Raw genomic sequence first — 43,356 nt, forward strand, 5'->3', positions numbered from 1 at the left:
GGCCAGAGCATTCGCGACAAGGAGCGTGCAAAAACAGAGAAGCTCCTCAGGAAGGTGGGATATACGGCCTTGAAAGAGGCCGGGATCAAATCGAAGCGACCCAGCCTTCCAGACCTGAAGGTCCAGAAGCGAGGCAAGTAGACTTGCTGTCGCGCCCTGCTTTGCCACCGGGCCACCCGACGCCATGCAAGCGCGGTTGGTTGCGCTGTGCTAGGGAGCGTTGAACGTCGGCGGAGCCGCGTCATGCGCTCATGCCAGCTGCTGACTCAAACAAGGAAAATGATATTGATTGAAACGACGCGCGAGGCAGCACTGATCGCTTTGGGCTGGTCTTCCTTCTTCGGTGACCAGGTCAGCGCGGAGGAGGCCGGCCTCGTGCCCGTTCGCATCGCCAATATTCACCGCGCACGAATGAGCGGACATTCCGCCAATGGTCCGATCGAACTCGTTCTGCCGGCCAACAGCGCAAGTGGCGACTATGCGGTGGGCGACTTCGTACTTGCAGGACCGGGCGATTTCCTTGTGCGACGGYGCCTCGCGCGCAGCTCGCTCCTAGCCCGGCGCATGAGTGACCGCAGCACTCAGCTGTCYGGCGCCAATATCGACGCGCTGTTTATAGTCACCTCCTGCAATGGCGATTTCAGCGTGCCTCGGCTCGAGCGCTATCTGGCCATGGCAGCGCAGTGTGAGATCGCTCCGGTTCTGGTTCTGACCAAAGCCGACACGAAGGAGGATGTGGGTTCCTTCATCGCGCAGGCCGCTGCACTGGCGCGGGACCTCCCGGTGGTTGTGGTCGATCCTCGCCGGCCCGACGCGCTGACAAAGCTGCGGCCCTGGTTCGGCCGGGGCAAGACCGTGGCGCTCACCGGTTCCTCGGGGGTGGGAAAGTCGACTCTCGTCAACACGTTGGCGGCCACCGGCTCGGGCACCGCTCAACTCACCGGTGCCATTCGCGCCCATGATTCCACAGGTCGGCATACGACGACGGCGCGCTCTTTGCATCCGGTTGCCGGCGGCGGCTGGGTGCTGGATTCTCCTGGAATCCGCTCATTGCATCTCGGCGAGATGGCCGACGGTCTCGATGTGGTGTTCGCCGAGATCACCGAATTGGAGACCCAGTGCAAATTCAGCAATTGCACGCACACCCACGAACCATCCTGCGCCGTGCTCATTGCCCTCGAAGACGGGCGGATCGATCCCGCACGCTTCTCGCGTTGGCGTAAGCTGCATGACGAGAATACAGCTCTCGGCACTCCCAGGCCGGTCCGCCGCTGAAACTTGCCCTCAAACCACGACAAGCTCGTTTTGTGGGTCGGGAAGTAAGTCCGCTTCTGATGCTTCCGAACCTGAAACAGGCCGGTCCGAAATCGGCCCCAAGGCTGTCGTTGAAGGCAGTTGCGCTAGCCTGCCAATGCCAGTTTGCCGTAGCGGCTGACCTCGCTCTCGATCTCGGAGATTAGGCTTTCGAGGGCAGGATTCCTCGTCTTCCTTGCGCGTCGCACCACGTAGACCAGCGGCGGGGGCGCAGGAAGGCGGGTGTCGACTATATCCATGTCCGGACGCAGATGGCGGTCACTGAGGAGCGCGACGCCAAGTCCCGCGTTCACCGCGGCGACGATGCCCGCAGCACTTGAGCATTCGAACACGGTTTCCAGGTCCGCACCTCCATCCTGTCCAATGTCAATTGCCCAGCGTCGATAGAAGCAGTCGTCGTCGAAGGAGAGGAATGGGATCGGTCCTTCAGGATCCAACAACAGCTCGCGGGATTTGACCCAATGAAGGTTCTCGCGAAACAGCACCACATCTGTCGGCCGGACCTCATGGGCGAAAACCTGCACGATGGCCACGTCCAGCTCGCCGCGATCGAGCATTGACCGCAGCACCAGGCTCATTCGAACCTTCGTTCTCACCGCTACCTGGGGATGCAGGCGCCGAAAGCGCCCGAGGATGCGCGACAAGTCCGAACAGGTCGTGTCCTCAGTTGAGCCCAGCAAGATTCGACCCGCCAGGTCGGACTTCGCCAAGCTGACCAGCGCCTCGTCGTGCAGGTCGAGGATCTTCACGGCGTATTCAAGCAGCGCCCCTCCTTCGGAGGTGAACATGCCGCCGCCGGGCCGTCTATCCAGCAGCTCGCAGCCCAGGCTGGTTTCCATGCGCTTGACCTTGTGGCTCACTGCGGATTGCGTAAGCCCGAGCGCCTCGGCAGCCCGGGTGACACCCCCGTGGAGCTTGATCGCCCGAAGCGCACGCAGCGCATCGATGTCCAACCGCCTGGTGTTGATCTCGTTCATCCTTGGCCCCAACCTAGTGGCATACGACGACTGCATGGTCCAAGCATGTCATTTTTGCAAGGAATGATTACCGTGAGGCAATGCCTGTCATCATATGATCGAAATTTGTCATGTGCGCGGCCCTCAGGGAATGAGTAACTCGGGATGATATCCATGTGGGCATCCCATGACCGCTCTTTCTCTGTCTCCCACGGCCGCGACACGGTCCCGCTTCCTCTGGCCCGTAATGGCAGCGTTGCTCGTGATCGGCTGGAGTTCGGGGTTCGTCGGCATCCGCTATGCCAGCGAGCAGGCGAGCGTGGCCGTCTTGCTGTTTTGGCGCACGCTGTTGTCGGGGGGCCTGCTGCTTCCGTTCGCCCTGGCTTTCGGGCCGAGGATGCGTCTGCGCGCCGTACTGTCTCAGGTCGGGTTCGGCGTTATGGCGGTTTTCATCTACTTGGGAGGCTTTGCGCTTGCAATCGAGCAGCGCGTCCCGACCGGGCTGGTCGCGCTGATCTCCGATCTGGTGCCGCTGGCGATCGCGGTTATGGCCCAACCCTTCCTGGGAGAGCGGCTCACAAGGCGGCAGTGGTTGGGCACCGCCATCGCTGTCACGGGAGTGCTGATCGTGTCCTTCGACAGTCTGAGCTTCGGTACCGCCCCCTTTTGGGCTTACGGGTTGACCATTGGCTCGATGATGGTGTTCGCCTTGGCTTCGGTTCTCCGCAGGGGCCGGGAATCGCTTAACATGCCGGTTCACCAAAGTCTCTGCATCCACACGCTGACGGGTGCAGTCCTGTTCGGCATCTGCGCCATCGCTCAGGGAGGGATCGCGCCGCCCATGACCCGCGAGTTCGCTATCGGCATGGCCTGGCTCGTGCTGATCGCTACGTTTGCTGCCTACTCAGTGTACTACACCATGCTGCGCATGTTCCCAGTGGCGAAGGTAAGCGCGGCCATTTACCTGAGCCCGCCAGTGACAATGCTCGGGGCTTGGATGCTGTTGTCGGAGCCGCTCACCCCGGCAATGTTCCTGGGTTTGGGCGTAACTCTGGTGGGCGTCTGGCTGACTTCGCGCGGATAAGTGTCAAACGGCCCTTTAATTGCGGGCAGTTGTCAACCCGATTTCGCACTGCCATCGCCGGGGTCATGGTCCTTTCCGAGGTCGAGTGCCTCATGATGTTGTTCGGGTCGGGCGCCTCAACGTTTCCAACGAGATGCAGATGAACTGCTGTCAGCCGTTTGACCGAGGTCGCCGCAACCACCGTCCCGGCGGGGACATCACGAGTTCCGCGTTGATGGCGGCCCGAGAACTCGTTTGGGGGAAGTCGACTAAGCTATCTTTTCGTTACCCCACTCGAAGCTGGTGCCGTCAACCCAAATGCAATGTAGCAAAACGGCGATCTTCCGTGCGACCGCCACCTTTGCCTTCTTCAAGCCGATCCGCCTCGACAGACGCATTCCCCAAGCCTTCAGCGAGGACCATTTCTTGGTCCGGTGCAGGAGCACGCTGGCCGCCTCATACAGATAGGTTCGCAGCAGTCGATCTCCCCAGCGTGAGACGCGGCCATTGATATCCGTTTCACCGGACTGCTTTCGTCGCGGCGTCAGGCCAAGATAGGCACCAACGTTGGCGGCCGAGCGAAAGCGCGCGGGATCGTCGATCGTGTGGCGGAAGGTGAGCGCGGTCACCACGCCGATGCCGGGGACCGTCATCAGTCGGCGTGTGGTTTCGTCTTCATGAGCGARATGCCGGACCTGCCGATCGAGCTTCTCCTGTTCACAGCAGACCTGCTCGTGGACAGACAGAAGCGCGTGAAGCAAAGACCAAAGCGGATGTCCGTCAGCAACCAATTCCCACACCTTTCGCCGGAACTGTGACCCAATCGATCGGCTGAACTGCAGCCCGTATTCCTTCAGCATGGATCGTGTTTGGTTTTCGAGATCGCGCCGGATCTCGATAAGTCTTGACCGTGCGACGAGCATGGATCGGGCAGCCTGACTCTCTGCGCTCTTGACCTTCACTTCGCGATACCAACCGACGCGCACTAACTCGGCCAAGCCGCGGGCATCGTTCTCGTCGCTCTTGTTCATTCGGACGGAAAGCGCGGCCTTTGCATGTCGAGCGTCAATGCAGACGACCGGCAACCCRACTCTTTTCAATTCGTGCCAGAGCCAGCTGGACATGGCGCCGGTCTCAAATCCGATGCGCTCGGCGTGAGGCGCATGCTTACGCAGCAGCTCCGTCAGCGCTCCCGGATCGGACTTCGCTTTTCCCTGGAAGACTGCCTTTCCAGTATCGTCGACCACGCAGATGCTGGTCTCCCTCTGCGACACATCCATTCCGACATATTGCTTCACCGCGGCCTCCTCTGTTCGAGCTTTGACGGCTTCTGCCGTCGACCAAGTCTTCGTTCAAAGGCGCAGCGACAGCAATTACGTCATCGTTACCAAAACTGACCCCTGATCGGTGTCCAATTTTGACCCCTCTATGTGGGCGAGCGCGGATCGGCTTGGCGGAAGTGGGCCGATCAGGCGCGGTTCTTGAAGCGCCAGGACCCGTTTCCGGTCTCGATGATCTCGCAGTGATGCGTCCACCGGGGATTGGCGGATATGTATCCAGGCCGGTGTCCTTTGGCCTGACCAATTAAGAGCCCCGTACCACCCTGAAAAGAGCGGTTTTTCTGGGCTCGCCCGCAAAGAACAGACGGAACTGGGGATACTTTGATGCGTTGGGGGCGCGAAGGGGACTGATAAAGTGGCTGATGAACCCGACGAGCCGGAGCGCGCAGAAAACGTTTTGATCCAGCGCTTGATGAGAGAAACCAACGTTAGCGAAGCGCAGGCCATCGCTTTTATTGGATATGCGTGGCCGTCGCTTTTAAGGGAAGCCAAGCTTCTACAGAAAAAACGCTAGCCAGATGCTGGTAGGCGTCCAGAGTCGCGAGCAATCATGCAGACCCGCACATGGCGGTTTCACATTTGCAAGGCCCCCTCGTCCACGGCACGCCGCCTTATAACCGGGCGGCTCACATGCCCGTCGATTGCCGACGAGAAACGAGCGCGCGTCTATGCTGCGTCGGCCGCATCATCCGAGCCTTGTAGGCGAGCCAACATCATATCGATCATTTCTTCGGGGAACGGTTGGTCCGGGCATAGCGCGCTCGCTAATTCATAGGCCATATGACGAAGCTTTTCCGGTTCACGCTCATTCCCCGACGCGTTGCGCAGGGCACTTTGCAAGATGTCAAAGTCGAAGGCAGATACCTTGGTGTTGAGAGCGTCGGCCATAGCTTGCTACCCTTGAGCGGAAGCGCAATTGCGCGGTTCCTTCGGCGGAACTTCGCGAGTAGCACATGGAAAACGTGCCGTCTGTTCTTAATAGAACAGTCTATTTTTCTGTTCGGCTTCTCAGATGGGGATTGTCGTGGAGCACAACGTTGAGCAGGGAGTTGCGAACTTCCAAGGCTCCGTTGTATTGGATGAACCCGAGCCTGCGGAACTTGTTCATGAACGTGCTTACTCGGGACCGCGTGGTGCCAACCATTTCGGCGAGCGTTTCTTGGCTGATGTTGGCGATGACAGGCTGTGGCTCCCCCTCCATGCCGAAGTTTGCCATGATGAGAAGCAACCTTGCCAAACGTTTTTCGCTGGAATTGAAAAGCTGATCGACCAAATCCTCTTCGACCCTGGCATTCCTTGCCAACAAATAGGTCATGAACATTTCAGAGAATTTAGGCTCGTCCCGGAGCACGCGGGTGATTGCAGCCTTGTCGAGGCGCGTGATGACGCTCTCTGTCATCGCCGCGACCGAGGCCAGCCGCAGCGGCTGTCCACTCAAGCAGCCTTCGCCGAAGAAATCCCCGCTGCCATGGAGGGCAACGACGGCCTCCTTACCCTGTTCAGATATGACGCAGACTTTGACTTTGCCCTCTTGGATATAGAACACGGAATCCGCAGGGTCTCCTTGTGAGAAGACCGTCTCATTGGTGCGATACGTGGCGACCGTCGTACCGCCGTCCACGGTCCTGAGGAAGTCCATCACATCGAACGGAGGCTTCTTCATCGTAACTCTGCCTGGCACGTCCTGTTTGGAGTGGGCATTTTACTGCGAACTGCGCGGCGGGAAAATCCCTATCTTGGAGACTGAGGCTGCTGAGGAGCTTGCTCGGAAGCGCGAGGCCAAGGGAGGATAGTGTCCGGGCCAAGAACGGGCACTCAGGTAGGGACATGCCAGCGGAGCCGACGACGCCTAGACCAGTAGCGGGATAAGAATTCTAGCCCTTAAAGCGCCTCAGTGACCAAATGACTGGCCCGCCGGTGCCTGATCGTGAAAGTCGGTAAATAAGTATTCGCGGCAGCCTGTCTCGATCTATTTCGATAGGGCGAATTTTGTTGGCGCGCGATTTACACCTCCGACATCGAAATCGGATTTCGTCAAAATTCCTCCCACCGCCTACGACCAACATAACGTCTGCCGCCATGAAGTATGCGGTCGCCCCACAGCGGCATTCGACACATATGAGCATGCCTTGACGGACGGCTTGGCCGACGGTTCGAATGATCTGGGTCATGGAACAAAGTAGGAACAAATGCCTTGCGTGGTCAACCGGACGCGTGGCATTTTGTGATCATGGCGGGTCGCGGCCAACGAAGTCTTCGACAACCGCCAATAACCGCGTGCGGTTGACGCTTTCGGCGCTTGCAGGATGTGGTCGCGCTACCTTGACAGGAAGCGCAGGTTGGCTGGGCGGCCCTCTGTCATCGTTCAAGTGCGGAAATCTCGAGGGGCTTGGGAACAACGAGCTAGCTCATCGATTGCTTCCTTGATGCCCAAATTGGCGTGTGAACAAATGGGACAGGTACCATGGAAGATCCACAAGAGCGCATAGCAGAAGCAGTCGATAAACAGCGAGCCGTTCAAAAAACCGTGGCTACGGCCGAACGGGCACCAGAAGCACCCGAGAACAACGATCTGCCGATGCAGGCAGGCGCTCGTATCTACCCGGTGCCTCCATTTCCAACGCAACATCAAGCGAAGCCTGGCGAAGAAGAGTCCCTGGACCCTTCGCCGCTTTATGACGCGCCCTTTTATCTCGGTTCCCAGAAACTGGAAGGGAAAGTGGCTCTCATCACCGGAGGCGACTCCGGCATCGGCCGTTCGGTGGCGGTCCTTTTTGCCAGAGAAGGCGCGGATGTTGCTATAAGTTACCTTAGCGAAGATCGGGACGCCCAGGTCACGCGAAAGGCCATAGAAGCCGAAGGCCGCCGCTGCCTTCTCATTCCAGGTGACGTGTCGGATCCGTCTTATTGCAAATCAGTGGTGGCCCAGACCGTACACCAACTTGGACGGCTGGATGTCCTCGTCAACAATGCCGCTTTCCAGGTGCATTCGTCAGACTTCGCCGACCTGACCGACGAACATTTCGATACCACCGTAAAGACCAATATTTACGGCTATTTCTATATGGCGAAGGCTGCCCTTCCGTATCTCAAGCCCGGAGCAGCGATCATCAATACTGGGTCAGTCACGGGGATAAACGGAAGTCCCCAGCTCGTTGACTATTCACTCACCAAAGGCGGCATCCATGCGTTCACCCGGGCTTTGGCTGCGAGCCTGATACGTCGCGGCATCCGGGTCAACGCAGTTGCGCCTGGCCCCGTTTGGACGCCCTTGAACCCGTCGGACAAGGCTCCCGAAGATGTCTCCGAATTTGGTGCAAAGACACCCATGAAACGGCCAGCACAACCAGAGGAGATAGCACCCGCCTATGTGTTCCTGGCGTCGTCCCACTGCTCCAGCTACATCACCGGCGAGGTAATTCCAATCATCGGTGGCTACTGATGAGACGCGCGCGTACCTCGATTGTCCAGGCGTGGGATTTGTTGAGAGAAAGCGTCACGGCCTTTGTCGACGACAGTGCACTTAGCCGGGGGGCGGCGATGGCCTTTTATGCCGCCACTTCGTTGGTCCCTATCTTGCTCATCGTGATTGCGATTGCGGGCGCGGTGTTTGGCCATGACGCCGCACAACTGGCTCTTTCTGCCCAGATATCAGGCCTGATGGGGCCACAGACCGCCGATCTGCTTCAAGTGGCTCTGGAGACCGCTTCAAACAAAACGGCGGGAAAATGGGCGACCATCATTGGTCTTGGCACCCTGTTCGTGACAGCCTCCGGCGTCTTTGGCGAGATGCAGACGGCTTTGAATACGATATGGAAAGTCGAACCAAGGGGCAGCTCAGTTTCTCGCTTGGTAAGAGCCCGTGCGGTGAGCCTGGGATTGGTCGCCTCGCTTGGATTTCTGCTGCTTGTGTCGCTGATCGCCAGCGCGGCAATCTCAGCAATGCGAGATGTCATCAACGCACATCTGCCATTTGGAACAACCATCCTCAGCATTATCAATGTGGCCGTTTCCTTTGTGCTCATCGCCGCAATGTTCGCTGCGATCTACAAGATTCTGCCTGATCGAACGCTGACGTGGCGCGATGTCATCTCAGGTGCAGTCGTGACTGCCATACTCTTCAGCATCGGGAAATCGTTGATCGCCTGGTACATCGGCACGAGCGCGATAGCGTCGTCCTACGGCTCCGCCGGCGGACTTCTGGTCTTGCTACTTTGGGTCTACTATTCTTCTCAAATCTTCCTGTTTGGGGCGGAGGTTACACGGGCATACTCAATTCGACATGGGAGCAGGCCAGACCTGACGGCAGTCGTAGAGGCAAATACACGGCCAGGTGAGTACGTCTCAACCCGCAAGACCTCACCAAGCAGCTATATGGGAGGCTTGGCGATGCTCTCACTGATCACCGTAGCCTGGAACGCCGTCGCAGCCGCCAGGATTCTGCGTTCTCGGCGTCCATTCTGAAAGGCGGCGAGAAAAGCAACGCCAACGCCCCCTCGAGTCACCGCAGTTCTCCGGGAGTATGGGGGGTGCGGCCGATGCGCCCTCGTTCAGGCCCGACAGTAGGGGATCAGCGAAACTGCTCAGCCCTCTTTTTTCTTCTGCGATTGCCGTTGCTTATGCACTGGCTCGACCTATCGGAGGCATGCGAGCCATTATGGCATCTAGCCTACGTCGGTTGGGACCGTGGACTATTATCATCCCCTTCGCCTGACCGGGTGACAGGGAGTATTTCTTCGCCAGCTCGCTGACAGTATAGGGCGGCTCCGCCGTCACTCTCTGTCGGTCGAAAGTTCTCTGCGTAACGACGGCATCAAACATCGTGGTGACCCAGGTTCAGCCAACGGGGAGACCTAACAGACGGGACGCGGCAAGTCTGTTCCATACAGAACAGGTGCGACACGTTTAACTCGGCTCTTGAGATGCGAAGCTGCGGCGGGTCCTGGCCGACACTGCATGGAAGGGGCCTTGCTTGGCATCAGAAGCAAGCGCGGTCCGTTGAAATTCGTTCCAGCTGCTGCCGCTATTCCGCCCGGGGAAAGCTGGAACTTTTCCACCGCACCGGACGTTTGCTGGCGAACAGGAGAGGACGCCATGTCGGACAAGCAAGAGTTCGAAGCAAAATTCTGGAAGTCAATCCGTGCAGACATGACCGTCATGGTTGGCATCAATGGAGTCGATCCACGCCCTATGACAGCCCAGTTCGACGGGGAGCAAAAGTTAATCTATTTCTTTACCGCGAAGGATACAGAGCTGGCTGAAAAGCTGCCGCGTGCCAAAAAGGCCACGCTGGTCTACGCCGCGAAAAAGCATGACCTGTTCGCAACTGTCCACGGGACCATCAGGATCGATAACGACCGCAACACCGTTGACCGGCTATGGAACCGTTTTGTGGCTGCCTGGTTCGAAAAGGGTAAAGATGACCCGACGCTACGCCTGCTACGGTTTGACCCTGCCGATGCCCAGATATGGCTTGACGCCTCCAGTTTTGTCGCCGGCGTCAAAATGTTTCTTGGCATGGGTGACCCCAAACAGGACTACCAGGACAGCGTAGCCAAAGTGCGCCTCAAGTAGCGCCTTGACCTCACTACGACATCATCGTTTGTCGTGCACCGCGGAAGAAAAGAGTAACCCGCCCGGTTTCACCTGGCGGGTTACGCTCAAACTGACGCTTCTGAAGATGTGTGTCAGACGACTGGGGGAATACGCGCTGCGTAGCGTCTGCGCTCTTCTTCAATCTCTTCTGGGGAAAATGGGTCTGCGGTCTCGTCGAATGCGGTCCAACCGTCCTCGGCATAGGCCGCCCGACGCTGGCCGATATCCACCCAATTGGAGTTCTGAAGGATGGACCGTGCAGCGTCCTCTTCGGCTCCTTCCGTGACCCGCGCGGTAACGAGTGTCCCGCCACGTCGGACCCCCTCCGCATAGACATGGGCGTCTTCATCCGGCACTCCGGAATCAGTCAGCGCTCCGATAAGACCTCCTGTCGCGCCACCCGCGAGTGCACCGGCCGCAGCGCCTGCAGCAGTCGCTGCCAGCCAACCCKCTGCCACCACTGGCCCGACGCCCGGGATAGCCATAACGCCAAGCCCGGTTAGCAATCCGCCTGCGCCGCCAACCAACGCGCCGATACCTGCTCCCTTGCCTGCAGCGTCGGCTGTGTCGGAGTCATGGTTGTCGTAAGAGCCATCTGCATTGCTGGCGACCAAGCTGATATCATCGTGCGGAATGCCAGCTTGCACCAGCTTATCGACCGCAGCTTTTGCGTCCGAATGATTGTCAAACAGTCCTGTCACACTTACCATTATTGTCATCCTTCAAGAGAGTAGGGGTTACTGCGCTACGACGTTGCCCTGGTAGTCGAGCGAAACGACTACTTCCTTGCCGTCTTTTGTGGCTTTGCCCTGCCAGATCCCTGTCTCGGCCTTTACCAGCGCCGAAACATTTTGGAACCCGGCGTCCTGGATTCTCTCCTTGGCCTGGGCTTCAGTGAAGCTGTTTGCGCCTTCTACTGGCGCTGTTGGATTCGCAGAATCCGGGGTGACGATAGCAGGTGCCTGAACGTCGCTTGATGGCTGGGTCTGGGCGTGGGCAAAAAGCGCAGTAGTGGCGAGGAACGCCGCGCTAAGTATTAGCTTTTTCACTGTAGGTTCTCCTTGGCTATTGTTGATAGAAGAACCTTTTGGGTCTGCAATAGTTCCCAAAAAACTCGGATATATGCAATATCACCGATCGTGCACTTGCTCGCAGCTCTACGAGTTATAGCCAGAAAATAAATGGACTACCAAAGGTTGTACGGCTTGAGGTGGCTTCAAGTCCCTAAATGGCGAAAGGCACATTTGGCGCAGCTCATTGAACGGCTGGAAGGTGTTGTCGGGATTAGTCGGTACAGGAAGAGCTGACCGCGATGCCCTTATCGCATCAGGCCTGCAGATCGGAGCGCGTCTTCAATCACTTTCCTTATGCCATCTGACGGCGGCCCTTCCTTTTTTGACCCTCTCGATGTTGCTAGGGTCCTCTCGGTCGTGAGCCCGTTCGGCAACTGCTGCTCTGCAATCCCCCAGAATTGCGCAATCCGCCGCGTTGATGAGATCCCGGCCTCAATCATGAAAGGGCCGGTTGCCCCCTACTTCTCCTGGCCGACTTCTATTACGGTAGCCAGGGGCGTGCCGTGACCCATTCCGGCAATTTCGTATTGCTCAATGACATCCTGCCCCGAGCTGTCTTTCCACGCGCGCCGGCTGTGGCCATCAACCATCGTCTCGGATGGCATGGACCCGTTGGGGATTCCGTGAATGGCCGCCCATTGCGCGACGATGTCGTTTGCGTTTGAGGAAACCACGGTCTTGTCGGATGAACCGTGCCAGACAGAGATCGTCGGCCACGGTCCCGCGTGTGGTGACGCGGCGCGCACCAGATGCTGGAGCCGACCCTCTGAAGGCGCGCCGTGCCCTCGCATGCGGTCAAACGCCTCCGGGATGGAGTTGGCGCTGCCATAGGGCAATCCAGCGATGATGGCGCCGCCGGCGAACACCTCCGGATAGTTCGCAAGCATCACCGACGCCATCGCGCCACCGGCGGAAAGTCCAGTGATGAAGATCCGCTTGCGATCAAGTCCATGGGTTGTGACGAGTGTCTCGATCATCTGCCGGATCGAATGAGGCTCGCCGCCGTTGCGTCTCATGTCGCCAGGCTCGAACCAGTTGAAGCACAGATTGGCATTGTTGGCGCGCTGCTGCTCTGGGAAAAGCAGGGCAATGCCTTCGCTGTCAGCGAGACTGGACCAGCCGGAGCCATGGTTGTAGCTCGCTGCTGTCTGAGTGCAGCCATGCAGAACTACAACGAGGGGGGCGTGAGCGGGCAGATTTTCGGGGATGTATGTTCTGGCTCGTAGCGCGCCGGGGTTTGCTCCGAAGTTCACCAGATCCGAGAGCGTGTCGTCGTTGTGCGACGCGGGTTGGGCTTTTTGCTGTAGGCGGTGGGCTGCAAGGCGTGAAATCGTGCCCGACAAGTTTCTCATGGGAGCATCCTGTTTCGGCGTCCGGACGGGACAGCGCGGTACACAACGCCGGTGCAAACATATCGTTGCTGCAGTGCACAATAAAAGCCGCGGCAGAGTCGTCGGCCACGGCCTAGCCGGCGAATGAAAGGCCTTCTGAGATTACTCAACAGGCCTTCCAGCAGAATGAGATTTCAGCTGATTTTAAGCAACTCCGGCTGTCATCGACGCGACAGGYAAAGCGTCTCGTCGTCGTCCCGTTGCTTGCCGCCCAATGCGGCAGCAGCACTTGCGATGAACGCACCGATGGCCAGCGAAAGTGCGGTAACGAGCGCAAATGTGGCACTTGCTTTGCGTGCGGTATCCGCGGCTTCCTGCGTCTTGACCTTGGCTTCATTGACACGAGTGAGGATCGCATCGACGCGCGCCTGGGCGTCGGCTTCTGATAATCCGGTGCGTGCGGCAACCAGTTGCGACAGATAGGTGCGGTCCTCCGCAGAGACCTCACCCGACGCGGCACTCGTCACCAGGATACGAGACGCCTGCATTGAAGCTTGTTCGTCAGTAGCATTGGTAGAGGCAAGCCTGGCTGGGTCCGATGGTCGGAACAGCGTGTCGACGAAGTACGACGTTGCATTGTCGGTGCTCTGCGACCCTGCATTTGCAGCAGCGCCCATCGCCGCACCCGAGGCAACATTCGACGCTGCCTGAACGCCACCGCCGACAGCTGCCGAAAGAGCCGAACCCAAGACACCGGCAACAAGAAGAGTCGCCAAGGCCCAAGCAAGGAAACCGTGCGCGGTGTCGCGGAAATAAACCTCGTCAGTATGAATGCCGACCCATTTGGTGCGCAGTCGGCCAGTCAGATATCCGCCCAGCCCCGCCGAGAGCCATTGGACCACGATCAGCCAGATGGCCGTGGAGACTGCGAAGGTAGTGGCGGAAACCCCTTGGGCGGACCAAGGCGAGACCATTGTCAGCCCGAGCCCGGAGCCAAGCAACATCAGGATTAGCGTGATTGCGGCCGCCGTGAAAGCGCCTGCAATCACCGGACCCCAGCTGACGGCCGGAACGGAGGATTCGATCGGTGTGGAAACGTCCACTGCGGATACGTTTGTTTGCATCGGAGTCTCCTACCGAGCGAAGAGAAGAATGAGGATGATGATCGGGATTGGAATGCCGAGCAGCCAAAGTAAGATACCGCGTCCCATAGGGGCCTCCTCTCAGAGGAAAAGAAGGGAGTAGGAGCCAGCCATCGAGGCGTGGTCACGATGGCTGGGAAGGGGTCAGGCCGCTTTGGCCATCTCGTTTGCGAAGGAATCGGCGAGCCCGGTCAGGGCTTCGTCAGTCTTGGACTCCTCGGCGAGGGTCTGGCCCAGCAGCTTGGCTGCCTCGGGCATTCCAAGCGATTCAGCCCAGCGCTTGAGCGTTCCATAACGCGTGATTTCATAGTGCTCGACCGCTTGGGCTGCCGAGATCAAACCGGCGTCGATGGCAAGCATGCCCTTGAAGTTATCGATGATCTCTTCGCCTTCGGAAACAATGCCCTCGATCGCCTCGCAAGTTTTGCCCTGGGCGCGTTTGCCCATCAGTTCAAACACCTGCTGCAGGCCCTCCACGTGTCCTTCGGTCTCGTCTCTATGCTTTTCGAATGCGGCCTTGAGTTCAGGCGACTGGGCGGCGCGCGCCATCTTAGGGAGCGTCTTTAGGATCTTCTTTTCCGCATAGTAGATGTCTTTCAACGTGTCGTGAAACAGCGTTTCGAGCGTTTTATCTTTAGCCATGGGGGGTTCCTTTGAGTGCGCCTCTGTGTGCGCATGCCCTTCTCGGAGGCGTGAAAGATCAACAAAGAAGCGCGCGCCGACGTAAAAGGTTCCACCGAAACGCTGCCCGCATCTTGCGCTAGGATTCTTGAGGGGACGGGGAAATTCGATGGTACGGGAGTCGGCCATCATCCATGGGCTCGCTGAGCTATTATGGCGTCAAGTTTGCTTCGTGACGGGCCGTAGCGCTTTATCATCGCCGCAGCCTCACCGCGCATGAGATCATATTTGTGGGCAAATTCCTCGATCTCATACTCCTGCGGTGATACGAGCTTTCGGTCTTTCTTGGTCTTCATAGGGTCGTCTGGCACTGTGGCCTCCTTCATTAGAAGAGGCTGAAACGCGCGAGTTGCCTAAATCGATCCCGCCAGCGCAAACGGCAGATCTCGTGAGGATGTCGGTGACGTTGCGGTTGCCACCTTCAGAAATTCGTCGAACTGACCGCCTGAGCTTTCGATTAAAATAAGATCCCAGGTGTCGTTGGCGGCGGATCTGATCCAGGGTGGTGCAGGCAGACCCGTGGAACCGGAGCCTTGGCAAGGCATTGTGGATGTACGCGCGGGGGAACCGCGAACAGCCCTCAATGTCCAAGGAAGAAGTCATGGCCAAATCATCGACTCGCTCATCCGGAAAAATGGCAACGATCCATGATCAGAAACTACAGCGCGGCGAAGGGGGCGAACTGCATCAATTCGCCGAAGGCGATACCCCGGTGCTCACCACCGCCCAGGGTGGCCCGGTTGCCGACGATCAGAATTCGCTGAAGATCGGCGCACGCGGGCCAACGGCGCTTGAAGACTTCCACTTCCGTGAGAAGATCTTCCATTTCGACCACGAGCGCATTCCCGAGCGCGTCGTGCATGCCCGGGGCTACGGCGCGCATGGCTATTTCGAGACCTACAAGTCGTTGGCCAAATACACTCGAGCGGACATCTTCCAACGTGCTGGGGAAAAGACTCCAGCCTTCGTGCGCTTCTCGACGGTTGCGGGCTCCAAAGGTTCGGTCGACCTGGCACGCGACGTTCGAGGTTTCGCGGTCAAGCTGTATACCCAAGAGGGCAACTGGGACATTGTTGGCAACAACATCCCCGTGTTCTTCATCCAGGATGCGATCAAGTTTCCCGACATCATCCATGCTGTGAAGCCGGAGCCCGATCGCGGCTTCCCACAGGCGCAATCCGCACACGACAACTTCTGGGACTTCATATCGCTGACCCCTGAGAGCATGCACATGGTCATGTGGGTCATGTCCGACCGGGCGATCCCGCGCTCCTTCAGGTTCATGGAGGGCTTCGGCGTCCATACGTTCCGGATGGTCAATGCGAAAGATGAATCGACCTTCGTGAAGTTTCACTGGAAGCCGAAGCTTGGGCTTCAGTCAGTCGTGTGGAATGAGGCCGTCAAGATTAATGGCGCGGATCCCGATTTCCACCGCCGTGATCTGTGGGACGCGATCCAGTCCGGCAATTTCCCCGAGTGGGAACTCCAACTCCAGCTCTTCGATCAGGATTTTGCCGACAGCTTCGACTTCGATATCCTTGATGCCACCAAGCTCATCCCGGAAGAACTGCTGCCACCCATCCCGGTCGGCCGCCTGGTTCTGGACCGCATGCCCGAGAATTTCTTTGCCGAGACCGAACAGGTCGCGTTCATGACGCAAAACGTGCCACCCGGCATCGACTTCTCCAATGACCCGCTATTGCAGGGCCGCAACTTTTCCTACCTGGATACCCAGCTCAAGAGGCTGGGCAGCACCAACTTCACCCACATTCCGATCAATGCCCCGAAATGCCCATTCAATCACTTCCAGCAGGACGGGCACATGGCGATGCGCAATCCTGTCGGTCGCGCAAATTATCAGCCGAACTCGTGGGGCGATGGCCCGCGTGAATCACCACAGCGCGGGTTCCGATCCTTCGAAGATGTCGAACAAGGGCCGAAGCAGCGGATACGTGCTGAAAGCTTCGCCGATCATTACAGCCAGGCACGTCAGTTCTTCAAAAGCCAAAACGCAATCGAACAAGGCCATATCGCCAATGCGCTGACCTTTGAATTGAGCAAGGTAGAAAACCCTGCGATCCGGGAGCGGATGGTCGCCCATTTGCTCAACATCGATGAGAGTCTAGCGGCCACAGTCGCCGAGCAGCTGGGTATCAAAGATCTCCCACCACCCGCAGATTCGGCGGTGGAGGTCCGTGACGATCTTCCGACGTCGCCATCATTGAGCATCATCGAAAATGGCCCCAAAAGGTTCGAAAGCCGCAAAGTGGGGGTGCTTGTAAGCGACGGGGCAGATGCCAGTCTTTTGGATAGCCTTCGTTCGGAGCTCGCGAAAGAAGGTGCATCCATGGAGGTGATTGCGCCCAAGGTCGGTGGTGCCGAGGCCGCTGGTGGAAACTGGATTGATGCCAAACACATGATTGGCGGCGGGCCCTCCGTCCTGTTTGACGCTGTGGCTATTGTGGTTTCGCAGGAGGGTGGGCAGCAATTGTCCGATGTGGCACCTGCGAGGGACTTTGTTGCCGACGCCTTCGCGCACTGCAAGTTTATCGCTTATGTCGAAGCAGCCAGGCCCCTGATGGAGAAGGCTGGGATCGGAGACGATCTTGACGAGGGTATACATCTGATCGGGGGGCGTGGCGACGTCGCAGCCTTCGTTCAAAAACTAGCGGCTCTTAGATTTTGGGCACGAGAACCGAGAGTTAGCCTATAGGGGCGCCCTACAGCGGCATGCGGCCGCTGTAGGGTCTTGTCACGTTATCTGAAAAATGGTTGCGCCGATCCCGGTGGTGCTCAATTCACGCGAGTTTCCCAACAGCAACCTTCCATTCCCCCATCGCTTGCAGGCGGTGATTGTGGATAGCGAGAGCAGAGCGTTTTGAACGGGGCGGGACGAACAGATTGCGAAGAGCCGAGAAGAAGATGACGCGTTGGAGGCTTCCTGGCGATCGGAAACCCTGCATCGTCCTTTCGCGTTTTCGCAGCGGCAGATGCGAATTCTCGGCTCGATTGTTCAGCCCCTTGTGCGATCGGTGCTCGACGTCCGACATCACTAAACGCCGCTGCAGAAGGTCGTCATCGCACTAGGCGCGCATGGTTTCGCGCAAGGCCCCACGTCCACGCAACATAGGGAGTCCCAGGGTCACCAGCACGAAGGCGGCGGTCACGACCTTCAGGTCGCTTGGTTGCAGTCCAAGTGATAGCGCCAGCGACACGAGCTGATAGTAGACCGCCGCTCCGACGACAGGCGCCAGCAACTGCCGGGTCACTGTCTGCCGTCCGGTAATTGTCTCTCCGATCACCAGCGAAGCAAGACCATTGATCAGGATGCCGGTACCCATGCCGACATCGGCATAGCCCTGCAACTGTACGATCAGCGCGCCCCCCAGTGCAGTCAGGCCAGAAGCGATGCCCAGTCCAACGATCGTGTATGTCCAGATGCTGATGCCGAGCGATGGCGCCAAGTCCGGATTTATGCCGACGACGCGCAGGGCGGCTCCTGCTTGCGTGGCTAGATACCAGCGCAATGCGAGCAGAACCGCGCCGATCAGTACGACGAATGTGACGACCTGCAGCCACACGTCGGTCAGGATGGCAGGGTTGATCTGCATGAAGATGTTGTCGGCGTTGAACAAGGCGATGTTTGAGCGACCAAGGATGCGCATATTCAGGCTGTAGAGTGCCGTGAAGACCAAGATGCCGGCCAGCAGCGAATTGATCCGGAAACGCAGGTGCACCAATGCCGTCGCCGCACCCGCCCCGACACCGGCGAGCATCGCCACAACGGTTGCAAACAGTGGTGGATATCCCGCCAGCAAAAGTGTGGCACAGACGCAGCCGCCGAGTGGGAACGCACCTTCGCTCGTCAGGTCGGGAAAGCTCAGCAGCCGGAACGGGATCATGATGCCGAGCACCAGGAACGAATAGATGAGGCTTTGCGACAGCGTCACCGGCACGAGATTGAGGTAGGCGTGGATCACGTCCATTGGTCAGGTTCCGAGCAGCATGCGGTCGTTTTCTATTCTGAACTTTTCGACGAGGTCGGCAGGCGTGAGCGTTGCTTTTTCGGTGCCGCCGATGTCGTCGCGAATACGGCCGGCATCCATCATCACCAGCCGGTTACCGGTCTCAATCGCCTGGCGCATATTGTGGGTGACCATCAGCGTGGTGAGTGTCTGTTCGGCGACGATGCGCAGGGTCGTCGCCATGATCAGGTCGGCGGTGCGCGGGTCCAATGCCGCCGTATGCTCGTCGAGCAGCAGCAGTGAGGGGCGCGACAGTGATGCCATGATCAGGGACAGCGCCTGGCGTTGCCCGCCCGAGAGCTGAGCCACCGGTGTCGACAGACGGTCTTCCATGCCGAGCGACAGGCCGGCGAGCAGCGCCCGGTAGCGGTCGCGCTTACCGGCGTCGAGATGGAGCGCAAAACCCCGGCGCCGTCCGCGCTGCTCGGCCAGCGCCAGGTTTTCCTCGATGGTCATCGCCGCAGCGGTGCCGACCATCGGGTCCTGGAACACGCGCGAGATCATGCCTGCCCGACGGTGCGCCGCAAGACGGGTGATGTCGCGGCCATCCAGGGTGATCGAGCCACCGTCCGGCTCGATTGCGCCCGCTATGGTGTTGAGCAGCGTCGACTTACCGGCGCCGTTCGAGCCGATGATCACGACGAAGTCGCCGCGATTGARCGCAAGGTCTAGCCCATCGAGCGCCGGCCTCGCGCCGGCGAGGCCGGCGTTGAACGTCTTGCGTAGCCCCGCGCAGACAAGCAGGGGCATGCCCACCGTTGTCACTTGATCAGCCATGGGCTGTCCTTGAGCGTTTCCGGAACCGTCAGGCCGACGGCTGCAAGGCCCTTGGGGCTGACATAGGCGTCGAAGTCTTCGCTTTTCGGAACATAGGGCGCGATGTCGGCCGGCTTCTCGCCCTTGAGGATTCGGTCGGCGATATCGGCGGCATGCTCGCCATTCTTGCGATAGGAGATGGCGTGGAAGCCGGCGAGCTGGTCCTTGAGGTCGGGGGCGTAGACCGAGTTGAACAGCGGCAGCTTGATGCGTTGCGCCACCTGCGCCACGACCGGCACCGAGGTCTGCACCACGTTGGACTGAATGAGGAAGATGGCATCCACCTGCCCGGCGAAGGTCTGGACACGCTGGGGCAGGTCGTTGGCATTGTCGACCGGCACGCCGACAACCTCGATCCCGGCCTTAGCGGCTGCCTTGTGGATTAGCTCCATGTTGGAGGTGTCGTTGTCTTCACCCGGGTTGAAAAGGGTTCCGACCTTCTTGACGCCCGGCACCACTTTTTTGAGATAGTCGAAGGAAGCGTCGAAATCCGGCAGCATCGACGCGCCTGAACTCCATGCCGAACCATGCTGCCAATCCGGCACAATGCCTGCCACGACCGGGTCCACGACCGCGCCGAACACGACGGGGATCGACTTGTCGGTAATGCCGCGCACCGCCGCCTGGTTGAGTCCGGTGGTAATGGCAAGGATGAGCGCCGGATGTTTGGCCTCCACCTGCTGCAGGATCTGCGGGACGAGGCTGCGGTCGAAATTGGCGTGCTGGAAGCCGTAGGTGACATTCTTGCCTTCGACGTAGCCCAATTCGGTCATCCGGGTCTTGAAGCCTTCGGCGACTTGATTGAGTGCTGGGTGTTCGCCGAAGCTGGCGATTTCGACCAGCTTCGGGTCAGCCAGGGCTGTGCCATTTGCGGCGGTGAGCAAGGCTGCGGCGACCAGCCACTTCATCAATTTCACGACACGCTCCTAAGGTTGGGATTACACGATGGAGGGACGCCAGTTCTGTTCGGCGACCCGCAGGAAATTCTCGCCCAGCACGCCAAGTATGGCGGTCTCTGAATAGCCATGGCGTTCCAGCGCCTCGACCAGCTCAGGCAGGACTTCGGGTTTGACATCGGCCCAGGGCGGACGCGGATAGCCGCGCAACGCCATCATCGGACCGGAATCGTAGAGCTTGGTCATGAAGGGCTGGTAGAAAACAGTGTCGAGGCCGAGGCCGACATGCTCGGGTCCGACGAGTTGGGCGATGTAGTCGATATGGCGCATGAGTGCCGAGACGTCCGATCGGTTGTCGTCGGTCAAAAAGGCGCCGATAGAGTTGATACCAATCACGCCACCACGCCTGGCAAGTGCCTTGATCTGAATGTCGTCGATGTTGCGTTCATGGTTCTTCAACGCACGGACGCTCGAATGTGAAAACACCACCGGCTTTTCGGATAGTTCGATGATGTCGAGCGAGGTGTTGACGCCGGCGTGACTTGCGTCAAGCATCATCCCGACGCGGTTCGCTTCAGCCACGAAGGCGCGGCCCAACATGGAAAGTCCTGCGTCAGAGGGCTCGTGGCAGCCGTCGCCAAGGGGGTTGCGGGTATTGTATGCCACGATCATCCAACGGATGCCGAGCCGGTACCAGCTGTCGATCATGGCCGGCTCATGGGCGGCCGGGCCGGCGCCTTGCAGGTGGAAACCGATCGCCATTTTGCCCGACCGTTTGGCCGCACGAATGTCCGCGGTGGTTTCGATGAGCTGGTAATCGTGGGCGCGCTGTTCGAACCAGCGCCTTTGTTGGGACAGGTGCCGGAATGTGGGCTCCGGCCGGTCCCAATCCGCGCCTATAGTGAGCGAGAGGAAGGAGAAACCGGCGTCGCGATATCGGACCAGCATATCGGGCCCTTCATCAAGACACTCAGGGGTCCAGCCCACCGCGCTTTCCCAGACGACAGCCTTGGTGATGAGGTTGCTGGCTGAAACAGTCACTTCGTCTGCACCTGATGATCAATTAAGTTCATGGCGTCAGCTAATCGGCAATCTCGCTGTTGCGCTATTGGCGGGAATGGGTTTGATTGTTTCATATTTGAAACAATTCAAGACCAGCCATGCCGACCACTCCCGACCCATTCGATCTGATGATTTTCGCGCGCGTCGCCGAGACGGGAAGCTTCAGTGCGGCGGCCGAACGGCTTGGTGTGCCCAAGTCCACCGTCTCTCGGCGCATCTCCGCTCTGGAAAGTCAGCTGGGCGAACGCCTGCTTCAACGCACGACGCGCCGCAACATCCTGACCGAGATGGGCCAACGCATCCTCATTCCGTCTGAACAGATCATCCATGAGGTGGAGGCCGTCATGGCGGTGGCCGAGCACCGGCAGGTGACACCTTCCGGACGGCTGCGTGTCTCCGTTCCCGGTGACCTCGCCGCAATTTCGCTCGCCCCTATGCTGGCGGATTTCAGCAAGGCCTACAGCGAAATCCAACTCGAACTGGACCTTTCACCTCGCTATATCGATGTCGTCGCCGACGGCTTCGATCTCGCCATACGGATCGGCGGGGAAACCCAGGACCTTCGGCTGACCACGCGGCATCTGGTTGACCTTGGCATCGGCCTCTATGCGTCTCCGCTATACACGGACCGCGCCGGAAAGCCCGACACCCCGGAGGCTCTTGGGCGGCACGACATCCTTGCGCTGCTTTCTGACGGAATGCCGGTGGGCTGGGTTCTGAACAAGGACGCTCAATCGGTCCCGGTCGATATGTCGGGACGACGGGTTTCGGCGAATTCCTACGAACTGCTTCTCCGCCTGGCGCGGTCGGGTGCCGGCATCACGGCGATGCCGGACCTTTTCGCACGCCCTTATCTTGAGACCAGCGAACTCATCCGCCTCCTGCCAGYGTGGCGACTGTCTCCGGCGATGGTACGCGCCGTCTTTCCGAGCAGGCAGCTCATGCCGCGCAAGACACGGGTCTTCCTCGACGCACTTCTGAGCCATCTCAAGCCGCGTCCGTTGAGGAGGGCGTAGTCGCTGTCAGCTAGCGGGGGCTTCGTCCGGCACCAGTGGCACCACCCGCCAGGCCATGGGTGGCGTGGCCATGAGGTTGGCCGAGCAGTCTCGAACCCGGCGCGAACGAATGCGGTCAGCGCGCCAACGCCATAGCGTGTTTGAGGCATGGTCAGCACGTCCTTACAAACAGGCCTGGCCGGAAAGGCGCTAGGCGTACCTTCTAGCCGCGAATAGGGCTTGGCATGCATTAAAGAACTGGATGATGAATGCCGTATATGCGACGAACCGTGACCTCCGGAGAACCTACCCTAGGGCCCAGACTTCGGTAACGAGGCCGTCCCAGTCAAGCGGTTTTGCTCATGGGAGGTCGGCCGCAAAGGGTACGCCTCCGGCGAGGGCCGCCTTGCGCGAGCATGGCACGTTAGCGAGGCTGCGCTCTTGAAGTCGTCCTTACGAGCGTAGTTAGCAGCACAGCATGACAGCATGAGCCATGTGACGTTATTGACCGGGCCTGAGCGTCGTCGTCGTTGGAGTGACGAGGATCAGTGCCGGATTCTGCGCGCGGCATTCGCGCCGGGGGCCACAGTGGCGGCGGTAGCGCGTCAGTACGATGTCGCGACCAGCCTGATCTACAAGTGGCGCCGAACGGTGAGAGCCCGCGAGACGGGCTTTGCCGAAGTTGTCGTGGTTCCGGATGAGCCTGTCGCCGCTTCGGTGCCGGCGGCGTCACCAGCGGTGATCGAGCTGGAGGTCGCCGGCAAGGTGCGGCTGCGGATTCCGCTGACCACGCCGCCGACACTGGCGGCGGCGATGGTGAAGGCGCTGGGCGTTTCATGATCCCGGTTCCGAGCCAGGTGCGGATCTGGTTGGCGGTCGGCCGGACCGATATGCGTCGCGGGATGCAAGGCCTCGCTCTGCAGGTTCAGGAGACATTGGGCCRGGATCCACATGCCGGCGATCTTTATGTCTTCCGCGGTCGAAGCGGCAATCTGATCAAGATTATCTGGCATGATGGGCTCGGCATGTCGCTGTATGCAAAACGGCTCGAGAAGGGCCGGTTTCTATGGCCGTCGCCGGCGGACGGTACGGTTTCCATATCACCGGCGCAGCTCGCCTACATGCTCGACGGGATCGATTGGCGCAACCCGCGTCACACGTTCCGCCCCCAGCGCGCGGGCTGAGTTTTCTTTGAATTTGCGCCATTTTCCGCGAGTCAGCGGACGCGTTTTATGATTCACTCCAGGGCATGGTTGCCACCGCCCTGGATGCTGTTCCGGACGATATCGGCGCGCTGAGAGCAGCGCTGACCGCGGCGCTGGCCAGAGCCGAAGACGAGGCCGCGCGCGCTGCGCTGGTCGAGGCCGAACTGGCGGTCGCCAGGGCCAAGGCATCGGATGATGCGGCGCTGATCGCACATCAGGATCTGACGATCCGGAAGCTGCAGCGGGCGCTGCATGGTCAGAGATCTGAACGTTCAGCCCGCCTGCACGACCAGATGGAGCTCACTTTCGAGGAACTCGAGAGCACGGCGACGGAAGACGAGATCGCCGCCGAACAGGCCGCGGCCCGGACCACCGGGGTGGCGCCTTATGTGCGCAAACGACCGGCGCGTCAGCCATTTCCCGAGCATCTGCCGCGCGAACGCATGGTCGAGCCGGCGCCGACCGCTTGCCACTGTTGCGGCGGTCATCGGCTGCGCAAGCTGGGTGAGGATATCACCGAGACGCTGGAGGTGGTGCCGCGGCAATGGAAGGTGATCCAACACGTGCGGGAGAAGTTCACCTGCCGCGACTGCGAGGCGATCAGCCAGGCTCCGGCGCCATTCCACGCCACCCCGCGGGGCTGGGCCGGTCCCGGCCTGCTGGCGATGATCCTGTTCGAGAAGTTCGGACAGCATCAGCCGCTCAACCGCCAGGCTGAACGCTATGCGCGCGAAGGCGTGCCGCTCAGCCTGTCGACGCTCGCCGACCAGGTCGGCGCCGGCGCCGCGGCGCTGATGCCTCTGTTCAAGCGACTCGAAGCCCATGTGCTGGCCGCTTCACGTCTGCACGGCGACGACACGACGGTGCCGGTCCTGGCCAAGGGCAAGACCGATACCGGCAGATTATGGACCTATGTGCGCGATGACCGACCGTTCGGCGGCGCCGATCCGCCGGCGGCAGTGTTCTACTATTCCCGCGATCGTCGAGGGGAACATCCCGTGGCGCATCTCGCCGGCTGGAGCGGCATTCTGCAGGCCGATGCCTTTGGTGGTTATGGCGATCTCTATGCGACGGGTCGTCAGCCGGCGCCTGTTCTGGAAGCCAGCTGCTGGGCCCACAGCCGGCGCAAAGTGTTCGAACTGGCCGATATCGAAGCGGCGGCGCGCAAGAAGGCGCGCGGCGAGAAGCCCAACCTGGTCTATCCGCTAGCGGTTGAAGCCGTGAAGCGCATCGATGACCTGTTCGATATCGAGCGCGAGATCAACGGCCTGTCGCCGGCCCAACGCCGCGCCGTGCGCCAGGAGCGGAGCGTGCCGCTGGTCACCGAACTCGAGCGCTGGATGATCGAGACGCGCGACAAGCTCTCGAGCGGACACGATCTGACCAAGGCCTTCAACTACATGCTGCGCCGCTGGTCGTCCTTCACCCGGTTCCTCGACGATGGCCGGATTTGCCTATCGAACAATGCAGCCGAGCGAGCCCTGCGCGGCATCGCTCTCGGCAGAAAGTCCTGGCTGTTCTGCGGTTCCGATCGCGGCGGACAGCGCGCTGCCATTCTCTACAGCCTGATCGTCAGCGCCAAGATGAACGATATCGACCCGCAGGTCTGGCTCGCCCACGTCCTCGCCCGACTGCCCGCCTATCCGGCCCATCGGATCGATGATTTTTTGCCGTGGAACTGGAGACCCGCAAAACTGCGGGCCCAACCAGCGGCGGCCTGATCATGCAGCGCAATAAGGTGCATCACGTCTACACCGTTGAACGTGTCGCCAGTAGCCTCGGCGTCAGCGAAGAGCTCATCCAGGAACTGACCCTCGGTCTCGAGCCCGAGGACGGCGTCATCTGGGTGTACGGCGCCAACGATGACGACGGGATCTTGGCCTTCACCGATGAAGGCATCGAGGAGGTCAAACTCCTCCTCGAACAATATCATCGCGTTTCCCCATCGAAAGCTTGACCCCAGCACCGCGGTGCTCAGGTCATCGCCACCGGATACGCACGTCTGCGGTCTTCACCGGATGCATGCCGCAAAGGTGCGGTTATGAACCTTGCTCTTTCTGATCCGTCCTGTAGTTACTGCCGCCCTCGTCTGAGATCACCTCGGGTGCATGCTTCGGTCCGTGGTCAGCGCGGGGCTGCCAAGTCTCTGGCGTTCTGCTGGTCATGATCGGATCTGGTCTTGTCATCGGACGCATTGAGGACTGGCGGGTCGATGAAGCGCTTTATTTCACCTTTGTGACCGGCCTCACGATCGGCTACGGAGATTTCGCGCCGCAGTATTTCGCGACACGGTTGCTCGCTGTGGTGATCGGATTTTCCGGCGTCGTGCTGACCGGGCTTGTCGCCGCTGTCAGTGTACAGGCGCTGGGCGCGACAGAGAGCGAGTATCCCGAGGAGACGCATCCGAGGACATAAGTACGCAAAGCTGGTTGTTCTTCCATGTTGTGGACACGGTCGCAGTTGTGCACGCCATGATCCTGCGGATGCAGGCAGTACTGTTGCCTGTCCAAACCCTGGTAGGTGGCCATTTAAACCGATGGCAATCAGTCTTCGCGTTTTGAGAGCCGACGGGTGGTCGTGGAGCGTACTATGAGGATCCTTGTGACATTTCTTGCCTCCGCGCCTCACGAGGGCGACGCCAACAGATCCTCTTCCACAAAACGCAGAAGCGCTTCCATAAGCGCCTCTCGCGGGTAGGCGTTCCTCGTCACGAATATCGAGCCGATAATGGGGTGTGTCCTGGCGATGGGCACCGCCAGCGCCCAGTGATCGGCGTTGATGTAGCCCAAGAGGGCGCTTCCGGGGATGACTTGATCATAGAAGATCACCTGGCTGTCATTGCGCGGATCAATTCGGGCAAGCTTGCTGTAGCTGTTGGTCAGGATCGAGGAGATGTAGCCTGGCCGAGGGAAGGTGACGACGGAGTAGTAGGGCACCTCGCGAGGCAACGGATGCGTGGCGAGCCACGCCCGGCGCGTTGCTGGCCGCAGGCTGTCCACACCGCCCGCATCGCCTGGACCGCAGGTCGCGCCTGGAAACAGCTGCAGCAATTCGGCCTGGTATTGCTTTGCATCATTTGCAAGCGCCGACCCTCCGACAGCACCACCGGCACTGATCACCGCCGCGACCCGGCTGCGGATCTCTGGATAGGCGACCATCGCCTCGAGGATGTCCGGAGCGCCCTTCGAATAGCCGATCAGCACCAGACGCGGCGACTCCGCTCCAGCTGACATGGCCATGATCGCGTCGCGTATCTGGCGGGCGTTGTGCGCGGAACTCGACAGGGCATCGACCTTTAGCACCTCCATGTCATATCCGAATTGTTGCAGGTGCTTTGCGACAGTGTTGGGCGGCTGCAGCCAGTTCGCAAAGCATTCGTATCCGATTCCGGGCACCACTGCGGCGATCAAATGTCGTTTCGAAGAACCGAGGCGGACGGGGCTTTCGCGCCCGGCAGGCTCGTTGCCGATGCGTGTCAGGGCGTCCTCGCAGGGTCGGTAATCGGGAATATCGCGTTCTCGGGCCTGCAGCACAGCGCAGTAGATCTCGCGAAAGCGCTTCCGCTTATCCTGGATCCCCGCCTGGGATGCCGGAACGAGAGCCAGAGGCGGCGTGTCGAGCGAATAGGGAACCAGCGGCTTCGTCGCGCATGCCCCCAGTGCAAAGACCGCAATGGCCACAACCAGGAGGGCGCGGAGGCGATTCATCGGCGGCTCTCTTTGCGTGCGGGGGTGGCATCGGGCACGTCGAGATACGGCGCCCAATCGAGAAACTCCACGTCCGACAGGCTGAGCGGTCGGGCGGCAAAAAACAGGATGGCTCGCAAGCCATCGGTGTAATACCGGGCGCCACCGAGAGTCGTTCGAGGCTGTGTCGAGGATGCCGAACCGACCCCGGTGGCGAATCCGAGCTTGCTCAGACCGCCCGAATACATCATGTCCTGAACCAGGAAATTTCTCGCCTCGTCCACGTCCTCCTGCAAGACGATGTCCTTCTTGCCGCGAGGCGCGAAACGGCCGCCCACTGGCCGTCCGACCTGCACCAGGAAGACGGGGCGGCCTTCGAAGCGAATGGGGGCCAGCCACAGGCGTATCCAGGTCGAGGGTGCGCCCGCTTGCGCCTGCTTGCGCAACACGACGTCGGGTCCGCGGCCGAAGACATGCTGGGGGGCATCTACGGCTCGAGCGTCGCGGCGGTAGCCGCGGCGAACCAGCGCTGCTGCGATGTCAGGCAATTCGCCCACGATTAGGGCGTTGAGAGGATCGCCTGTGGCGGTGCCGCTAGCATCGGTTGCGCAACATGGCAACCGTTCGAGCGCAGCGCGCAACGCGGTGAGGCCCTTGTAGTCGGCGATGCCGCCGGACGGGTAGCTGAAGGGGATCATCCCGGAATGCGGACCTTCTGTTGAGTCGTCCGGAACGCGCAGGAAAAGTGAGAAGGGTATCAGGCCCTTCCTCTGGAGCAGATCGATATTGAGCAGTCTCGTGAGGCGTTCCGGGTTGATGAAAAGTATGCCCGTGTGGGTTTCGCCCGGAAGGATGGGACTCTTGAATGCGAGGCTGCCAAAGAGGTCGTCGAGGCGTGCGTTGGCTTGCCGCGCGAACGGCGTGTGTACCGACCACGCGACTTCGAGCGGCGAAAAGTAGTCGGGGTCCGATCCGGGTCTCAGCAGCCATAGGGGCTCGGACGTCTGGTTCCGGAGTTCGATCCATACCGACTGAACGCCGGTCTTGTTGACGTCGGCGCCGAACATGCGCCGGCTGTCTTCGGCGCTGAGCACCGCCGCCTTCATACTCACGCCTCGGCTGGAGGCAGTCACGGCGCGTGCGCGCACCGCCGCGTCGCTGAAAGTAACGGGAGCCTGCGAGGCCGCACAGCCGGCGACGCCGAGCAAGAGGCTTGCCGCATACAGCGCGTTTCTGAGTGGGCGCGGAAGCCGGCGCGGAACCGAGCGCTTCGCTCTCAGCCATGAAGGAAACTGCCCCCTCGATCGGCGCCCGGTCGTTGTCACGGCTTGTCTTGCCTCATGCGCGCGACCTCCCACGGGAAGAATTCGACCGAATCCAGAGAGGTCGKCTGTCGGTCGAACACGAGGACGACGCGAAGGCCGTCGGTGTAGTAGGGGTCCGTCGTGAGGTTGGCGCGCGGGCTGCTCTTAGGGGCGGATCCCACGCCCTTCACGTACCCGATCTTTGCTAGGTTCTCCGAGTAGGCCATGTCCTGCGCCAACGCACTGCGTGCCTCGTCGACGTCGGGGTCAATCTTGTGGGTCGTAAGCGTCGACGAGTGAACGGTCAGGCGACTGCCGATGTCGCGGCTGATCTGCCCCACCCACACCTGCCTGCCCTGATAGCGCATCGGGCTCAGCCAAAGTCGCAGGTGGTTGCGCTGGTGGATGTTGTCGCGGGCCTTTTGCAACGCCAGGTCTTGCGCCCTGCCGAACATGTAAAGGTCACCCACCGGTGCGTACGCATAACGCTCGCCGGCGAGGGCGGCCGTCACCATCTTGTTGATGGAGCCTAGCCATTTCTGCTCGGTTGGGCGCCAGCCGCGACGCGCGAACGCGGGAAAGGCGTCGTCGAGGCCGCCCACCACCACCAGATTGAGCGGATCGCCGTTCTTCAAGCCGTTCTTGTTCGTGACACAGCAAGGCAGCGCTTCGAGCGCCGTGCGAAATGAGGCTTCATCGATGTAGTTCCGGATCTCTTCAGGCGGATAGATATCCCTCCGGAAGACTTCGCTCATGCGATAGTCGGCACGAAAGCCGGGCACGACGGAAAGGATCGTGAAGGTTCTCGCCCGACCACTCGAGACCAGGTCGATCTGCACGAACTTAAATCCCTCGTCGCGGGTCGTTAGCACGAACCCTGAATTTGTGGTGCCAGGAAGGACCGGGTTGCGGAAGGCCAGTTTGCGAAAGCGCCGGTCAAGCTCCGCTTTCTGGTCCGGTGACTTGCCCGATGCCACCGTTTCGGACGCTTCGGAAGCGGGAAAGAAATTCGGATCGAGTCCCGGAGAGAGCAGATAGTAGGCGCGGTCTTCGCGATTTTCGACTTCAATCCAGACGGGCTGGATTGATCGCGTTGCAAGCGGCACGCCATACACTGTGGTGCTTTCATCGGCCGAGAGCACCGCAGCCGATACCCGCAGGTCACCTTCCATGCGCGTAGCGGCCCGGCTCTTGTAGTCGAGACCTGTTGCCGGGGGCGTCGAAGAGCAGCCGACAAGCGCAAGGGCGATAGCTCCGAGGGCTTGACTGACGATGCGGCTCATCTCGTTGAACGTTGCGTGCGCAGTCGAACGAGCATTCCGCGGGTGGGTGCGCTCATTACACCTTCTCTTTCTCCGCAGTTACCTTGGCAGCTTGCGGGTCCAGCAACCCCGTGACGGAGCCTATCTTGTCCTGAACCGGCCTAAACCAACAGAGAAGATTCGTCCGCCGCAATACTGGCCTCGCGGAAATGGGACGGAGTGTTGCCGCAGAGAGACATTGTGGCGTTCGCGCCGAAAAAAGACCAGCCCCCCGGTAAAGTTGGAGGATTGGCGTCGATATTACAATGAGGTTCGTCCCCCAGCGCGACCGGATATAATGTCCCGCTCGCATTGCATAATCCCGGAGGCGCTGCCACCCCGTCACCGTGTTATGGATGATCAATATTTTTTTCACGTAGGGCTCTGGGGTCTGGGGTTGCCTCCGAGGGCGCGAGGGCGACGCGGTCACCGCCTGCAAGGTCTGCATGACGAGACATTTGGACTGATGCCGATGCAGCGAGCCAAGCGGCAGGCCATAATGCATAGCTATCTCCCACAGCGTCGCGGAACCGAGCAACGTCCTGTTGATGATCTTGCTTCTGGTGTTCGGGCAGATCTGGCAGCGGCGTCCCACGCGATACCCTCCTGACCTATTTTCCGCTGTTTGAAGACCCTTCGGAAACATCGGAAGCCTCCCCTGAAGGTCTCGCTCATCCACTGCGCACTGCCGGATCAACTGGTGACGGGCAACGAGGCGCAAGCGCCGCCTGTTTCTTCTGTGCAACAGGCTCAGCCAATTCCGCGCACCAGCGCCTCACGGCGCAAGCTTTGCGCTTTGTCTTTGGGTCCATTTTATGGGAATGCCAGAGATGGCATTTCGTTGAAGTTGGCCTCGGAAGAAGTTCGGCAATCAAGTCGAAAGGACGCGATATGCGCCGTTACGCCGTGGAATTCATCGGAACGTTCTTTCTCGTGTTGACAATTGGCTGCACCGGGCTCGCAGCGGCTCCAGGAGTGATTGCTCCGCTGGCCATTGGGGCCGTGCTGACGGCGATGGTCTACGCGGGCGGCCACATTTCGGGCGCCCATTACAACCCGGCAGTGACGCTCGGAGTGTTCCTGCGGGGGCGGTGTCCTGGCTCGGACGTGCTGCCCTACTGGGGCGCCCAATTGCTCGGTGCCGCGAGTGCGGCCTTGATTGTCGGATTCGCCCTTCGGGGGGCACCAGTGAGCCCATTAGTCGCCCCCGTATTTGGGGCGTTTCTGGCCGAGTTCCTTTTCACGTTTGTTCTGGTGTACGTCGTGTTGAACGTGGCCACGGCCGATGCAACAGACGGTAATTCCTACTTCGGTCTCGCGATTGGCTTCACAGTGATGGCTGGCGCATTCGCCGTCGGACAGGTGTCGGGAGCGGCCTTCAACCCGGCCGTCGCCATTGGGGCCTCACTCGCGGGCTTGCTCCCATGGTCCAACTTGTGGCTCTACATCGCTGCGGAGCTGCTAGGAGGGGCCGCGGCGGCGTTCGCTTTCAAAGCGCTCAACCCAACCGGCCGGCCCGGGAACGCATAGGGACCTGGCCAGCAGCCGGCGACTCCGAGCTGGCTGCATTGGGATGTTTCGCGCACAAGCTCTGACCGTCTGCTTTGCTAGATTGCGGACGATGACTCTGGCCAAATCTGGAATGTGGAGGGCGAGGATCTCGGTGTAGGCGTTCGGTCGCTGCTAAAGCCAGCCTTGCATGCACCAGCCGAACGGCCTCGGCTTCAAATTCCTTCGTAAATCGGAAGCAAGTCCATTCCATGAAGCGGCGCGTCCACCACAAGCTTGAATAGGCAGTCTCCGGGTTCGGTAAGTGCGGGAGCCCGTTGACAGGCAACGAGACCCGACTGCGCGAATTGAACCGATCTGGCAGGCTCAGATGGTCCTGCGATCGAATGGAGGATGCCGGCAAGATCGCCAGCGTGGACCTCATCTCCTAGCGCCACAGCTGGCTCGAAGATGCCTCTGACGGGCGCATAGGTGAGGGCTAGCCTGCCATCGACCCGCATCAATCGTGTTTGCTCCGCCGGTTCGACGATGGCGCCGGGCAGGATTCCCATATGTTTCAGCACACGCAGCACACCGTCTCGCCCAAGGGTTTCGCCGTGGCGTGACATGGAGGCCCCGCCGCCGAGTTCGGTGGTCAGGGCCGGAATGCCGAGCATCTGGGCTGTCGCTGACAGTGTGGTCGCGCCGCCGCCGCCCGAGCCGTCGCTGATCGAGCCAATGGGTGCGCCGAAGATATGCATGAGTTCGATTAGTTGTGCTGTCTCAGTTTCAGACTTGCCGGTACGGATCAGGCAGCAGGGCAGATAAAACAGCGACGTGCCGCCGGAATGCAGGTCGATGACGATGTCGGCGAGGGGTAAAAGCACCTCTGAGACATAGTGGGCGATCATCTGGGTCGGCGAGCCATTGGCATCGCCGGGAAACAGCCGGTTGAGATTGCCCTGATCAAGCGGCGACACTCGCCTGCCTGCATCCACCGCGGGATAGTTTAATGCCGGCACGATGATGATGCGGCCGCAAAGTTCGCTTGTGTCGAGCTGGCGGGCGAGCTTGCTGAGCGCAACCTGGCCCTCATACTCGTCACCATGATTGCCGGCGACAAGCAGGGCTGTCGGCCCGTTGCCATTCTTGATGCAGACAATGGGGATCGGAATGGTGCCGTAGGCGGAGCGGTCACTCGAAAACGGCAGCCGCAGGCAAGCGATCTGCTTGCCGTCCCTGTCAAAATCGATGTCGGTCCAGATACGTGTGTCGTTTGCCACTGATCCCTCCCTCCTCGTCAATCCACACCTCTCAATGCAACAGCGTGTTGAGGAAGGACCGGGCGCGGGGATGATTGGGTGTCGAAAAGAAAGCCACCGGCGAGGCTTGTTCGACAATGCTGCCCTGATCCATGAACACGACCTGGTCGGCAACCTCACGGGCAAAACCCATCTCATGGGTGACGCAGATCATCGTCATGCCCTCGCGGGCGAGCCCGGTCATGACATCGAGCACCTCCTTGACCATCTCGGGATCGAGTGCCGAGGTTGGCTCGTCAAACAGCATCAGGCGCGGGTTCATGCACAGTGCACGGGCGATGGCCACGCGTTGCTGCTGTCCGCCTGACAGTTGTGCGGGGTATTTGTTTGCCTGTTCGGGAATACGGACCTTTTCGAGAAAATGCCGCGCCAGGCTTTCGGCTTCGTTGCGTGGCATGCGAAGCACGCGGCGCAGGGCCAAGGTGCAGTTCGACAAAACAGTCAGATGCGGAAACAGATTGAAGCTCTGGAACACCATTCCGGTCTGTCGACGGGCGAGTATTGTCTCCCTGGCGTTGTCGCCCAGCCGGATCGTGCCCAGGGTCACGGTGCCCTGCTGGTAGGCTTCGAGCCCATTCAGACAACGGATCAGGGTTGATTTGCCTGAACCCGACGGTCCGCAGATCACGACGCGAGACCCACTTTGGATGGTGAGGTCGACCTCCTTCAACACATGGAAGGTGCCATACCATTTGTTGAGCGAGGTTATCTGGACGGCGAGCTTGTCGTCGGTCTGGGTCATGGTTCTCTCTAGTCCCTTGAGGTGTGCAAGCTAAGGGTTTGATTTTGCGAAGACGTGACCGCCCGCCGGCCTACCTGGCTGTTGGCCCAAGCAGGCGGATCTCAAGCCTTTTGATCGCTTGCGAGATGATGAGTGCGAGACCAAGGAAGATGAGGCCAGCGACCGTCAGCGGCTCGGCATAGCGGTAGGTGTCGGATGCGATGTCGAAGGCGCGCCCCAGCATCTCGGGCACTGCCAGCACTGCCAGATAAGGCGTCGCCTTGAGGATCGAGACGAAATAGTTGCCCATCGGGGCCGCGATGTTGCGCAGCATCTGTGGGGCCATGACAAAGATGGTCTCATCCATCCTGCCGAGTCCCAGGGCCATTGCGGCTTCGGCCTGACCATTGGGGATGGCATCGATGCCAGCCTTGAACACCTCTGCGAGATAACCGCTGTAATAGAGGCTGAGCCCGATGATGCCGACGGCAAGCGCACCAAGGCGAATGCCGTAAAACGGCAATATGAAATACAGGCAGTAGAGCCAGACCAGCACCGGCGTTGCCCGGATGAAGTCGATCACGAAGCCTACGAAGAGGCCCGCCAAGCCGCCCGAGCGGCGGATCAGTTCAAAGCCGAACCCGATCGCCGAGGCACCAACGCAGCTGAAGGCCGCCACCAGCAGCGTCATGCCGATGGCACTCAAGATAGTGGGCACCGTCGACAGCGCAAAGCCGACATCAAACGCCACGATGCGCCTCCCTGGCCGGGTTGATGCGCCGTTCGGCCCAGCGCCCGAACAGCGCGACCGGATAGCAGACGATAAAATAGGCAAGCAGCAGTGAGGTGTAGATCGGCACCGGGTCGTATTCGATCTGGGAGATCTCCTTGGCGCGGAAGGTCATGTCGGTCAGCGTGACCAGCGAGACCAGCGATGTCGCCTTCACCAGTTGGATCAGCTGATTGATGAAGGTCGGGCTCATCGCCACCAGTGCCTGCGGCAGTTCGATGCGCAACAAGATGGTGGAGCGCTTGAGCCCMARSGCGTGGCCAGCTTCTTTTTGGCCACGGTCCAGGGCTTGYAGGCCGGCYCTGACSGCCTGGCTKGCATAACCGCCAATGTTGAGCCCSAGCACCATGGCGGCGACCGTCATGGCCGACAGCGCTAGTCCAGCCAGGGGCAGGGCGTAGTAGAAGACAAACAGCAGAATGATGACGGCCGAGCTGCGCCAGAACTCGATGATCGAGGTCACGACAAGCCGCGCCGGGCCTGTCGTCAGATATTGGGCGACGCCGAAGACAAGGCCAAACGGGATGGCAAAGACAAGGCCGTAGAGCGTCACCAGAGCGGTGACGCGAAACCCCTGCAGGATGCCGAGCCAGATCTCGAGCATACTCATTTGCCGGCACCCACAGTGCCAGCACTGTCGGTACCAGCGCCATTGCCACAGAGCTTGTCCACAGTGATGGTATCAGGCACGACCTCCGTCGCGCCAAAACCATATCGGGCCATGATCTTGGTCGCCGTGCCGTCCTTTGTCAGGGCAGCCAGTCGTTCATCCCACAGCGCCCTCAAATCCTGGTCTTCGGTGCGGAAGGCGACAGCCGCATAAGTGGCCTGTTCGTCTGTCGTCACAAACGGTGTCGCGCTCTCCAAGCCCTGGGCCTTGCCGCCGGCCAGAAGCCCGATCACGGTGGGAGACGACAGCACCGTCACATCGATGCGGCCGGAGCGCAGGGCCGAGACGTTGGCTTCGATGTCGGGGAACAGCAGCATGCGGTTCTCCGGCACACCGGCTGCAGCCGCATTCCTGACCGAGACACTGCCGCGTCCGGCACCCATGATGATCTCTTTGCTCACAATATCCGCAAAGCCATGGATCTGTTTTGGGTTACCAGCGAGCACGATGGCTGCGTCGTGGACCTTCAGATCCGGAGACCCGAAGGCGACCTGCCGGCAGCGCTCCGGCGTGATGGAAAGTCCAGAGGCAACGGCATCGAAGCGACCAGCCAGCAGACCCGGGATCAAGGCACCAAACTCGGTGACCCGGATATCGAGCTCCTTAACGCCGAGTTCGGAAAACGCGGCCCTCAGCAGATCCGGGTGCCAGCCCTTTGCCTCGCCCGTGGCTTCATCGCGAAAACCCCAGGGCGAGCGATTGTGGATGCCAATGACGATCTTGCCTTCGCGCAAGATCCGCTCCTTGGTGGTCTCGGCCCAAGCCGTGCCACCCACCATGACAACGATCAGCGCCAGCAATGCGCTGCAGATGCGTGCAAGACGTACTGGACTTCTCAAGTTCATTTGCTCTCTCCCTTTGATTTGATGTTTGTCGGCGCGTGCCATCGCAGTCTCGCCTCCCGCGATCCTGTGTTGCGCTCAGCCTCGCCGTGGATGGTTTTCGACCGGGCCACGACTGTCGCCAGACCGGTCGCGTTCGCTCAGGTGCTTGAGATCGTCCAGAACCGACTGAATCTGCGGCCAGGGAAATAACGATGTGTCACCCTGGCTCTCGCCGCCGCCGGCAATGATTGTCAGTTTGGCGATCACSCCGCCWAKTGAYTGCGCTTGTGTGGYTGMMACGGYWTCRAGSAKCTSTTCTTCAGCCTCGACGGCCTCGATCTCGGCAGCATGGACGCGCGAGTAGCCGACCTCCTTGTCTAGCGCGTCCCAACGTGTCTGCTGAGGATCTGTCAGGCCCGACTTCGACGTGCCCTTCCGATTCATAGCCGTTGCGCCGCCAGGACCAGGAGACCCGAGGGCGTTTCTTATCCGTGTCTCCAGACGTTGCTGCAGTCGACACAGGACCACGGCCATGTGATGTGCGTGCTCCCACTCTTGCAGCAGGACCACGCAAGGGTCGATGGGCGCAAACAAACGCGCGGCAATCCTCTCGGCGTGTCTGGCGCCAACCGTGGCGTCAGCTTTCGCATCGTCATCCACAGCTTTGCTCTTCTTTCGTCTCCCTGGGATGACGAAAGACAAAGCTGTGGTATTGTCGGAATCAGCCATGATCCGAGCTCCAGACAGCTAGGGTTTGGTTAGGCCAGCCACAGCGTTGCCGCGCTCTGGTTGGCCGAATAGCGTGCAATGCAAGTGCACTGCACGTGCGAAATATGCACGGTCGAGCGGAAAGTTCAAGCACTGAATTCGATGACCAAGAAACCTTTTACGACCCGACTTGATCCTGCAATATTAGAACTAGCTCAAAAGCTGGCAGAAGTGGACCGTCGATCGATTACTGCTGTCATCGAGGTTGCGCTCATTGAATACGCTGGCCGCCGCGGCATTCGTGTGCCGAAAGACACCAAGGCGTAGTTCGTAAGCCCACGGGTGATTTCGCCGCAAAGCGGGTTGGACGCCCCCGCTCTCTCCTTTGCCGCATCACCTCTATGTCCGGCAGCAATCGCCCTATTCGACGATTTGACCGACTCGAGTTTCCCAACCGCAACTTTCCATTCCGCCATCGCTCGCAGGCGGTGAATGTGGATGGCGAGAGCAGAGCGTTTTGAGCGGGGCGGGACGAACAGATTGCGAAGAGCCGAGAAGATCGAGATGAAGCGATGGAGGCTTCCTGGCGATTGGAACCCGTCCTGATCGACGGCCCGCCAAAGCCAGCAGCATTTCCTCGACCAAGCGCAAGCTCAGCGGAAAGCGAAAATAGAGCCACACCGCATGGGCGATGATCTGGGGCGGAAAACGGTGGCGCTTGTAGCAGATGGGCGAGGTGTTCGTGCGCCTGCATCTATTCCAGCAGGTCCGAACAAGTGGCTACCGTGACAATACCGTTCCAGCGGTTTCACCGGCGCGACGGCGGCCGGTTGGTAGTGCGTCGGGGACGTATACGTCAACGACGTCCAGCTGATCGGAGGTCCCGCAGTCTAACGACGTTGACGCTCCCGCCCAAGTGAATGTAGTGATGTACGTAACTCAGGAATGGAGCCACGATGCGCGCCACGGTCCATGACGTCGCCCGCGCAGCCGGCGTCAGCCTCTCAACGGTCGATCGCGTCATCAATGGCCGCGAAGGTGTACGGGCATCGACGTTACAGCGCGTGGAAGCAGCGATCCGGCAGCTTGGCTTCGTTCGCAATCAGGCGGCGGCCAATCTGGCCAAGGGCCGTGTTTACCGCCTTGTTTTCATCATTCCTGAAGGAGCAAACAGCTTCATGCGCAGGCTCGAGGACGAAGCGCGAGAAGCCAGTCGCCAGATGACGCCGGACGGGATCGAACTTAACGTCGTCACGGCGCCTGCCTTTGATGGGCAGGCGCTAGCCGACATTCTCAACCGACTGGACCTCAACGAGATAGGCGGGGTGGCGCTAGTCGCAACCGAAGCGCCGCCGGTGCGCCGGGCACTGGCGCGCCTGCATAGCGCGAATGTACCGGTCGTCACCCTTGTCTCTGATGCACCGTCCTTCCAGCGCCATCGCTACGTGGGCATCGACAATGTCGCGGCTGGACGCACTGCGGCGAGCCTGCTCGCGCGCTTCCTTCGAGGCGTCAAGGGCAAGATCGCGCTGGTCGCCGGCTCCATGCTGGTGCGCGACCATGTGGAACGCCGCCTGGGCTTCGATCAGGTGATCCGCACCGAATATCCCAACCTGGAGGCGCTGCCCGTAGTCGAGGGTCGTGACGACCGAATGGCGACACGGCGCATCGTGGAGCAATGCCTCGATCGCGACCCTGACATTGTGGGCCTCTACAACATCGGCGCGGGGAACCTCGGTCTGATTGAGGCGCTTTCCGAACGCCCGCCCGAAAGGCGTCCGATGGTGGTGGCGCACGAATTGAGCGTCCATACGCGAGCCGCGCTGGAGAGCGGTCTATTTCAGGCCATCATCAATCAGGACGCCGGTCACGAGGTTCGCAGCGCCATCCGCACGCTCCGTTCGCTGGCCGATCAGCGGACCCTCATCGAAGGGCAGGAACACATTCGCATCGAGATATATCTGCGCGACAACCTACCTTGAGCGCCGGAATCTTGGCTGCCCCCTCTGGCGTGGCGGTTCGTTCTGATATACGTACATCAGAAATTGTTGCACTGGGGTGGAACAGAACATGGTCACCGGATTTTTTGGCGACATAAAACCGATCCGGTATGAGGGGCCTGGCTCGGACAGTCCGTTGGCCTACCGCTTCTACAACAAAGACGAGCTCGTGCTCGGCAAGCGTATGGAGGACCATCTGCGCTTCGCCGTGGCCTACTGGCATTCTTTCGCCTGGGAAGGCAGCGACCCGTTCGGTGGCCAAACGTTTGACCGCCCGTGGTTTGGTCCAACCATGCAGCACGCCCAACTGAAGGCCGACGTAGCCTTCGAAATGTTCTCGTTGCTCGGCACGCCCTATTATTGTTTCCATGACGCTGATGTGCGCCCTGAGGGCAACAGCTTCACCGAAAGCAAGGATCGGCTCGATGAGATCGTCGACATTTTTGCGCAGAAACAAAAGCAGACCGGCGTGAAGCTGCTCTGGGGCACCGCCAATATGTTCTCCAACCGGCGCTGGATGGGGGGCGCCGCCACCAACCCTGATCCCGATATCTTTGCCTATGCGGTGGCCACGGTTAAGGCTTGCATGGATGCCACGAAGAAGCTCGGCGGCGAGAACTATGTTCTTTGGGGCGGTCGCGAAGGCTACGAGACGCTGCTCAACACCGACCTGAAGCAGGAGCGTTTGCAGGCCGGCCGCTTCCTCTCAATGGTCGTCGACTACAAGAAGAAGATCGGTTTCAACGGAACCATCCTGATCGAGCCAAAGCCGCAGGAACCGACCAAGCACCAATACGACTATGACGTCGCGACAGTCTATGGCTTCCTTAAGGAATTCGGGCTGGAAAACGAGGTCAAGGTCAATATCGAGCAGGGACACGCAATCCTTGCCGGCCACTCGTTCGAGCACGAACTGGCATTGGCCGGGTCGCTTGGCATCCTTGGCTCGATCGACATGAACCGCAATGACTACCAGTCGGGTTGGGATACCGATCAGTTCCCGAACAACGTGCCCGAAATGGCGCTGGCCTATTATTATATCCTCCAGGCCGGCGGACTGAAGTCAGGCGGCACCAATTTCGATGCAAAAATCCGCCGCCAGTCGCTCGATCCGCAAGATCTGCTGATCGCCCATATCGGCGGCATGGACGCCTGCGCTCGTGGCCTCAAGGCTGCGGCGCGAATGATCGAGGACGAGGCTCTGTCAGTCCCTCTGGCCGAGCGCTATGCCGGCTGGAAGACCACCGAGGGCGAGGCCATGCTGTCGGGCAAGCGCACGCTTGAGGAAGTGGCCGAGCGCGTGGTCAAGGAGAAGATAGAACCGCAGCCAAAATCCGGCCGGCAAGAACTGCTCGAAAACATCGTCAACCGTTACGTGTAAGGTGCGATAGGCGATTTCGACCACAGATCACTCGCGCATACGGCGAGCTGGCGGAATGGAAGGTGAACGTGGGCTGCAATTGGCTAGATTTAGGATGACATCAATCTCACCCGCAAGGTGATCTTTAGATCTTGTCCAATCTGGAACGACATTTCGGCGCGAGCGCGCCACGGGAGGAAGTGCATGAAGACGATCAAGGGCCCCGCGATTTTCTTGGCGCAATTTGCTGGCGACGCAGCACCGTTCAATTCGTTCGACTCGATCTGCAGATGGGCCTCGGACCTTGGTTACAAGGGTGTCCAGATTCCAACTTGGGACGCACGGCTAATCGACCTGAAGAAGGCTTCAGACTCCAAGGACTATTGCGATGAGATCAAAGGCGTCGCCGCCTCGCATGGTCTGGAAGTGACCGAGCTCTCCACCCACTTGCAGGGTCAGCTGGTTGCTGTTCACCCAGCCTATGACACCGCGTTTGATGGTTTTGCGGCCCCGGAAGTGCGCGGCAATCCCAAGGCCCGCCAGGAATGGGCTGTTGACCAGGTCAAGCGTGCGTTGCGTGCCTCCAAGCATCTGGGCATCAAGGCCCACGCCACCTTCTCCGGCGCGCTCGCCTGGCCCTATGTCTACCCTTGGCCGCAGCGTCCGGCCGGTTTGGTCGAGGCCGCGTTTGACGAGTTGGCCAAGCGATGGACCCCGTTGCTCGACTATGCCGACGAGAATGGCGTTGACGTCTGCTACGAAATCCACCCGGGCGAAGACCTGCACGATGGCGTTTCCTACGAGATGTTCCTCGAGCGTGTGAAAAACCACGCCCGCGCCAACCTGCTCTACGACCCCTCGCACTTCGTGCTGCAGCAGCTCGACTATCTCGAATATATCGACATCTATCACGACCGAATTCGAATGTTTCACGTCAAGGACGCCGAGTTCAATCCGACGGGTCGGCAGGGCGTCTATGGCGGCTTCCAGAGTTGGGTCAACCGCGCCGGCCGGTTCCGTTCGCTGGGCGACGGCCAGGTCGATTTCGGTTCGATCTTCTCCAAGCTGACCGCCAACAATTTCGACGGCTGGGCGGTGCTGGAATGGGAATGCGCGTTGAAGCACCCGGAAGACGGCGCGCGTGAAGGCGCCGAGTTCATCAAGGCGCATATCATCCGCGTCACCGAACATGCCTTCGACGATTTCGCCAATGCCGGCACCGACGACGCCGCAAATCGCAAGATGCTCGGCCTGAGCTGAGGGGAACGCGACATGGCTATTGAAGCAAGCAACAAAGAAGCGGGCGGCGGCCGCATTCGCCTGGGCATGGTTGGTGGCGGACAGGGCGCTTTCATCGGCGCGGTCCACCGCATCGCCGCGCGGCTCGACGACCAGTTTGAACTTGTCGCCGGCGCGCTGTCGTCCAGCGCCGAAAAGGCGAAGGCCTCGGCTGCCGATCTCGGCCTTCCCGCCGACCGATCATACGGTTCGTTTGAAGAAATGGCCAAAGCGGAGGCTGCCCGCTCCGATGGCATCGAGGCTGTCTCCATCGTGACGCCGAACCATATGCACGCGCCTGCCGCAAAAGCCTTCCTCGAGGCTGGTATCCATGTAATCTGCGACAAGCCGATCACCACCACCGTCAAGGAGGCCGAAGAACTCGCCGCGCTGGTGAAAAAGTCGGGCAAGGTGTTTGTATTGACTCACAATTACACCGGTTATCCGATGATACGGCAGGCGCGCGAAATGGTCGCCAATGGCGATCTCGGCGAAATCCGCGTCGTGCAGGCCGAATATCCGCAAGACTGGCTGACCGAGCCGGCGGAACGCTTCGGCTCCAAGCAGGCCGAATGGCGCACTGACCCAAAGCGCTCGGGCGCGGGTGGCGCCATCGGCGACATCGGCACCCACGCCTATAATTTGGCGGCCTTCGTTACCGGGCTGAAGACTGAGCAGGTACTGGCGCAACTGACCTCCTTCGTCGAAGGTCGCCCTCTCGACGACGATGTCCAGATCCTGCTTCGCTATTACGGCGGTGCGCGCGGTATGCTGTGGGCAAGCCAGGTGGCTGTCGGCAACGAAAACGGGCTGAAGCTGCGCGTCTACGGCACAAAGGGCGGCCTGGAATGGACGCAGGCCGACCCAAACTATCTCTGGTTCACGCCCTTCGGCAACCCGAAGCAGTTGCTCACCCGTGCCGGGTCCGGCGCGGGCCCAGCTGCGACCCGCGTCACGCGCATTCCGAGCGGCCACCCCGAAGGCTATCTCGAAGGTTTCGCCACCATCTACGCTGAAGCAGCTCGCGCCATCCGCGCAGCGCGCGAAGGCAAGAAGCCCGACGCCGACGTGATCTACCCGACCGTTGAGGACGGCATTGATGGCATGAAGTTCATCGAAGCCTCCGTCGCTTCATCGAGATCCGGCAACGTGTGGACAAAGATCGGATGAATATGTCCGTCGTGTCTCAGCCACAGGACCACAAGGGCTTCATGGCCGGACACGGGCTGGCCAAAGCCTTTGGCGGTGTTGAGGTGCTGAAGGACATCTCGCTCGATATCCGCTCCGGTGAAGTGCATGCCATCATCGGCGAGAACGGCGCAGGCAAATCCACCCTGATGAAGATCCTCGCCGGCCATCTGGCGCCGACGTGCGGATCAATCACGATTGACGGCGAGACCCTCGTCTTCAGCGGACCGGTGGACGCCGAGCATCGCGGTATCGTGCTGGTGCATCAGGAAATCCTGCTGGCGCCGGACCTGACGGTTGCGCAGAATATCTATCTTGGTCGCGAGATTAAAAAGGGCCTGAGCGTCGACGACAAGGCCATGAATGCGGGTGCGGCGAAGGCCGTGCGCAACCTTGGCGCCAATATCGATCCGAAAACCGTCGTCGGCCGCCTTTCGATCGCCCAGCGTCAATTGGTGCAGATTGCCCGCGCGCTTCTGGTGCCGCACCGTCTGGTCATTTTCGACGAGCCGACCGCTTCGCTGACGCCGATTGAAACCAATGCGCTGCTCAAGGTGATTTCCGATATCCGCAAATCGGGAGCGGCAGTCCTCTACATTTCCCACCGCCTGCCGGAAGTGAAGACGCTGGCCGACCGTGTCACGGTGCTGCGCGACGGCAAGCTGGTTACCACCCGTGAGGCGGCCGGCCTTGAACCGCTCGACATGGCGCAGTTGATGGTGGGCCGCGACGTGTCCAAGCTATATCCCGATCACGTTGCGCCCGAGGGCGAGGACCATGTGCTCGAAGTCGAGAACATGGATGTGCCCGGTTATGCCCGCAACGCCTCGTTCAAACTGAAGCGCGGCGAAATCCTCGGCTTCGCCGGCCTTGTCGGAGCCGGGCGCACCGAATTGATGGAGGGCATCGTCGGCCTGCGCCCCGCCAAGGGCACGATCCGCCTGAACGGAAGGCCGGTTTCCTTCGCCAATGCCAAGCAGAGCATGAAGGCGGGCATCGTCTATCTTTCCGAAGATCGCAAGGGCAAGGGCCTGCTGCTGAGGGAAACGCTCGGCGTGAACCTGACGCTTGCTGGCCTGAAGAATTTTGTGCGCGGCCTGATACTTGACCGCAAGGCCGAACGCACCGCACTCGATCAGGCGATCACCGAATTCGACATTCGTACCCGCAACAAGGACCTGCTGGCCGGCCAGCTTTCCGGCGGCAACCAGCAGAAGCTGTT

At 60.2% G+C, this 43,356-nt stretch carries 41 protein-coding genes and 3 pseudogenes; 20 read left to right on the forward strand and 24 right to left on the reverse strand.

The window, feature by feature from the left end:
• The first annotated feature begins 285 nt into the window (after nt 1-285).
• Nucleotides 286-1,275, forward strand: coding sequence for a ribosome small subunit-dependent GTPase A (gene rsgA, locus AC1DWF_RS09405; protein ID WP_476785557.1), 990 nt, complete (start codon nt 286-288; stop codon nt 1,273-1,275).
• Between the two features lie 125 nt (nt 1,276-1,400).
• Here rsgA and AC1DWF_RS09410 read toward each other — a convergent pair whose 3' ends face one another.
• Complete coding sequence (locus AC1DWF_RS09410; protein WP_476786955.1) at nt 1,401-2,291, reverse strand: LysR family transcriptional regulator; 891 nt, start codon at nt 2,289-2,291, stop codon at nt 1,401-1,403.
• 166 nt (nt 2,292-2,457) lie between these two features.
• Here AC1DWF_RS09410 and AC1DWF_RS09415 point away from each other — a divergent pair, with 166 nt between their 5' ends.
• On the forward strand, nt 2,458-3,354 hold the full coding sequence (locus tag AC1DWF_RS09415) for a DMT family transporter (RefSeq protein ID WP_476786954.1): 897 nt from the start codon (nt 2,458-2,460) through the stop codon (nt 3,352-3,354).
• 248 nt (nt 3,355-3,602) lie between these two features.
• Here AC1DWF_RS09415 and AC1DWF_RS09420 read toward each other — a convergent pair whose 3' ends face one another.
• Nucleotides 3,603-4,631, reverse strand: coding sequence for an IS110 family RNA-guided transposase (locus AC1DWF_RS09420; protein WP_476841626.1), 1,029 nt, complete (start codon nt 4,629-4,631; stop codon nt 3,603-3,605).
• A gap of 397 nt (nt 4,632-5,028) precedes the next feature.
• Here AC1DWF_RS09420 and AC1DWF_RS09425 point away from each other — a divergent pair, with 397 nt between their 5' ends.
• Nucleotides 5,029-5,187 (forward strand): hypothetical protein, encoded by a 159-nt coding sequence (locus AC1DWF_RS09425; protein WP_476786901.1) that lies wholly within the window; start codon nt 5,029-5,031, stop codon nt 5,185-5,187.
• A gap of 152 nt (nt 5,188-5,339) precedes the next feature.
• On the opposite strand, the gene AC1DWF_RS09430 is transcribed toward AC1DWF_RS09425, so the two are convergent.
• Together AC1DWF_RS09430 and AC1DWF_RS09435 are read right to left on the reverse strand one after the other, a co-directional pair.
• Nucleotides 5,340-5,561: a hypothetical protein gene (locus AC1DWF_RS09430; RefSeq protein WP_476786900.1), complete on the reverse strand. Its 222-nt coding sequence runs from the start codon at nt 5,559-5,561 to the stop codon at nt 5,340-5,342.
• 100 nt (nt 5,562-5,661) lie between these two features.
• On the reverse strand, nt 5,662-6,336 hold the full coding sequence (locus AC1DWF_RS09435) for a Crp/Fnr family transcriptional regulator (RefSeq protein ID WP_476789410.1): 675 nt from the start codon (nt 6,334-6,336) through the stop codon (nt 5,662-5,664).
• Nucleotides 6,337-7,137: 801 nt separating this feature from the next.
• Here AC1DWF_RS09435 and AC1DWF_RS09440 point away from each other — a divergent pair.
• The 3 genes from AC1DWF_RS09440 (at nt 7,138) to AC1DWF_RS09450 (ending at nt 10,247) form a co-directional block, all read left to right on the forward strand.
• Entirely contained in the window at nt 7,138-8,115 is a 978-nt protein-coding gene (locus tag AC1DWF_RS09440; RefSeq protein WP_476789409.1) for an SDR family oxidoreductase, read from the forward strand.
• Nucleotides 8,115-9,137 carry a YihY/virulence factor BrkB family protein gene (locus AC1DWF_RS09445; protein ID WP_476785060.1) on the forward strand — a complete coding sequence of 341 codons (1,023 nt, stop codon included), beginning with the start codon at nt 8,115-8,117 and terminating at the stop codon, nt 9,135-9,137. The genes AC1DWF_RS09440 and AC1DWF_RS09445 overlap by 1 nt, the downstream gene beginning before the upstream one ends.
• A 504-nt stretch (nt 9,138-9,641) precedes the next feature.
• Nucleotides 9,642-10,247, forward strand: a complete 606-nt coding sequence (locus tag AC1DWF_RS09450) for a pyridoxamine 5'-phosphate oxidase family protein (RefSeq protein WP_476785059.1) — start codon at nt 9,642-9,644, stop codon at nt 10,245-10,247.
• 113 nt (nt 10,248-10,360) lie between these two features.
• Here the strand turns inward: AC1DWF_RS09450 and AC1DWF_RS09455 are convergent, their stop codons facing one another.
• The 5 genes and pseudogenes from AC1DWF_RS09455 to AC1DWF_RS09475 all read right to left on the reverse strand — a co-directional run bounded on the left by AC1DWF_RS09455 (nt 10,361) and on the right by AC1DWF_RS09475 (nt 14,456).
• Entirely contained in the window at nt 10,361-10,978 is a 618-nt protein-coding gene (locus tag AC1DWF_RS09455; protein ID WP_476841627.1) for a general stress protein, read from the reverse strand.
• A gap of 27 nt (nt 10,979-11,005) precedes the next feature.
• Nucleotides 11,006-11,317: a PepSY domain-containing protein gene (locus AC1DWF_RS09460; protein WP_476785057.1), complete on the reverse strand. Its 312-nt coding sequence runs from the start codon at nt 11,315-11,317 to the stop codon at nt 11,006-11,008.
• A gap of 269 nt (nt 11,318-11,586) precedes the next feature.
• Nucleotides 11,587-12,693, reverse strand: a pseudogene (locus tag AC1DWF_RS09465) (extracellular catalytic domain type 1 short-chain-length polyhydroxyalkanoate depolymerase).
• 200 nt (nt 12,694-12,893) lie between these two features.
• Nucleotides 12,894-13,796, reverse strand: a complete 903-nt coding sequence (locus tag AC1DWF_RS09470) for a hypothetical protein (protein WP_476841628.1) — start codon at nt 13,794-13,796, stop codon at nt 12,894-12,896.
• Between the two features lie 162 nt (nt 13,797-13,958).
• Nucleotides 13,959-14,456, reverse strand: coding sequence for a YciE/YciF ferroxidase family protein (locus AC1DWF_RS09475; RefSeq protein WP_476787421.1), 498 nt, complete (start codon nt 14,454-14,456; stop codon nt 13,959-13,961).
• A gap of 640 nt (nt 14,457-15,096) precedes the next feature.
• Here AC1DWF_RS09475 and katE point away from each other — a divergent pair.
• Complete coding sequence (katE, locus tag AC1DWF_RS09480) at nt 15,097-17,208, forward strand: catalase (RefSeq protein WP_476786515.1); 2,112 nt, start codon at nt 15,097-15,099, stop codon at nt 17,206-17,208.
• An 85-nt stretch (nt 17,209-17,293) separates the two neighbouring features.
• Here the strand turns inward: katE and AC1DWF_RS09485 are convergent.
• From AC1DWF_RS09485 to AC1DWF_RS09505, 5 genes and pseudogenes are all read right to left on the reverse strand, one after another.
• Nucleotides 17,294-17,557, reverse strand: a pseudogene (locus tag AC1DWF_RS09485) (DDE-type integrase/transposase/recombinase); the annotation flags it as partial.
• 21 nt (nt 17,558-17,578) lie between these two features.
• Nucleotides 17,579-18,481: an ABC transporter permease gene (locus AC1DWF_RS09490; protein ID WP_476789362.1), complete on the reverse strand. Its 903-nt coding sequence runs from the start codon at nt 18,479-18,481 to the stop codon at nt 17,579-17,581.
• A 3-nt stretch (nt 18,482-18,484) separates the two neighbouring features.
• Entirely contained in the window at nt 18,485-19,297 is an 813-nt protein-coding gene (locus tag AC1DWF_RS09495; RefSeq protein ID WP_476841629.1) for an ABC transporter ATP-binding protein, read from the reverse strand.
• Entirely contained in the window at nt 19,282-20,244 is a 963-nt protein-coding gene (locus AC1DWF_RS09500; RefSeq protein WP_476786711.1) for an ABC transporter substrate-binding protein, read from the reverse strand. Before AC1DWF_RS09500 ends, AC1DWF_RS09495 begins: the two co-directional genes overlap by 16 nt.
• Nucleotides 20,245-20,274: 30 nt before the next feature.
• Nucleotides 20,275-21,273 carry a dipeptidase gene (locus AC1DWF_RS09505; RefSeq protein WP_476789361.1) on the reverse strand — a complete coding sequence of 333 codons (999 nt, stop codon included), beginning with the start codon at nt 21,271-21,273 and terminating at the stop codon, nt 20,275-20,277.
• Between the two features lie 119 nt (nt 21,274-21,392).
• Between AC1DWF_RS09505 and AC1DWF_RS09510 the strand changes: the two genes are divergently transcribed.
• The 6 genes from AC1DWF_RS09510 (at nt 21,393) to AC1DWF_RS09535 (ending at nt 25,909) form a co-directional block, all read left to right on the forward strand.
• The gene (locus tag AC1DWF_RS09510; RefSeq protein WP_476841630.1) at nt 21,393-22,310 is read left to right on the forward strand and encodes a LysR family transcriptional regulator; all 918 of its coding nucleotides are present in this window, start codon (nt 21,393-21,395) and stop codon (nt 22,308-22,310) included.
• A gap of 465 nt (nt 22,311-22,775) precedes the next feature.
• On the forward strand, nt 22,776-23,129 hold the full coding sequence (tnpA, locus tag AC1DWF_RS09515) for an IS66-like element accessory protein TnpA (protein WP_476785927.1): 354 nt from the start codon (nt 22,776-22,778) through the stop codon (nt 23,127-23,129).
• Complete coding sequence (tnpB, locus tag AC1DWF_RS09520; protein ID WP_476841631.1) at nt 23,126-23,473, forward strand: IS66 family insertion sequence element accessory protein TnpB; 348 nt, start codon at nt 23,126-23,128, stop codon at nt 23,471-23,473. The genes tnpA and tnpB overlap by 4 nt, the downstream gene beginning before the upstream one ends.
• A 65-nt stretch (nt 23,474-23,538) precedes the next feature.
• Complete coding sequence (tnpC, locus tag AC1DWF_RS09525; protein WP_476785926.1) at nt 23,539-25,215, forward strand: IS66 family transposase; 1,677 nt, start codon at nt 23,539-23,541, stop codon at nt 25,213-25,215.
• The gene (locus tag AC1DWF_RS09530) at nt 25,167-25,451 is read left to right on the forward strand and encodes a hypothetical protein (protein WP_476789360.1); all 285 of its coding nucleotides are present in this window, start codon (nt 25,167-25,169) and stop codon (nt 25,449-25,451) included. The genes tnpC and AC1DWF_RS09530 overlap by 49 nt, the downstream gene beginning before the upstream one ends.
• A gap of 206 nt (nt 25,452-25,657) precedes the next feature.
• Nucleotides 25,658-25,909, forward strand: a complete 252-nt coding sequence (locus AC1DWF_RS09535; protein ID WP_476785594.1) for a potassium channel family protein — start codon at nt 25,658-25,660, stop codon at nt 25,907-25,909.
• A gap of 209 nt (nt 25,910-26,118) precedes the next feature.
• On the opposite strand, the gene AC1DWF_RS09540 is transcribed toward AC1DWF_RS09535, so the two are convergent.
• From AC1DWF_RS09540 to AC1DWF_RS09550, 3 genes are all read right to left on the reverse strand, one after another.
• Nucleotides 26,119-27,174 carry a lipase family protein gene (locus AC1DWF_RS09540; RefSeq protein ID WP_476841632.1) on the reverse strand — a complete coding sequence of 352 codons (1,056 nt, stop codon included), beginning with the start codon at nt 27,172-27,174 and terminating at the stop codon, nt 26,119-26,121.
• A gap of 23 nt (nt 27,175-27,197) precedes the next feature.
• On the reverse strand, nt 27,198-28,388 hold the full coding sequence (locus AC1DWF_RS09545) for an LssY C-terminal domain-containing protein (RefSeq protein ID WP_476789359.1): 1,191 nt from the start codon (nt 28,386-28,388) through the stop codon (nt 27,198-27,200).
• A 113-nt stretch (nt 28,389-28,501) separates the two neighbouring features.
• Complete coding sequence (locus tag AC1DWF_RS09550; RefSeq protein WP_476841633.1) at nt 28,502-29,767, reverse strand: LssY C-terminal domain-containing protein; 1,266 nt, start codon at nt 29,765-29,767, stop codon at nt 28,502-28,504.
• 909 nt (nt 29,768-30,676) lie between these two features.
• Here AC1DWF_RS09550 and AC1DWF_RS09555 point away from each other — a divergent pair.
• Complete coding sequence (locus tag AC1DWF_RS09555) at nt 30,677-31,315, forward strand: MIP/aquaporin family protein (RefSeq protein ID WP_476786579.1); 639 nt, start codon at nt 30,677-30,679, stop codon at nt 31,313-31,315.
• 194 nt (nt 31,316-31,509) lie between these two features.
• Here AC1DWF_RS09555 and AC1DWF_RS09560 read toward each other — a convergent pair whose 3' ends face one another.
• The 6 genes from AC1DWF_RS09560 to AC1DWF_RS09585 all read right to left on the reverse strand — a co-directional run bounded on the left by AC1DWF_RS09560 (nt 31,510) and on the right by AC1DWF_RS09585 (nt 36,329).
• Nucleotides 31,510-32,556 (reverse strand): succinylglutamate desuccinylase/aspartoacylase family protein, encoded by a 1,047-nt coding sequence (locus tag AC1DWF_RS09560; RefSeq protein ID WP_476789357.1) that lies wholly within the window; start codon nt 32,554-32,556, stop codon nt 31,510-31,512.
• 31 nt (nt 32,557-32,587) lie between these two features.
• A complete protein-coding gene (locus AC1DWF_RS09565; protein WP_476786970.1) occupies nt 32,588-33,337 on the reverse strand; it encodes an amino acid ABC transporter ATP-binding protein in 750 nt (249 codons plus the stop codon).
• 70 nt (nt 33,338-33,407) lie between these two features.
• Nucleotides 33,408-34,067 (reverse strand): amino acid ABC transporter permease, encoded by a 660-nt coding sequence (locus AC1DWF_RS09570; RefSeq protein ID WP_476789355.1) that lies wholly within the window; start codon nt 34,065-34,067, stop codon nt 33,408-33,410.
• On the reverse strand, nt 34,057-34,716 hold the full coding sequence (locus AC1DWF_RS09575; RefSeq protein ID WP_476841634.1) for an amino acid ABC transporter permease: 660 nt from the start codon (nt 34,714-34,716) through the stop codon (nt 34,057-34,059). The genes AC1DWF_RS09570 and AC1DWF_RS09575 overlap by 11 nt, the downstream gene beginning before the upstream one ends.
• Nucleotides 34,713-35,621 (reverse strand): ectoine/hydroxyectoine ABC transporter substrate-binding protein EhuB, encoded by a 909-nt coding sequence (gene ehuB, locus AC1DWF_RS09580; RefSeq protein ID WP_476789353.1) that lies wholly within the window; start codon nt 35,619-35,621, stop codon nt 34,713-34,715. Before ehuB ends, AC1DWF_RS09575 begins: the two co-directional genes overlap by 4 nt.
• Before the next feature lie 75 nt (nt 35,622-35,696).
• The gene (locus tag AC1DWF_RS09585) at nt 35,697-36,329 is read right to left on the reverse strand and encodes a hypothetical protein (RefSeq protein ID WP_476841635.1); all 633 of its coding nucleotides are present in this window, start codon (nt 36,327-36,329) and stop codon (nt 35,697-35,699) included.
• A 141-nt stretch (nt 36,330-36,470) separates the two neighbouring features.
• Here AC1DWF_RS09585 and AC1DWF_RS09590 point away from each other — a divergent pair, with 141 nt between their 5' ends.
• Nucleotides 36,471-36,635: a hypothetical protein gene (locus AC1DWF_RS09590; RefSeq protein ID WP_476787019.1), complete on the forward strand. Its 165-nt coding sequence runs from the start codon at nt 36,471-36,473 to the stop codon at nt 36,633-36,635.
• 297 nt (nt 36,636-36,932) lie between these two features.
• On the opposite strand, the pseudogene AC1DWF_RS09595 reads toward AC1DWF_RS09590, so the two are convergent.
• Nucleotides 36,933-37,037, reverse strand: a pseudogene (locus AC1DWF_RS09595) (IS6 family transposase); the annotation flags it as partial.
• A 227-nt stretch (nt 37,038-37,264) separates the two neighbouring features.
• On the opposite strand from AC1DWF_RS09595, the gene AC1DWF_RS09600 reads away from it, so the two are divergent.
• The 5 genes from AC1DWF_RS09600 to AC1DWF_RS09620 form a co-directional block, all read left to right on the forward strand.
• Nucleotides 37,265-38,290 carry a LacI family DNA-binding transcriptional regulator gene (locus tag AC1DWF_RS09600; RefSeq protein WP_476804438.1) on the forward strand — a complete coding sequence of 342 codons (1,026 nt, stop codon included), beginning with the start codon at nt 37,265-37,267 and terminating at the stop codon, nt 38,288-38,290.
• 88 nt (nt 38,291-38,378) lie between these two features.
• Nucleotides 38,379-39,689, forward strand: coding sequence for a xylose isomerase (gene xylA / locus AC1DWF_RS09605; protein ID WP_476789556.1), 1,311 nt, complete (start codon nt 38,379-38,381; stop codon nt 39,687-39,689).
• A gap of 183 nt (nt 39,690-39,872) precedes the next feature.
• Nucleotides 39,873-40,928, forward strand: a complete 1,056-nt coding sequence (locus AC1DWF_RS09610) for a sugar phosphate isomerase/epimerase family protein (RefSeq protein WP_476789555.1) — start codon at nt 39,873-39,875, stop codon at nt 40,926-40,928.
• 12 nt (nt 40,929-40,940) lie between these two features.
• Nucleotides 40,941-42,116: a Gfo/Idh/MocA family protein gene (locus AC1DWF_RS09615; protein ID WP_476783837.1), complete on the forward strand. Its 1,176-nt coding sequence runs from the start codon at nt 40,941-40,943 to the stop codon at nt 42,114-42,116.
• Nucleotides 42,113-43,356: sugar ABC transporter ATP-binding protein (locus AC1DWF_RS09620; protein WP_476841636.1), on the forward strand; the 1,244-nt coding region annotated here is incomplete at its 3' end. The genes AC1DWF_RS09615 and AC1DWF_RS09620, both read left to right, overlap by 4 nt.

The organism is Aminobacter sp. P4_D5 (assembly GCF_056401815.1).

Bases quoted from the DNA above. Each gene is read 5' to 3' on its own strand.
- AC1DWF_RS09410 (WP_476786955.1), bottom strand. From the start codon at position 2,291: ATGAACGAGATCAACACCAGGCGGTTGGACATCGATGCGCTGCGTGCG.
- AC1DWF_RS09415 (WP_476786954.1), top strand. From the start codon at position 2,458: ATGACCGCTCTTTCTCTGTCTCCCACGGCCGCGACACGGTCCCGCTTC.
- AC1DWF_RS09430 (WP_476786900.1), bottom strand. From the start codon at position 5,561: ATGGCCGACGCTCTCAACACCAAGGTATCTGCCTTCGACTTTGACATC.
- AC1DWF_RS09435 (WP_476789410.1), bottom strand. From the start codon at position 6,336: ATGAAGAAGCCTCCGTTCGATGTGATGGACTTCCTCAGGACCGTGGAC.
- AC1DWF_RS09440 (WP_476789409.1), top strand. From the start codon at position 7,138: ATGGAAGATCCACAAGAGCGCATAGCAGAAGCAGTCGATAAACAGCGA.
- AC1DWF_RS09445 (WP_476785060.1), top strand. From the start codon at position 8,115: ATGAGACGCGCGCGTACCTCGATTGTCCAGGCGTGGGATTTGTTGAGA.
- AC1DWF_RS09475 (WP_476787421.1), bottom strand. From the start codon at position 14,456: ATGGCTAAAGATAAAACGCTCGAAACGCTGTTTCACGACACGTTGAAA.
- katE (WP_476786515.1), top strand. From the start codon at position 15,097: ATGGCCAAATCATCGACTCGCTCATCCGGAAAAATGGCAACGATCCAT.
- AC1DWF_RS09490 (WP_476789362.1), bottom strand. From the start codon at position 18,481: ATGGACGTGATCCACGCCTACCTCAATCTCGTGCCGGTGACGCTGTCG.
- AC1DWF_RS09500 (WP_476786711.1), bottom strand. From the start codon at position 20,244: ATGAAGTGGCTGGTCGCCGCAGCCTTGCTCACCGCCGCAAATGGCACA.
- tnpA (WP_476785927.1), top strand. From the start codon at position 22,776: ATGAGCCATGTGACGTTATTGACCGGGCCTGAGCGTCGTCGTCGTTGG.
- tnpC (WP_476785926.1), top strand. From the start codon at position 23,539: ATGGTTGCCACCGCCCTGGATGCTGTTCCGGACGATATCGGCGCGCTG.
- AC1DWF_RS09535 (WP_476785594.1), top strand. From the start codon at position 25,658: ATGATCGGATCTGGTCTTGTCATCGGACGCATTGAGGACTGGCGGGTC.
- AC1DWF_RS09555 (WP_476786579.1), top strand. From the start codon at position 30,677: ATGCGCCGTTACGCCGTGGAATTCATCGGAACGTTCTTTCTCGTGTTG.
- AC1DWF_RS09565 (WP_476786970.1), bottom strand. From the start codon at position 33,337: ATGACCCAGACCGACGACAAGCTCGCCGTCCAGATAACCTCGCTCAAC.
- ehuB (WP_476789353.1), bottom strand. From the start codon at position 35,621: ATGAACTTGAGAAGTCCAGTACGTCTTGCACGCATCTGCAGCGCATTG.
- AC1DWF_RS09590 (WP_476787019.1), top strand. From the start codon at position 36,471: ATGACCAAGAAACCTTTTACGACCCGACTTGATCCTGCAATATTAGAA.
- AC1DWF_RS09600 (WP_476804438.1), top strand. From the start codon at position 37,265: ATGCGCGCCACGGTCCATGACGTCGCCCGCGCAGCCGGCGTCAGCCTC.
- xylA (WP_476789556.1), top strand. From the start codon at position 38,379: ATGGTCACCGGATTTTTTGGCGACATAAAACCGATCCGGTATGAGGGG.
- AC1DWF_RS09610 (WP_476789555.1), top strand. From the start codon at position 39,873: ATGAAGACGATCAAGGGCCCCGCGATTTTCTTGGCGCAATTTGCTGGC.
- AC1DWF_RS09615 (WP_476783837.1), top strand. From the start codon at position 40,941: ATGGCTATTGAAGCAAGCAACAAAGAAGCGGGCGGCGGCCGCATTCGC.